A 57,671-nucleotide genomic window follows, 5' to 3' on the forward strand; every position below is an offset into this window, starting at 1 on the left:
GCCGACGACGGCGGACGGAGGAGCCCTCGCCAACCAGACGAGAGTCGATCACTTTGGTATCTACGGCGAGACAGAATGGGCAGTGCATACATCGTCCTGACTATGAGGTGGTAACTGAAACCTATTTTACCCTGATATGGCTCGACAACAAAGGAAGAGCGTTTTTGAGACAATGGATCGATGCCAGAATCTTTTTTGCGATCTACCATTACGTGATCCCGACCATAAGGAAACAGACATAATGACAAGACGTTACCTAAGAATTGCCGTACTGGGAAGCCTCTTTAGCCTGACTGCCTGCGCACAGCAAGCCGAGGTTCGTCAGATGCACGAAAGTATCAGTACGCTCAACCAGGAAATGACCAAACTGAACAAGGAAACGGTGAAGATCACCCAGCAGAACGCGCTAAACGCCAAATCTGCCAGCGGTGTTTACATCATTCCGGGTTCTAATACCCCTGCCCTGCTGAAGAGCCAGATAGGTACGCTGCGCATGTCTTTGCGCAACATCGCGCCAAATGCGCAGGGTACAGCGGTGACCCTGCGTATTCAGGGCGAGTCTAACGACGCGCTACCGGCATTCAGCGGTACGGTAGAATACGGGCAGATTCAGGGTACTACCGACAATTTCCAGGAAGTTAACGTGCAGAATCAGCTCATTAACGCGCCAGCCAGTATTCTTGCGCCCAGCGATGTCGATATTCCGCTACAGCTGAATGGCATCACGCCAGATCAACTCGGTTTTGTTCGCGTTCACGATATTCAGCCGGCTACCGTTCAGTAAGTCACGCCTTGCGCCAGACGCACCTGGCGCATTCACTCCCCCCTTTTTTTCATTCACTACTTTTCTAATCAGATTGGCAATCATTGATGTGACAGGTACAATCGCCGCCGTTTAATCTACGCAAACGTGAACGCAATCGATTACGTAGATGAAAAATGTGTGACCCGTAACTGATTTTTGTGAGCAATGATTCTTATAATAGGCACGCAGAAATACGAAACATTTTGTAAAGCTTCGACGCTTACTTTCATTCCCGTTTGGGATTTTTTATCAGTGGCAAACATATGAAAAAAACATTATTAGCAGCCGGTGCTTTCGTAGCACTCTCCGCGTCTTTCACTGCCAGTGCAGCAGAAAATGACAAACCACAGTATCTTTCCGACTGGTGGCATCAGAGCGTCAACGTGGTAGGGAGCTACCATACCCGTTTCGGGCCGACACTGCGTAACGACACCTATCTGGAATATGAAGCGTTCGCTAAAAAAGACTGGTTTGATTTCTACGGTTACGTCGATGCACCGCGTTTCTTCGGCGGCGACAGCAACTCCCGTGGGATCTGGAACCACGGTTCCCCGCTGTTTATGGAAATCGAGCCACGTTTCTCTATCGACAAGCTGACCAACACCGATCTGAGCTTTGGCCCGTTCAAAGAGTGGTATTTCGCGAATAACTATATCTACGATATGGGTCGCAACAGCGAAGGCCGTCAGAGCACCTGGTATATGGGTCTGGGTACCGATATCGATACTGGCCTGCCGATGGGGCTGTCTCTGAACGTGTATGCCAAATATCAGTGGCAAAACTATGGCGCATCCAACGAAAACGAGTGGGATGGCTATCGTTTCAAAATCAAATACTTCGTTCCGATTACTGACCTGTGGGGCGGTAAGCTGAGCTACATCGGCTTTACCAACTTCGACTGGGGTTCAGACCTGGGCGACGATCAGTACCGTACCAGCAACTCTATCGCTTCCAGCCATATTCTGGCGCTGAACTACGATCACTGGCATTACTCGGTCGTTGCGCGTTACTTCCACAACGGTGGTCAGTGGAAAGATGGTGACGAGCCGGTCTGGCAGGCTGAGCCGATTAAATCCAACGGCTTCGGCTGGTACCTGGTGGCGGGTTACAACTTCTAATCAGAAAAAAGCACCGAACGTTCTCAACGTCGGTGCTTGAGACTGGTAATAAACTCAACATTGCCTGATGCGCTGCGCTTATCAGGCCTACAACGTCACTGCAATATATTGAATTTGAAATATTTTGTAGGCCGGATAAGGCGTTTGCGCCGCATCCGGCAAGAACAACGCGCACGTTGTCAGCTATCTGAAGCACCGAACGCTCCAACGTCGGTGCTTTTTTATTACTTCTTATTCATCATTGCTTTCAGATCGGCGAACGGGTTGTACTTCGCTTCGCCGACGTCTTTCTGGGCGTCTTCCCCGGCAATCACCGTCGTGCCGTATTGATCGGCCTCGGTGTATTTCGAATGTTCGTGATCGTGACAGAACAGGCACAATAGCTCCCAGTTGCTGCCATCTTCCGGGTTATTGGTGTGGTCGTGATCCATGTGATGAACCGTTAACTCACGCAGATTTGAGTAAACAAACTCGCGCGAGCAACGCCCGCAGACCCACGGAAACAGTTTCAGTGCTTTTTCGCGGTAGCCGTTTTCCAGCCTCGCGTAGTTTTTAGGGATGATGGCCATAGTTGCTCAGTTCTTAAATTAAGGATTGCAGATAGTTTATCACTCAGTACACACCAACGCTCGCGTTGGGTCGAGCAACCATGGGCGTAAATACCCCACCGTATTTGAGAACGGCAACACCTCGTCCGGCAGGCTGATGCCTAAATGCTCTTTGATGTAATGACGCCGCATTAACACGCGGTTCCAGAGTTCAGGATAGGCCTGTGCGAGTTCGTCTCGCAGCGTTTTATCCGCCAGCGCGATGGTGTCTTCAATACTCGCTCCGGCGTAACCTGCACGCGATGGGATAATGTCGATTTGCAACAGCATACCGCTGCGCAGCGGTGCAGCAGAGTTCGGGCCAATTGGCGAGCACAGCCACTCTTCATCCGCCACCAGATGTCCCGGATTGAGGTGCCAGTGGTATTCGGATTTCGGCAATACCTGTTCAATCAGCGCATACATCTCACCGCCCAACATACCGGGGCGAATGTGGGTGAGCCAGGTCGCAACGGCGTGATAGTAGGGCTTCGCTACCACGTCGAGATAATCTGCCACCTCCGGTGCCAGCTCGCTTTCATCGGCCACCACATACGCGGCGCGGCTGCTCAGACCGCCTTTGTAACTGGTAGTGAGCGAGAACTTATCACCACGCTGTATGCGTTTGTCGCCAGGATAAAGATTGGCATTGGCGAAACGATCGCCGGTTGCAGCAATCATCACCACATTATTCGGCTGCCCTTGTGCTGCCAGCAGTGCGCCAATCTCTTTTTCAGTTTTGCCCGGCGCGATGGCGTTCAGTGCATCAAGGATCGCTGTTGAGGCCAGATTTGCGCCGTACTCGTAGTGAGCCAGTTCATTAGCGTTGTTGACCGTGCGCGCACCGTGCTCTGGCGAGATAAATATCCCGGTGGCATTGCATAACGTGGCATCCGGCCCTGCCGCCTGACGAATCGCATCTACGATAAAACACGGGAGATCAAACATTTTCCAGGCGTCATCTTGTGCGCCAGTAAACAGTTTCCAGCCTACCAGCCCATAGTTTTTTCCGGCAACAATCCCGGCATTTTGCAGCACCTCCGGCAGGGATTGTTGATTATCCATCGGCTGGTTAGGCAGAGAAAACCACGGGGCGTGAACTACGCGGTTTTCCAGCCGCGCATGGGCCGCCAGCTTCAGGTTTTCATTGCCGAGCACCAGCACGGCGTCGCCCTCGCTATGCAAAACCAGCAGCGCCTCTTCAAAACGTGGAATAAACCCGGTGAGGTACTCAAAGTTACCGCCATGCTCTTTGTCGGCATATATCACCAACGTGTCCAGCCCGCGGGATGCCATTCCGGCCAGTACTTTGGCTTTACGCTCACGCAGGGTGTCATCGCTTAAAGTAACGGAGGGAAGATGATGCCAGACGGCTGGCTGCGGTACGGTTTGCAGAGAAAGGGATTCAAAAGTGATGGTCACTGGCGTTACTCCATGTCAAAGGCCATCCACGGAGAGTAACGAATATTGGCAGGGCTGTAATAAAAAAATCCCGGCCTTGCGACCGGGATTCCGATTCTGAAGAGAAAGTCGTCTTACGGCAGAATTGACGGTTGATCCGCCCCTTCTTTCTCGACTTTCTGCTGCAGCATGTGCTCGCGCTTCATACCCAGTTTCAGCGCCAGTGCAGACGCAACATAGATAGAAGAAGCCGTACCGATAGAGACACCAATCAGCATGGTCAGTGAGAAGCCTTCCAGTACCGGACCACCAAAGAGGTACAGCATCAGAATAACCACTAATGTCGTACCGGAAGTGATCAACGTACGGTGCAGCGTCTGGGTCAGTGACACGTTAAAGATTTCGTAAGGCGTCCCGCGACGAATTTTGCGGAAGTTTTCACGAATACGGTCAGATACCACGATGCTATCGTTCAACGAGTAACCGATAACCGACATCAACGATGCCACGATAGTCAGGTCAATCTCGATATGGAATAACGACAGGATCCCAAGCGTAATGATAACGTCGTGCGCCAGTGAGATAACCACACCCGCCGCCAGTCGCCACTCGAAGCGGAAACCGACATAAACGAGGATGGAGATCAGCGCCACGATCAGCGCCATTGCCCCGGTTTGCGCAAGGTCTGCCCCCACGCTCGGCCCAACGAACTCGATACGTTTCACCGCCGCGTTCTGATTGGTGGATTCGTTAATCACCTTCAGAACCTGGCTCCCCAGCACCTGGCCGCCATTTTCGCCTTCAGTCGGCGGCATACGGACCATGATGTCGTGGCTGCTACCGAAGTTCTGCAGTTGAGGCTCTTCAAAGCCCGCCTTCTGCAGCGCTTCGCGCATCACGTCAATTTCAGCCGGTTTTTCCAGCGTAATTTCGATTACCGTACCACCGGTGAAATCGAGTCCCCAGTTGAAGCCGCGCACGCCCATGATGACGATGGCAGCTACCAACAGCAGGCCAGAGATGCCGAAAGCCCAGTAATCCCAGCGCATAAAGTCATAGACTTTACGGCCATGGTTCAATTGTTCAACAGTATATTCCTGTGCCACAACGCACTCCTCAGATTGACAGCTTGTTGATGCGTTTGCCGCCATACAACAGGTTTACGATGGCACGCGTACCGACAATTGCGGTAAACATCGACGTTGCCACACCGATACCGGTGGTGATAGCAAAGCCTTTGATTGCCCCGGTGCCGACTGCATACAGGATCAGAACTTTAATCAGCGTGGTGATGTTCGCATCAAAGATGGAACTGAATGCGCCCGCATAACCTTCGTTGATTGCCTGCTGCACCGAACGCCCGTTGCTCAACTCTTCTTTGATACGTTCGTTGATCAGTACGTTGGCGTCGACCGCCACCGCAAGGGTTAGCACGATACCTGCAATACCCGGCATACTCAGCGTGGCCCCTGGCAGCAGTGACATGATACCGACGATCAGTACCAGGTTTGCAATCAGTGCGCTGGTCGCGATCAGACCAAATTTCTTGTAGAAGAAAATCATGAACAGGATAGAAACTGCCAGGCCAGCCAGACACGCTTCCAGACCCTGCTTGATGTTCTGCATACCCAGAGTTGGGCCGATGGTACGTTCTTCAACAATCTGAATCGGCGCAATCAGCGCACCGGCGCGCAGCAGCAGAGAGAGCTGACGTGCTTCGTTCGGGTTGTTGATACCGGTGATGCGGAAGCTGTTACCCAGACGAGACTGGATGTTAGCGATGTTAATCACCTCTTCCTGTTTCACCAGCACGGCACGACCGTTCGCATCTTTCTTACCGCTGTCTTTGTACTCCACGAAAAGGGTCGCCATCGGTTTACCGATGTTGTCCTTGGTGAAGTTAGACATGGTGTTACCACCTGCGCTATCCAGCGAGATGTTAACCTGCGGCTGGTTGTATTCGTCCTGGCTGGAAGTGGAATCGGTGATATGGTCACCGGTCAGGATCACGCGTTTGTACAGCACAACCGGCTGACCTTCACGGGTCTGTTTCACTTCAGAGTCGCCCGGCACACGACCAGATGCGGCAGCGGACTGGTCAACGTTAGTATTCACCAGACGGAATTCCAGCGTCGCGGTAGCGCCCAGAATCTCTTTGGCGCGCGCGGTATCCTGAATACCCGGCAGTTCAACGACGATGCGGTCTGCACCCTGACGCTGTACCACAGGCTCAGCCACACCCAGTTGGTTTACACGGTTACGCAGGATGTTGATGTTCTGCTGTACCGCGTATTCGCGCGCTTCGCTCAGACGCGCATCGCTCATTACCGCGCGCAGCTGGTTGCTGCCCTGATTAGTGATAACCAGGTCACGATGACGGGAGCTCAGCCAGGTATTCGCCTGATCGCGTGCCGCGCTGTCGCGGAACAGAATCGTCAGACCATAGTTATCTGACTTACGAATATTGGAATACGGAATGTTTTTCTCGCGCAGGTCACTGCGCAGACTGTCGATATTTTGTTCCTGAAGCTTACCGAGCGCCGTGTCCATATCCACTTCCATCAGGAAGTGAACACCACCACGCAGGTCAAGACCCAGCTTCATCGGTTCGGCTTTAATGGCCGCCAACCAACGCGGGGTTGCAGGAGCAAGGTTCAGCGCCACGACGTATTTATCACCCAGCACGCTCAGCAGCGCTTCACGGGCACGCAACTGGACGTCGGTGGAGTCGAAGCGCGCAAGAATAGCGCCCTCTTCCAGTGCCACAGACTTCGCGGTGATTTTTTCTTGTTGTAAAGTATTCTGGACCTGGATCAGCGTTTGCTCACTGGCGGCGACTCCGCGCGCACCAGTGATCTGAACAGCCGGATCCTCACCATACAGGTTGGGAAGTGCGTAAAGCAGGCCGACGATAATCACGACGACCAGCATGATGTACTTCCACAAAGGATAACGGTTTAACACGGCAGTTCCCTTTGGGAAAACAGTAAATTACAGCGCCTTCATGGTGCCTTTCGGCAGAACGGCAGCTACGAAGTCACGTTTGATTACCACTTCAGTGGTGTCGTTCAGCGCGATAGCAATGTAGCCGGATTCAGCTACTTTGGTTACGCGGCCAACCAGACCACCGTTAGTCAGCACTTCATCACCTTTGGCGATGGAGTCCATCAGCTTTTTGTGCTCTTTGGTGCGTTTCTGCTGTGGGCGCAGGATCATGAAGTAGAAAATCAGACCAAACACTACCAGCATCAGAATCAGAGACATCGGGCTGCCCTGTGCTGCGCCACCCGGTGCTGCTATCGCATCAGAAATAAAAAAGCTCATTAAAATTCCCTCATTATTAATATTAATCAACGTTCAAAGCTGGAACTTCGCGCCCCTGACGTTGGTAAAAATCGGTCACGAAGCTCTCTAATTTACCCTCTTCGATAGCCTTGCGTAAACCAGCCATTAAACGCTGATAGTAGCGAAGGTTATGAATCGTGTTGAGACGTGCGCCCAGTATTTCGTTGCAACGGTCTAAATGATGCAAGTACGCACGTGAATAATTGCGACACGTATAGCAATCACACTCAGCGTCGAGTGGGCTGGTATCGCTCTTATGCTTCGCATTACGGATTTTCACCACGCCATCGGTCACGAACAGATGACCATTGCGCGCGTTACGCGTTGGCATAACGCAGTCAAACATATCGATACCACGACGCACGCCTTCAACCAGATCCTCTGGTTTACCGACGCCCATCAGGTAACGCGGTTTGTCAGCAGGAATTTGCGGGCAAACGTGCTCCAGGATGCGGTGCATGTCTGCTTTTGGTTCGCCTACTGCCAGGCCGCCGACAGCGTAGCCATCAAAACCGATATCTACCAGACCTTTAACGGAGATATCACGTAAATCTTCGTAAACGCTGCCCTGAATGATGCCAAACAGGGCGTTTTTGTTGCCAAGGCTGTCAAAACGCTCGCGGCTACGCTTCGCCCAGCGCAGCGACATCTCCATAGAGCGCTTCGCGTAATCCCAGTCTGCCGGGTACGGCGTGCATTCGTCGAAGATCATTACGATGTCGGAACCGAGATCGTACTGAATCTCCATCGATTTTTCCGGATCGAGGAAAATAGGATCGCCGTTGATCGGGTTACGGAAGTGTACGCCCTGTTCGGTTATCTTACGAATATCGCCAAGGCTAAAGACCTGGAAGCCGCCGGAATCGGTGAGAATTGGCCCTTTCCATTGCATGAAGTCATGCAGGTCACCGTGCAGTTTCATGATTTCCTGACCCGGGCGCAGCCACAGGTGGAAGGTGTTACCGAGGATAATCTGTGCGCCAGTGGCTTCAACTTCCTCCGGCGTCATGCCTTTGACGGTGCCATAGGTACCGACGGGCATAAAAGCAGGCGTTTCCACTACGCCACGATCGAAGACCAGGCGGCCACGGCGTGCGCGTCCGTCGGTGGTGTCCAGTTCAAATTTCACGCTATTCTCCTGCATCAGAGAGACAGTCTGATGGTTAATGTTGCGGGATGAGGTTCACCCCCACCCCGGCCCTCTCTCTCAGGGAGAGGGGAAAAACACGCCCCACTCAGGGACGTTCGTTAATGGCCTGCGGATTGTACGTGATAAACATCGCATCACCGTAACTAAAAAAGCGATATTCCGCTTTTACCGCTTCGTGATAGGCATGTAGGGTGTGTTTATAACCCGCAAACGCGGAAACCAGCATAATCAGCGTCGATTCCGGCAGGTGGAAGTTGGTCACCAGCGCGTCAATCACTTTGTACTGATAGCCCGGATAGATAAAGATCTGCGTATCACCGAAGAACGGTTCAATCAGGTCGTTTTTCGCCGCCTGCGCCGCGCTTTCCAGCGAACGGACGGAGGTGGTTCCTACCGCAATCACGCGGTTACCGCGCGCTTTCGCTGCCAGCACCGCGTCAACCACCTCCTGTGGCACTTCCGCATATTCGGAGTGCATGGTGTGCTCTTCAATGCTCTCAACGCGAACCGGCTGGAAAGTACCTGCCCCCACGTGCAGCGTCACAAACGCCATATCAATGCCTTTTTCCCGCAATTTAGCCAGCAGCGGCTCGTCGAAGTGCAGGCCAGCAGTGGGGGCCGCGACAGCACCAGGGCGGCTGCTGTAAACGGTTTGATAAAGTTCGCGGTCGGCGTCTTCATCCGGGCGGTCGATGTACGGCGGCAGCGGCATGTGGCCGATGCTGTTAAGAATATCCAGTACCGGACGCTCATCGTTAAACTGCACTTCAAACAGCGCGTCGTGACGTGCGACCATGGTCGCATTGATGCTTTCGTCATCGCCCAGCAACAGTTCCGCTCCCGGCTTCGGCGCTTTAGAAGCGCGAATATGTGCCAGAATACGATTATCATCGAGCATACGTTCAACCAGCACTTCAATCTTGCCGCCGCTGGCCTTGCGACCGAACAGTCGCGCAGGAATGACGCGGGTATTATTAAAGACCAGAAGATCGCCAGGGTTGAGCTTATCGAGCAGATCGGTGAAAGTACCGTGCGTCAGCGCGCCTGTCGGCCCGTCCAGCGACAGCAAGCGGCAACCGCTGCGCTCAGGCTGTGGATAGTGGGCAATCAGGGATTCAGGTAATTCAAAGGAAAAATCGGCAAGGCGCATGACTCTAAGACTCTGGACTTAATAATGAGGCGGGTAGTCTAGTGCCGGGGCGTTCTCCCTGCAACCCTATCCCCCTCTGGATAGATAATAATCGATGAATTTTTTAGCTCACCTGCATCTTGCGTACCTCGCCGACAGCTCGTTGTCCGGTAATCTGCTGGCTGATTTTGTGCGCGGCAATCCGGATGACCGCTACCCCACCGAGGTCGTCGACGGGATTTACATGCATCGTCGCATTGACGTGCTGACGGATAATCTGCCCGAGGTGAAGGAAGCCCTGGAGTGGTTCCGCCCACAGACGCGGCGCGTCGCGCCTATTACGCTCGATGTGATGTGGGATCATTTCCTCTCGCGCCACTGGTCGCAGCTTTCGCCACAAATGGCGCTGCCGGAGTTCGTCGAGTACGCTCACGAGCAGGTGTCGCTGATTCTGCCCGATTCACCGCCGCGCTTCGTGAATCTGAACGAGTATCTGTGGTCAGAACGTTGGCTTGAGCGCTACCGCGAGATGGAATTTATTCAGCGCGTGCTTAACGGCATGGCGAGCCGACGTCCGAAACTGGACGCGCTGCGTGACTCCTGGCACGATTTAGACCAGCATTATGCGCAACTTGAGAAACAGTTCTGGCAGTTTTATCCGCAGATGATGGCACAGGCCAAAGCACGCGAGCTTTAACCCTGGCCTGTCAAACATTTGTCTATTAATAGGCAGAACGTTAAATATCGATTGCTGTAGCCTCTTTGAGTCATCGCGGATCACTCTCTATACTGGCCCGCGTTGCGTACTACTTACTTTCTATACTCAAAGGAGAACCCATGGTTCTGGTTACTCGTCAGGCACCTGACTTTACCGCTGCGGCAGTGCTCGGTAACGGCGAAATCGTTGAAAACTTTAACTTCAAACAGCACACCAACGGCAAAGCCACCGTGCTGTTCTTCTGGCCAATGGACTTCACCTTTGTCTGCCCGTCTGAACTGATCGCGTTCGATAAACGCTACGAAGAGTTCCAGAAACGCGGTGTAGAAGTGGTCGGTGTGTCCTTTGACTCCGAATTCGTTCACAACGCATGGCGTAACACCCCGGTCGATAAAGGCGGCATCGGTGCAGTGAAATACGTGATGGTTGCTGACATCAAACGCGAAATCCAGAAAGCCTACGGCATCGAGCACCCGGACGCGGGCGTGGCGCTGCGTGGTTCTTTCCTGATCGACGCCAACGGAGTTGTTCGCCACCAGGTCGTTAACGATCTGCCGCTGGGCCGTAACATCGACGAAATGCTGCGTATGGTTGACGCGCTGCAGTTCCACGAAGAGCACGGCGAAGTGTGCCCGGCGCAGTGGGAAAAAGGCAAAGAAGGTATGGCGGCGTCCCCGGACGGCGTAGCAAAATACCTGACCGAAAACGTCTCCAGCCTGTAATCGGCGGATGAAGAAAAGGCTCGCGCAGGCGAGCCTTTTTTGTCTTTAGCGCCGGGCTTCTCGCCAGATTCGCCACGCCACCATCAGTAATGCCCCCACGCCCACAATAAGCACCGCCCACACCGCGATGGCGACCCACAATTTCTGTTGTTCACCGGCGCTCACCGCCTGCAACCGCGCCTCACCGCCCAGTTTTACAGCCTCCAGCGGCTGCGCCCAGGGCAGCGTCTCGACATTTTTGCTCGCCGGGAGCGATTCAGGAATGAGCTGGTTCAGACTCAACGCCGCGTTTTCCGCCGCCTTATTTCCCCAGGCCAGCATATAGGGGCCTTTGCCCTGCGCGTTAAAAACCAGCACTTTTGCCTCACGCTCCCCGGTCACCCTCGGCAGCGTCTGCGGCAGATGGGCATCCACCGTGGTGATACGAATGGCCTCAACAACGTTTCCAGAGAGCGGGAACGCCTCCTGTGTTTGATCGTTAACGTTAAACAGCACGCTTTTCGCCAGTGGCCGCCACTCGCTTTTCTCATCGCTTCGCCAGGTGATATCAACCGGTAACACACCTTCATTCATCAGCATGATGGAAAGTGTGCTCAGCGGTTGTGGCCGATCCCATCGCCAGATGGCTTCAGTTGATGTGTTTTTAACGGCCGCCGCTGGCAGCTGAATACGCTCAGTAAGCGGCTCTTGTGGTTGCGCCACGGCCATTACGCTTTTTAACGCCGGCACAGGTGTTTGTGGGTCGAGAACCAGCAGCAAGTAGCGCCGACCATCAGGCGACAATGTCAGTTCGGCGGCCACGGTGTTCATCTTTAATCGATCGCCATCACGGGAAAGATCCATCAACGGCGCATTTTCCTGAACGCGCTGCCAGTGGCTAAGATCCCGGCTGGCGTAAACCGAAGCTTTACCCTGCCAGTTTGCGCTCGACGCCGCCCAATCCAGCCGCAACTGCGTCAGACGCAGCGAGGCTTCCCGGCTATCCGGTAAAGTCAGTAAATAGCTCTGGCCAACCGATTTTGCCTCATCGCCCTGAAGATTAATTTCCACGCCATTGGCGGCCTTCAGGCGGATCGTCTGCGGCGCGCTGGCATCCGTCGAGGCGAGCGGCGAGGCCGCTAAAGGAAACAGGCGCAGGGCGACCGAATCCGCTACGGCAGGTGGCGTTGGCTTCGTCATTAACGTAAAGGGAACACGCTCCCCCTGCTGATTAAATACCCGAACGTCCCGCAGATCGGGCCAGGCACTGTGCTGATAGACCTCTCGCGGTAACGCCACGCGATACCACGGGGATGACGAAGATATTTCCAGCGTCATTCCCGTGGCGTAGTCTCGCGGGGATTCCGCCGCTATAGCCGACAAGCTGCCCATCAGAAGCACGCTGCAAACAATCGCTTTTATCCGTTTCATTTTTGCTCTCCTGCTTTGGGTGGCAACGGCGAGAAATAGCCGACGATAAGTACCAGTATCGCCACACCAATAAACGCCACCGCACGCGCCAGACCACCGCCGCCTGCGCTGTCGACCAGCATCAGTTTGATAATCACCACACCTAATAGCACAGCGCCAGATAACCACATTTTCCGCGATACGCTGCGCGTTGCCCGAATCATGATAACCAGCGCGATAAACATCCAGAACAGCGCAAAGGTGGTCTGGACAAGGCGTGAATGCCAGAGCGCACTGAAGTCCCACGCAATATCGCCATACCACGCCAGCGCGCGCATCAGCATGCCATTCAGCCACCAGAAAGCCAGCCCGGCGAGCAGCAACGCACCGGATGCGCGCCACGCCGAGGGCAGATGGCACCGGACATAGCGCTCTGCAACGTAAAGCCCAAGCAGCGCAAAAGCCGCACCTTCTTCCAGAGGATTCATCAATGGCAGATAGAGCTGTCGGTAGACCACGCCGCTTTGTAAGTTGGTCACGACCAGCAAACCGAGCAGCAGGGCCGCCACCGGGGCAATCGCCACGCCGCTGTAAAGTTCCGGCCAGCGGCAGAAAGGCCACCAGTCCCGACGAAGCGCGGCATATACCAGCAAAATAGTTATGCCGCCCGCAGCCATCAGCAGACCGCTCTGCCACCCCTGCATGCCCCACGGCAGTGACTGCACAAACCACAATAGCTCTACGCCAAACGCCAGCATCAACATCCATAACAAGGCGAGATGCAGACCCTGCGAAAGACGTGCTGGCACTGCGCCGTCATCACGATAAAGCAGCGTGAACGCAGACGGCAGCGCAATCATCCACGCCAGATTATGCCAGCCTGCGGCGAAAATCTGCTGCTGATGAATTTGCTCGGACAGCATTAGCAGCATGGCAGGCCAGAGCAGCCACTGCGCAAAGCCGAGTTCTCCCCATGCCAGACGCTGGCGCATAAAACGCCAGACCCAGGCAGAGAGGGATATCAACGCGAGCAGGACAAATCCTGAGGTTGCGTCCTGGTTAGTAATGAGCTGCGCCGCCCCCGCGAGGGCAATCACCCAAAATGCGACGCCGCCGATTAACAGCGCCAGACTCAGACGCCGTATTTCTTCACGCCACAGCCAGGCGGCGGCGAGCCAGCAAAGGCTGAGCACGGCGAAAATCATCATGATGGAGAGCGGCGTTGTCTCGTCCGCCAGCGCCCAGATGCCGCTGCCCAGCGCCAGTATTAATAGCGCAGTGCCGCTGAAACTCATGCGCCGCTGCTGCTGTTGCATCCCCAGCCACAGTATACCCACGCCTTCCAGCGCCCAGGCCATCGCCGTCCAGCGCGCGGAAAGCGCCAGCGGAATGGCGAGCGTGGTGAATGCACCGCCCAGCGCAAGGGCGGCCAGCACCAGCGTACGTTCCGCAGACGGGAATCGTCGCAGCACCAGCCACGCCAGCGCCAGATAAAACGCACCGTAGCCCAGCGCGCTGATCGCCGGGCCATAAGTCATGTGCTGCGTCATGACGTACTGCATACCAAAGCCAATCAGCGGTGGCGCGAAGAGCAGCACGCCGTCAACCACACGTTTGCCCTTCTCCTGCGATCGCCAGGAGAACAGCACGCTCAGGATGCCGAAAATCAGGATATTGGCGATGAGAAATAGCTGACAGTTAAGCCAATATTCAGGGCGATAATCATTCATGCCCCACAAGCCACCCACCCCAAAGGTGAAAAGCAGCCCTAACAGATTCAGTTCGCGCCAGTGTTGCCGCGCGCTAATCGCCAGAATGCCAATAGACAGAAGCAGGTAGAATGAGAACAGCGCAACGTAGTTACCGCTTCCCGTAGAGAGGAGCACCGGTGCCAGGTAGCCGCCAAGGCTCGCCAGCATTGCCAGGCTCAGGGCATTTTGCAGCACCGCCAGACCAACACTTGCCGCGCAAATCAACACCAGCAGCGTAAAGGCCAGCGTCATCGGCAGCATTTGCCACAGGCGAAACGCACCAAAAACGGTGAGATAAAGCACGCCCGTCGCGCCACCTTGCAGGATCAATGCATAGACACGCTGCTTATGGCGCAATCGCCAGCCGATAGCCAACAGCACCACCGCGAAAAGCGCCGTCGCCACAAGACGCAGCTCCAGCGGGAACAGCGCGTGCTCAACCGTATAGCGCAACAGGAAAGAGAGCCCAAGGAACAGCAGCAGAATACCCAGCTTAGCCAGTGGGTTACCCTGCATAAACCAGCGGAGCAGCGAGGTGAAGACACCGCCAAATGCCGACGACGTCTCACGCACGGGCAGCGATACCGGTTCTTCTTTTTCAGTGGGCTGCCAGGGATTGACTGCCGCAGGTTGGGAAGGGGCGACGGGAATCACCGGTTCAACCACCGCGACAGGTTTTGGCTCTGGCGCATCAGCGACACCGCGTTGCTCCAGTGCCTCAAGCCGACGACGAAGCAGCGAAATCTCGTAGCGCATGGCGGAAGTACGATTAATGGCGACAATCGCCAGGATGGGCACCACCACCAGCGCGAAGAAAAGTACGATACAGCCAAGGATTACCAGCTCGTCCATGTTTCCACCTTTAGCCAGCACGAATAAACGCAGATTGACACAAAGTGTTGCATTTACGCCATTAATCTTTGCAAAGAGAAAGGATTTTAAGAAGAGAACAACAAAAACCGGATGGGGAGCCCCATCCGGTGAGTCAGAGTATCAGAACGCGAAGCAGGAACAGCCCAGCACGCCCCAGAATGCCTGTTCATCGGAGACAGGAATCGATGATTTACGTGCAATATCATGCTGATGGCCGTGTACGCCACAGCTACCACAGCACTGGTGCATCTGGACAATTGCGCCCATTTTCCCGGCAACTGGCGGTGCTGAGCGATAATGGCCCGGCACGTTCACCACCGGCGACCAGTCAGGCACCACCGGAATCGCAGGTGGTGCAAGCGGCGTGAAGTGACCGGCGGCATAAACCACCTTGCCATCCACGATGGTCATCACCGATTCAATGCCTTTAATCTCTTCTTCCGGCACGCTGAAGTAGTCTTTCGACAACACCACCAGGTCGGCAAGCTGATCTTTCTCGATACGCCCTTTTTTGCCCTGCTCGCTGGAGAACCAGGCGCTGCCTGCAGTCCACAGTTCCAGCGCCACATCGCGCGGCAGACGGTTTTCATCGTCATACATCGCCATACCGCCAACCGTACGGCCAGAAACCAGCCAGTAAAGCGCCGTCCACGGATTATAGCTCGCTACACGGGTAGCATCCGTACCCAGCCCGACGGGCACATCAGCAGCCAGCATTTTGGCCACCGGCGGCGTATGTTTCACCGCATCTTTACCATAGCGATCGATGAAGTATTCCCCCTGGAACGCCATACGGTGCTGTACCGCAATCCCGCCGCCCAACGCTTTAACACGTTCGATATTACGTTCAGTGATGGTTTCTGCGTGGTCAAAGAACCAGTGCAGACCGTTAAACGGAATATCGCGGTTCACTTTTTCGAACACATCCAGCATGCGGCTGATCGATTCGTCATACGTAGCGTGCAGACGGAACGGCCAGCGGTGTTCGACCAGATGGCGCACCACGCGCTCCAGCTCATCTTCCATCCCTTCCGGCAGATCCGGGCGTGGCTGGAGGAAATCTTCGAAGTCCGCCGCCGAGAAGACCAGCATCTCGCCCGCACCGTTGGCACGATAGAAATCGGTGCCCTGGCCCGGTTTGAGCATATCCGTCCAGCGTTCGAAATCTTCCAGTTCCTGTTTTGGCCGCTGGGTAAACAGGTTATAGGCGATACGAATCGTCATCTGCTCTTTTGCATGCAGTTGTTCGATAATTTCGTAATCTTCCGGGTAATTCTGGAAACCGCCGCCGGCGTCAATAGCGCTGGTCAGCCCAAGGCGGTTCAGTTCGCGCATAAACTGACGGGTGGAGTTCACCTGCATCTCCAGCGGCAGTTTCGGCCCTTTCGCCAGCGTCGAGTAGAGGATCATCGCATTCGGTTTGGCAATCAGCATCCCGGTCGGGTTGCCATTGTTATCACGAACGATTTCCCCCCCTGCCGGATTTGGCGTCTCTTTGGTGTAACCGACAGCTTTCAGCGCCGCGCGGTTGAGCAGCGCGCGATCGTAAAGATGCAGCACAAAAACGGGCGTATCCGGCGCAGCTTCGTTCAGCTCTTCAATGGTCGGCATGCGGCGTTCGGCAAACTGGAATTCGCTCCAGCCCCCCACCACGCGCACCCACTGCGGCGATGGCGTGCGATCGGCTTGATCTTTAAGCATTCTCAGCGCGTCGGCCAGCGAAGGTACGCCTTCCCAACGCAATTCCAGGTTGTAATTCAAACCGCCACGGATCAGGTGGAGGTGGGAATCGTTCAGGCCAGGGATCACCGTATGCCCTTTCAGATCAACAATCTGCGTGCCCTCGCCCGCGTAAGACATCATCTGATCGTTGCTGCCTGTAGCCAGAATTTTACCGTTGGCAATCGCCACCGCTTCCACCAGCGGATGCTGACGATCAAGCGTGTGAATTCGACCCTGATTCAGGATCAGTGTGGCTTTTTGTGACATGTCACTCTCCTCAAACCGGATCAGGCTTTCTTAAGCCATCCGGCGAATAGTCGGGTCACGATGGGCATCCAGAGCCAGACAACCAGCGCAACCACACAGGCATCGTTAATGAAATGAAGCAGCAAGGAGCCCTGCAGGGCGGGGAACAGCGCGCCGGTTATCCACGGCACCAGATTGGTGCTGGGAAAAATCACCAGCAGCGTGATGAGAAATTGTTTCCACTGTTTTGGCTGACGCACGTGCGGTGACGGTGGCGTAAACCAGAACGCCGCTTCGGTACGAACTTCCGTGTGGTCACCTTCGGCGAGCAACGGGGTGATTTCATCCACCAGTTGTTTGCGCGTTTCGGACTGCGTCCAGGCGTAGAGGTGCTCCAGGGTATCGAAGCGAATGATGATATTCCAGGCACCCTGCCCATCTGCCGGGCGAATCACGTTGGCCCCAAGATGGCCGGGATACTCTGCGGCAACGGGCATGATTTTGCCGAGCCAGGCTTCATACTGGTCCGCATCTTCCGGGCGTAGCGCATGCGTAATTACCAGCGTTACATGTTTTTGCGTCATGACGGTTTTCCTTGCTGTCGCATTTTACGGGGAGCGAATCGCCCCCCGTCGCCGTCATTACGCTTTACGTTCCGGCGCGCCGTGAACCAGGGTATAAGCATAATCCACGCCCATACCATAGGCGCCGCTGTGCTCACGAACCAGATCCATCACCGCGTCGTAAGTTTCTTTACGTGACCAGTCACGCTGGTACTCCAGCAGCACCTGTTGCCAGGTAACCGGCACAGCGCCCGCCTGAACCATACGATCGATGGAGCGTTCGTGCGCATCAACTGAAGTACCACCAGAGGTGTCAGTCACCACATAAACTTCAAAACCTTCTTCCAGCGCCATTAATGCCGGGAAGGTCAGACAAACCTCAGTCCACAGGGCAGAAATAATCAGCTTTTTACGTCCGGTGGCTTTTACCGCCTTCACGAAAGCTTCATCTTCCCAGGAGTTCATGGAGGTGCGTTCAATCGGTTTAATTTCCGGGTGAACAGCCAGCAATTCTGGCCAGATATAGCCACTGAAGCTTTTGGTTTCAACCGAGGTATAGATGGTTGGAACGTTAAAGATTTTCCCGGCTTTGGCCAGTGCTACGGTGTTATTTTTCAACGTCTGACGATCGATATTCGCTACACCGAAGGACATTTGCGGTTGATGGTCGATAAAAATGAGAGTGGAGTTAGATGGATCGATCAGTTCCCGAATAGACATAAAAACACCTTCTTAAGCAATGAGTTAAGTAGAAATTTTAGGACTAAATGACATGTGGATACTGAATGAGTTTTCAGGATGAGTATAGCGGGAAATTTTTAACGAGTTATTAAAGAAAATTTACGATACGATGATGATAAATATTATGTTATGAAATGAATGAGTTACCTTTATTTTTCATTTAACCTATTGATTATCGAAAATTAATCAGTGGAATTACTCGACATACCTTTGTTACAACTAATGAGATTTTTTTCCGGGTATCTTTAATATTATGCGAATAAATCTGGACGTTTTACTTATTCTTGACGCGATTGACCGACACGGGAGTTTCGCCGCTGCAGCCGAGTCGCTTTACAAAACGCCCGCCGCACTGAGCTATATGGTGCAAAAACTGGAAAGTGATCTGAATATCACATTGCTTGATCGTTCCGGACATCGGGCCAAATTTACTGATACCGGTCGAATGATGCTGGAAAAAGGGCGATTATTGCTCAATGCCGCGAAAGATCTGGAAAAACAGGCAATACAGGTGAATTCTGGTTGGGAAAAAGAGCTGTCCATCGCCCTTGATGACTCGTTCCCGTTTTCCGCATTGCTACCGCTTATTGAAGATTTTTACGCACAAAACAAGCAAACTCGTTTGAACTTCAGTCACCACACGCTGGCAGGATCGTGGGAAGAATTAACCCATAATGGTGCAGATATTATTCTGGGAGCGATCAACGATCCCCCCACCTCCGCGGCGTGGTCGTGGCAGATGCTCGGCATGCTGGATAACGCGTTCGTCATTGCTCCGTCGCATCCTCTGGCAGGCGAAGCGGAGCCCATTAGCACAGAAAGAATGATTAAGTTCCGTGCTGTGGTTATCAGCGACAGCGCCCAACACTGCCGTCCAATCAGCTCCAATTTGATTGATGAGCAGGCACAGATCCGGGTAGACGATTTTCACTCTAAAGTCACGCTGCTGCGCGCCGGATTAGGCTGCGGATTCCTGCCGCGCCATATTGCTCACCCCTGGATAGCATCCGGCGAGCTGGTAGAAAAATCGGTAGTCTCGTGTCGGCAAAAAGATGTGGCCTATATCGCCTGGCGCAACGGTCATGAAGGGCTCGCACAGCTTTGGTGGCGCGAGGCGGTGATTAACCATAATCTGACCGCCCCGCTTTACCCCTGATTTACTCGCCGGACCAGACCGTGGCCGATCGTGCAGGCAGCGTCAGGACGCCATCCTGATTTTCGCCGTTGCCTTCCCGCTGCATGAGCGTGTTAAAACTCAGCAGCGGCGTATCTTCCAGCACTACTTCACACGCCTCGCCGCGATTAATGGCAATCAGCACGCGTTCCCGTTTCAGAACACGGACAAAGACCACCACGTTATCTTCGGCGTACAGTACCTGGCAGCCACCGCGCCGCAAGGCTTCACTCTTTTTACGCAGCTTCGCCATCCGCTGATACAGCGCGAGCAGCTCGCCGTCCTGCTGGCTTTTATCCCACGGGAACGGCTTACGACACATCGGGTCGTTCGCACCGTCCACGCCGACTTCATCGCCGTAATAGATACACGGTACGCCAGGCCAGCTGAACAACCACACCACGCCCAGCCCTAAGCGGTCGACATCTTTGCCCAATAGCGTTTTGAAGCGTGCAGTATCGTGGCTATCAAGCTGATTAAACATCCGCAACTGCTGCTGATGCGACAGCCCCGCACGATACTCTTCCATCCACGCCATGCAGGTTTGCGCATCAATGTTTTGCGGATCGTAAGAGAGATCGGTATTGGCCAGAAACGCCCAAATCGGCAGCGTAAAGCCGCGGTAGTTCATCGCCGCATCTTCCGTATCGGCTTGTAACCACTGACGCGCATCACCAAAATGTTCCCCGAAAACATACGCTTCTGGGTGCGTTTCTTTCGCCGCCTGAGTCATTCCGGCCACGTGTTTCAAATTGTTATACGCACCGCCGCCTTCACCGAGCATGTGCACCACATCCAGCCGCCAGCCGTCCATGTTCCACGGCGCTTTCAGCCAGTGGCGTACAATACTCTCTTCTCCGCGGTAGATTTCGTTGACCAGCGATTCGGACTGATAATCGAGCTTCGGCAGGCTCGGATAACCTAACCAGTCCAGCGCACGGCCTTCTGGCGAGAAGCTGTACCAGTCGCGCCACGGCGACGACGCGTTATGGCATGCACCGCTGCTTGCGTTATTCTGCCGATCAAACCAGGCATGTGTATCGCCGCTGTGATTAAACACGCCGTCAAGAATCAGACGCATACCTTCGCGTTGGGTATTTTCGCGCAGGCGCAGCAGCGCCTCGTTACCACCAAACTGCGGATCCACTTCACGATAATCCTGGGTATCATATTTATGCACGCTTGGCGCGGTGAAAACCGGGTTCAGGTACAGCCCCGTCACGCCAAGTTTCTTCAGGTACGGCAGCTTTTCGCTGATACCGTTGAGATCACCGCCATAGAACGTAGAGCCGCCCGCATCCGCCGTAAGCGGCGCATCCCAGTCACGCAGAATGATGTCGTGTCCGGCGGCATGATGGTAATAGACCTTGTCCTGCTCGGCCGTACGCGTGTCGCTACGGGCAAAACGGTCAGGAAAGATTTGGTAGAAAATTTGATCGGCCACCCATTGCGGGCCGCTGTCAGGCACATCAACCGCAAATAGCTCAAGCTTTGCGGGCGGAATGCGGCTAAACCCTTTTGGCGCAAACCAAAGCTGACGATCTTGCCATAATAATTTAAAAGCATAGCGGCGGCGCGGTTGCCCGCTATCAAGCGGTATCTCACCACGCCAGGCCGTCACACCCGGAACAGGTGATTTGCTCAGGCGTTTCATCGGCAGGACGCACTCTTCATTGTCGATTTCCGCACGCATCGTAATGCGCTGCGGCAGGTCGTTTCCGCGCAACCACAAGGTCATCGACAAGCGATCGTCGTGCGACTTTATAAAGGGTGCGACAGGCAGATGCCAGGCGTTCAACATCGTTTAATTCCCCTCAGTTAACAATGCGCTCACCTTGCCACAAGCCCTTTCCGCCCTACTCCTCTTTTCGTCGTTTTTGAGGGGTGGAGATTAGGGGCGTAAAAAAGCCCGGCGACTGAAGCTAACCGGGCTTTCTGGTTTTACCTGATAGCGCTTCGCTTATCAGACTGACAAATTGCGCATATTAGCGACGGCTACGACGCGATTTAAACATCCAGCCAATCAGCAGTAGCACAATCCATGCAAACCCCACGTACAGGGAAATGCGCGTATCCGGGTGATAACCGATCAGGCCGATGATAAAGACCAGGAAAATCAGGCCAACGATGGTGGTGGTAACGCCGCCAGGTACTTTGAATTTCAGTGCTTTCACTTCTTCCGGCGACAGACGACGACGGAAGGCCACCTGCGAGAGCAGGATCATAATCCACACCCACACGGTGGCGAAGGTCGCCAGCGAGGCGATAACCAGGAAGACGTTTTCCGGCATGATGTAGTTCAGATACACCGCGAACAACAAGGCAACGGTCATCACCATGACGGTGACCCATGGAATGCCGCGTCGTGAGGTTTTAGCAAATACTTTCGGTGCGCTACCCTGTTCAGCCATACCGTGCAGCATACGCCCCACACCAAACACATCACTGTTAATCGCGGAAAGCGATGCGGTCAGCACCACAAAGTTCAGGATGCTGGCGGCAAAGGTGATGCCCATATGCTGGAAAGTCAGCACGAACGGGCTACCGTTGGTGCCTACCTGGTTCCACGGGTAGATGGACATAATCACAAATAACGTGCCCACGTAGAACACCAGAATTCGCATCGGTACCGAGTTGATAGCGCGTGGAATGGATTTTTCCGGATCCTTCGCTTCACCCGCGGTGATACCAATGATTTCGATACCGCCGTAGGCAAACATCACCATTTGCAGCGACATCACCATGCCGAGCCAGCCGTTGCTAAAGAAGCCACCGTTGCTCCAGAGGTTATGTATGCCCGTCGGTTGCCCGCCGTTGCCAATCCCCCAGATGATAATGCCGAAACCGGCGGCGATCATGATGATAATGGTGGCGACTTTGAAGAAGGAGAACCAGAACTCCAGCTCACCAAAGACCTTCACGCTCATCAGGTTAATGGCGCAAATAATCATCACCACGCTCAACACCCAAATCCAGTGCGGCACATCGGGGAACCAGACACCCATGTAGATGCCGAACGCGGTCACGTCGGCGATAGCGACAATCAGGATTTCAAAGCAGTATGTCCAGCCGGTGATATAGCCTGCCAGCGGGCCGAGGTTTTCCTGCGCATAGCGCGAGAAGGAACTGGCTGCCGGGTTGTGCACCGACATTTCGCCCAGCGCGCGCATGATGATATACGCCGCCACGCCACCGATAATATAGGCCAGCAGCACGCTCGGCCCGGCCATCTTGATTGCGTCAGCGGAACCATAAAACAGCCCGGTTCCAATTGCTGATCCTAGCGCCATGAAGCGAATGTGCCGGGTACTGAGCCCGCGCTTCAGCTTGTTGTTTTCCATCGTTTCCAGTGCCATTTCTTACCAAAAAACAAAAAACCACGGGACGCGAAGTCCCGTGGTTGAACATGTTGTTATCGCGCGAAAATTAATGCGCGTTAGACGTTACCTGTCGGCCTGCGGCACGGTCCCAGATAATCGCCAGAACCGCCATTATCACCGTCGGCAGCAGCCAGGCCAGGCCTTGCTCCGCCATCGGCAGACGCGCCGTCCAGCCAGGCAGCACATCAGCGAAGGCCGATGCTTTGATGCCGTCAAGGATACCAAACATCAGGCTGATAAACATCGCTGGTGCAATTACGCGAGTCGAATTATGCCACCAACCGCGGGTAAAGCTTAATACAACCAGTGCGATACAGGGCGGATAGATCATCGTCAGCACCGGAATGGAGATCTGAATCAGATGGCTCAGCCCCAGGTTGGAGACCGCCATCGAGAAGATACCCAGAATAAACACCAGCGAGCGATAAGAGAGCGGCAGATACTGCGCGAAAAATTCCGCGCACGCACAGGTCAGGCCAACAGCGGTAACCAGACAGGCGATAAAGATCAGCGCCGCCAGCAGGAAGCTACCCGCTCCGCCGAAGGTATGCTGCACATAAGCATGCAGAATCGCCGCGCCGTTTGCGCTCTTATCAACCAGCAGCGCGCTATCGGAGCCCAGGCGGAACAACGCCAGGTACAGCAGCGTCAGGCCAACGCCGGCCATCAGGCCAGCCCAAATGGTATAGCGAGTCAGCAAGCGAGCCTCGGTCACGCCGCGGGAGCGGGCCGCGTTCACGATTACGATCCCAAATACCATCGCGCCAAGAGTATCCATAGTCAGATAACCATTCACGAAACCATTAGAAAACGGTGCCGTTTGATACGCTTCAAGGGCATGACTGATAGGGCCGGCCGGCCAGATAACCGCCGCCACGGAAAGCACCAGCAGCGCCAGAATTTTCATTGGTGCCAGGAAGTTGCCGACGGTATCGAGCAGTTTGCCCGGATAGAGGGAAACCAGAATGACCAGCGCAAAATAGACCAGGCTGTAGATAAACAGCGGCATCGCACCATCACCCGTCAGCGGGGCAATACCGATTTCAAAGGAGACAGTCGCGGTACGCGGCGTCGCAAAGAGCGGGCCAACAGCGAGATAACAAACGGTTGCCAGCAGAACACCTGCGACTTTACCGATTGGCGTACTGAGGCTATCAACACCACCGCCGACCTTTGCCAGCGCGACAACGGTCAACACAGGCAGACCGACTGCGGTAATTAAAAAGCCGAGCGCGGCGATCCAGACGTTCGGGCCCGCCTGTAAACCAACCATTGGAGGGAAAATAATGTTGCCAGCGCCGACAAACAACGCAAAGGTCATAAAGCCCAGAGCGATGATATCGCGTGTTTTTAACTGATGGGTCATATGTAACTACTGCCTGTGGATGTGGTGTTGTACAAATAAAAAACTTTGCGCTCGCTCCAACGGAATCTTTCAGAGGAAACAAGCAACAAACTCAGCGGGATATGCTCCCTTCGTAGCGTGAGGAAGAATAGTTTTTTGATTTGCTACGTAAATACAGTCTGATTCCTACTGCATTAGGCGCAATTTAAACGCTTATAACGTTTTAAAGCAATATGGGATCGCAAAACCAGACGATTATACTAATACTAAATACAAACCTGGAACGATTAACCAGATATAGGAAAAACACATGGCTGATCATGCGAACAAAAAAGCGCCAGTTGTTCATAAAATATCCGATGGGAAATTGACTGCAAAGCAAACAGACCAGCCGAAGCTGGTCTGTGGAAACTCATCGTGACAAGTGCTTAATCTGGCGCTTTATGTGGCAATTAAACGTTCCGGCAGCAGGAAACTAAAGCGTGTTCCTTTTCCTGGCTGGCTTTCAACATCCAGGCGGCTATCATGATGATTTAACGCATGTTTCACAATCGCCAGGCCTAAGCCGCTGCCGCCAGTTTGCCGGGAGCGCGCTTTATCCACCCGGTAAAAACGCTCGGTTAAACGGGGAAGATGTTCCGCCGCAATGCCAGGCCCGTTGTCCTCGACGCTAAACAGCGCACCGTGCGGCGCATGCTGCCAGCGCACGGTGATTTTCGTGCCGGCGGGCGTATGGTTCACCGCGTTATAAACCAGGTTTGACACCGCACTGCGCAGTTGATCTTCATTGCCCAGCACCTTCAATGCCTCATCAATTTCAAAATGGAGTTCATGCTGGCCCTGGCTTAGCGTTTGCGCTTCCCGCTCAACCACCCGCAGCATCATCGGTACATCCACTTTTTCATTGAGGGTAAGGGTCGGCGCGGCTTCAATTTTCGATAGCGTCAGTAATTGCTTCACCAGCCCTTCCATACGCTGCGTCTGTTCACGCATCGTATGCAGGGCTTTTTCACGCGTCGCGCCTTCCAGTACCTGCTCCTGAAGCATCTCAAGATAGCCCTGCAAAACCGTCAATGGCGTACGCAGTTCATGACTGACGTTGGCAAAGAAGTTGCGCCGTGCGCCTTCCAGCTGGTGCATTTGGGTGACGTCGCGCGCCACCATCAGCAGCTGCCGGTCGGTATAAGGCATGATACGGATTTCCAGATGACGCCCATTATTGAGCACCAGATGCAGCGGTTTAAGAAACTCGCGTTGCTTAAGATGCTGCGTAAATTCCGGATAACGCAACAGGTTAAGAATATTTTGCCCGCTATCGTCCGGCCAGCGCAGACCAAGCAGTTGTTGCGCCAGGCCGTTACACCAGAAGATTGCGCCCTCTTCTGTGGTCAACACCACCGCATCGGGCAGTGATTCTGCGCCGCTACGAAAGCGTTTAATCAGATTACCCAGTTCACGGCGGCGTTTTTTATTACGCAACTGCATCTGGTTCAGACCGTAGAGCAGCGGTTCCCAGCTACCGCGCCCCGGCGGCGGCGTCATGCTGCGATCGACCCATAACCACCAGGAAAGACGCAGAAGATTCCAGAAATGCCAAATCAACAGCCCGGTCACTGCCGCCAGCAGAAACCAGGGAAGATGGCCAATAATAAGCCCTAATATCAGGGCCGGGAGACAACACAAGAAAAGCTCAAAGGCGAGTCTTTTCCATGACAGCCGTTCCAGCACGCGTCACACTCCTGTCAACATTCAGAAACGAGCCGAAAAACGGTAGCCCGTGCCGCGAACGGTTTGCACCATACGATCGTGGCCGCTCTGTTCCAGCGCTTTGCGCAGGCGGCGAATATGCACATCCACCGTGCGATCTTCCACATAGACGTTGGTGCCCCAGACATGGTTCAACAATTGCTCACGGCTGTAGACGCGTTCAGGGTGCGTCATAAAGAAGTGCAGCAGTTTGAATTCGGTTGGCCCCATATCGAGCGGATTTTCGCCGGTCATAACGCGATGCGAGGTAGGATCAAGGCTTAGGCCCTGCATCTCAATCACCTCCTCCACCGCCATCGGAGAGATACGCCGCATCACCGCTTTGATCCGCGCCACCAGCTCTTTCGGGGAAAAGGGTTTGGTAATGTAGTCATCCGCGCCGGTTTCCAGACCGCGTACGCGATCCTCTTCTTCACCGCGCGCCGTCAGCATCATGACCGGGATATCGCGGGTCAGCGCTTCACGCTTGAGATGTTTGATAAACTGTAGCCCTGAGCCGCCCGGTAGCATCCAGTCGAGCAAAATCAGATCGGGCCAGGGTTCATTGAGCTGATTCACCGCACTGTCATAATCTTCCGCCTCAATCGGCTGGAAACCGTTTTGCTCCAGCACGAAACAGACCATTTCGCGGATGGGTGCTTCATCTTCAACGACCAGAATGCGTCTCGCCATTTTATGCCCTGTTTTTTTAGCCATCAGTATACATTCGGCGTCATTATGCGTCAGATTTATGACAGTTTTATGAAAAACATGACCGTAAAATGATGGCGCTTTACGAAATATGACACTCGCGGAATACACCCGTCGATCCTGCGGTCGGGGAATGTATAATCCCGGCTATGCTTTTTTCCCACAGGGACGACGATGCGAATTCTTCACACTTCAGACTGGCACTTAGGCCAGAATTTTTACAGTAAAAGCCGTGCCGCAGAACACGATGCGTTTCTGAACTGGCTGCTGGAGACCGCGCAACGCGAACAGGTAGACGCCATTATTGTGGCGGGCGATATCTTTGATACCGGCTCGCCGCCAAGCTATGCGCGCGAACTCTACAACCGCTTTGTGGTAAATCTGCAACAAACCGGCTGTCATCTGGTGGTGCTTGCCGGAAATCATGATTCCGTCGCCACGCTGAATGAATCCCGCGATATTTTGTCGTTTCTCAATACCACGGTGATCGCCAGCGCCGGGCATGAACCTTTTATTCTCAACCGCCGCGACGGCACGCCTGGCGCTGTTTTCTGTCCGGTGCCATTTTTGCGTCCGCGCGATATCGTCGTCAGCCAGGCCGGGCTTTCCGGTGCGGAAAAACAGCAGCATTTACTGGAAACCATTACTGACTACTATCAGAAACAATATCAGCAGGCCTGCGCACTGCGTGGCGATCGCCCGCTGCCGATAATCGCCAGCGGTCACCTGACCACCGTGGGTGCCAGCAAAAGCGATGCCGTGCGTGATATTTATATTGGCACACTGGATGCGTTTCCGGCGCAAAACTTCCCGCCTGCCGATTACATCGCGCTGGGGCATATTCACCGCGCGCAGAAAATCGGCGGCAGCGAACATATTCGCTACTGCGGCTCACCTATCCCGCTCAGCTTTGATGAAACGGGGAAAAGCAAAAGCGTCAATCAGGTGACCTTTGTCGAGGGTAAACTTCAGGACGTGACGCCACTCGACGTGCCCGCTACGCAACCGCTGGCGGTCATTAAGGGCGACTTTGACAGCATCAGCAGCCAGTTGGCACAGTATCGCGATGCCCCGTCAGAGCCCCCGGTCTGGCTGGATATTGAAATCACCAGCGATGAGTATCTGCATGATATTCAGCGTAAAATCCAGGTCATTACCGATGATTTGCCCGTTGATGTGTTGCTGGTTCGCCGCAGTCGCGAACAGCGTCAGCGCATTCTGGACAACAGCCTGCGTGAAACCCTAAGCGAACTGGAAGTTGAAGAGGTTTTCCAGCGTCGTCTGGCGCTGGAAACGCTAGAAGAATCCCGGCAGGCGCGCCTGAAAGCGCTGTTTGATCTCACCGTTCACTCGCTTGATGAGGAGCCGCAGCCATGAAAATCCTCAGCCTGCGCCTGAAGAATCTCAACTCACTGAAGGGCGAGTGGAAAATCGATTTCACCGCCGAACCGTTTGCCAGCAACGGTCTGTTCGCCATCACCGGCCCCACAGGCGCGGGAAAAACCACTCTGCTGGACGCCATTTGCCTCGCGCTGTATCACGAAACGCCGCGCCTCAACACGGTGTCGCAATCACAAAACGATCTGATGACCCGCGACACCGCTGAATGTCTGGCGGAAGTTGAGTTTGAAGTGCAGGGCGTGGCCTATCGCGCGTTCTGGAGCCAGAACCGCGCGCGCAATCAGCCGGATGGCAACCTGCAGGCACCGCGCGTTGAACTGGCGCGCCGCGATGACGGCAAAATTCTGGCCGATAAAGTCAAAGATAAGCTCGAGCTTATCGCGTCGTTGAGCGGGCTGGATTACGGTCGCTTTACCCGGTCGATGTTGCTGTCACAGGGGCAGTTCGCCGCGTTCCTTAATGCACGTCCCAAAGAACGCGCCGAGCTGCTGGAAGAACTCACCGGCACGGAAATTTATGGGCGAATTTCGGCGCAAGTTTTTGAAAAACATAAACAGGCACGCACCGAGCTGGAGAAACTCCAGGCGCAATCCTCCGGGATGGTGCTGCTGAGTGAAGAGCAGCAACAGTCACTACAGGGAAGTTTGCAGGCGCTTACTCTCGAAGAGAAAGCCGCACTGGAGCAGCAGACGATCGCACAACATCAGCAACAGTGGTTGCTGCGTCAGAATGAACTGACGCGCGAAACGCATACCGCCCGAGAAGCGCTTGCCGCCGCAGAGCAGGCTCTGGCGACAGCGCAACCCCAGCTGGAAACGCTCAGCCGTGCCCAACCGGCGGAACTTCTGCGCCCACGCTGGACACATCTTCAGGAACAAGCCGCAACCCTCGCCAGAACCCAGCAGCAGACGCTGCAAGTAAATGCTCGCTTACATGAAGCAACCACCCGCCGTAACCGCATCCGCGCCACGGCTATCGAACAGATGCGCGGGTTGCAGCAGACGCAAACTCAGCTAAACCAATGGCTTGAGGAGAACAAGCGTTTTGCACACTGGGGCAGCGAACTCACCGGCTGGCGCGCGGCATTTGTTTTACAGGCGCGAGAAAGCGCACAGTTGCAGAACAACCAGCAGCGCCTGAGTACCCTGGAAAAACAGCTTGCCCAGTTACCGGCCTCCACGCTTACGCTAAATCTTGCCGAAGCCAGCGACGCCATTAACGCGCACAGCGCTGCCCGCCCGCTGCGCCAGCAGCTCACTACGTTGCATGCACGTTTTCTTCCGCTGCAAAAACGGCGTCAACAGTTGGCTGAAGCGCAGGATAATCGCCGCCAGCAACTGGAAAAACTGACCGCAGAGCTGACCGATCGCCGCCAGCGCTATAAAGTGCAAAACCAGCAACTGAGCGATGTGCGTGCATTATGCGAGATGGAAGCGACGATTGTGCGTCTGGAAGCCGAACGCGCCAGGCTGCAACCCGGTTGCGCCTGCCCATTGTGCGGTGCCACCGAACATCCGGCGATTGCGCAATACCAGGCGCTGACGCCCGGTGTCAATCAGGCGCGTCGCGATGAACTGGAGCGCGACGTCAAACGTCTGGCAGAAGAAGGTGCAACCCTGCGCGGCCAGCAGGATGCCCTGCAAAAACAACAGCAGGTTGAAGAAAGCGAGCTGGAGTCTCTTTCTCAGCAGGAGCAAGCACTTACATCACAATGGCAGGACGTAACGGCCGCGTTAGGCGTGACGCTTCGCGCTGAGGAAGCGATTAGCGAGTGGCTTGGCACACAGGAAGAGTACGAACAGCAGCTTTATCAGCACAGTCAACGGCTGAATTTACAGCAGCAGATAACCGACCTTCAGCAGCAGATTACGCTGGCGCAGAACGAACTCAGCCAGCGCCGCGAAGCGTTGCAGGCTCAACTGACGACGCTTTCGCTCACAGCACCACTTTCCGGCGAAGAGAACGTCTGGCTGGCGGCGCGCGAAGAGGAAAGCCGGCTCTGGCAAAGCCAGCAGACGCAGCACGGTGAAACGCAGCAAAAACTCGCTCAGCTTCAGCCGTTGCTGGATACGCTGCCTGTGTGTGAAATCGAAGAGTCAACACCCGTGTCGCTGGAGGGATGGCAGCAGATCCACAACGATTGCATCTCGCTCGCCAGCCAGTGGCAAACCTTGTCGCAGCAGGAAGCACTGGAAAAAGCGCGCCTGCAACAGGCCGAGCGCGAATTTGATCAGGCACTGGCGGAATCACCGTTCAGCGATCGCGCGGCGTTTCAGGCGGCGTTGCTGGAACTGCCTGAGCGTGAGCGTCTGGAGCAACTGAAAGTGTCGCTTGAGAGCAAGCTTCAGCAGTGCCGCACGCTGGATACGCAGGCGCAAAATGCCCTGCAACGTCATCTGGCTCAACGCCCAACGACGCTCAGCGATGATACCGCGCTTGAGCAGGTACAAACTCATCTATCGCACCTGTCCCAACAATTACGCGAGAACAGCGCTCGTCAGGGCGAGCTTCGCCAGCAAGTGAAACAGGATGAAGAGAACCGCCGCCAGCAACAAAACCTGCTGCTGGAGATTGAAAAAGCCAGCGCGCAGGTAGAAGACTGGGCGCACCTGAACGCGCTGATTGGCTCCAGAGAGGGCGATAAATTCCGTAAATTCGCCCAGGGGCTGACGCTGGATAATCTGGTGTGGCTGGCGAATGACCAGCTTAGCCGCCTGCACGGGCGCTATCTGTTGCAACGTAAAGCCAGTGAAGCGCTGGAACTGGAAGTGGTCGACACCTGGCAGGCAGACGCGGTGCGCGACACGCGAACCCTCTCCGGCGGCGAAAGTTTCCTCGTCAGCCTGGCGCTGGCGCTGGCGCTTTCTGACCTGGTGAGCCACAAAACGCGTATCGATTCGCTGTTTCTTGACGAGGGGTTTGGCACGCTGGACAGCGAAACCCTCGACACGGCGCTGGACGCGCTGGACGCGCTCAACGCCAGCGGCAAAATCATTGGCGTGATTAGCCACGTAGAGGCGATGAAAGAGCGCATTCCGGTGCAGATAAAAGTGAAGAAAATTAACGGGCTGGGGTATAGCAGACTGGATAAGGTGTTTGCGGTGGAGTGAGGGGGATATGTGCGCGCTGATGCCCTCACCCCGGCCCTCTCCCACAGGGAGAGGGAGAAAACCGCCCCCACTTAAACTCTGGCACCATCGGTTCCCTCTCCCTTGAGGGAGAGGGTTAGGGTGAGGGGGAAAATGCGCGCACCGATGCCCTCACCCCGCCCCTCTCCCACAGGGAGAGGGAGAAAACCGCACCCACTTAAACTCTGGCACGGTCGGTCCCCTCTCCCTCGAGGGAGAGGGTTAGGGTGAGGGGGGGAAATGTGTGCACCGATGCCCTCACCCCGGCCCTCTCCCACAGGGAGAGGGAGAAAACCGCACCTACATAAACTCTGGCACAATCGGTTCCCTCTCCCTCGAGGGAGAGGGTTAGGGTGAGGGGGGGAAATGTGCGCACCGATGCCCTCACCCCGGCCCTCTCCCACAGGGTGAGGGAGAAAACCTCACCCACTTAAACTCTGGCACCATCGGTTCCCTCTCCCTCGAGGGAGAGGGTTAGGGTGAGGGGGAAATGCGCGCACAATTCCCCCCTACAACGGCCACAACCACGCCGCGCCGCGCACGCCGCTGGAATCACCGTGCACCGCTTTACGAATCGGCGTTTCACATTCACCGCCAAACACCCATGGTTTCACTAATTCCGGCACCGTTTTGTACAAACGGTCAACGTTGCTCATCCCGCCACCCAGCACAATCACATCCGGATCGAGAATATTCACCACGTTCGCCAGCGATTTCGCCAGGCGCTGCTCATAACGACTAAACGCCTGTTCCGCCAGCACATCGCCCTCTTCTACAAGCAGCATGATCTCGCGTCCTTTCAGCGCTTTTCCACTCAGCCGATGATAATCGGTCGCAAAGCCGGTACCGGAAATAAAGGTCTCAATACAGCCCTGCTTTCCGCAATAGCACGGCACTTCAGCGCGATAGCGCAGCTCGTCGTCGTCCATCCACGGTAGCGAATTATGCCCCCACTCGCCCGCCGTGCCGTTACCGCCAATGTGCGAGCGCCCGTTAATCGCCACGCCTGCGCCGCAGCCGGTACCAATAATCACCGCAAACACCGTTTGTGCCCCCGCCGCCGCGCCGTCAATCGCTTCGGACACCGCCAGGCAGTTAGCATCGTTGGCCAGGCGCACTTCCCGGCTCAGACGCTCGCTGAGATCATTATCAAACGGCTGCCCGTTCAGCCACGTGGAGTTCGCGTTTTTCACCACCCCGGTGTAGGGCGAAATCGAGCCGGGAATACCTATCCCCACCGTGCCGATTTGCCCGGTCGCCTCTTCCGCCATTTCCACCAAATGAGCAATGTTTTCAATCGTTTCCCGATAGTCACGCGGCGTGGGTAAGCGATGCCTGAACAGCTGCTCTCCCTTGTCGCTTAGCGCAATGACTTCCGTTTTTGTACCGCCCAGATCAATCCCAATACGCACAGAACGCTCCTTCTGAAATTCCCCGATTAACAATGCAAGCATAGAGACAATTCGTTATCATGCCCGCTGAATTTAACGATAAAGCCGTGGGAAATATCATGCTGTGGTTCAAAAATTTAATGGTTTATCGTCTCAGCCGCGACATTTCTTTGCGCGCCGAAGAGATGGAAAAACAGCTCGCTGAATGGACTTTCACCCCGTGCGGAAGCCAGGACATGGCGAAAACCGGTTGGGTTCCGCCGATGGGATCGTCGCAAAGCGATGCGTTGACCCACACGGCCAACGGCCAGATTATTATTTGCGCCCGTAAAGAAGAGAAGATCCTGCCGTCTCCGGTGGTGAAACAGGCGCTGGAAGCGAAGATCCACAAGCTGGAAGCCGATCAGGGCCGTAAGCTGAAAAAAACCGAGAAAGATTCGCTAAAAGACGAAGTGCTGCACTCTCTGCTGCCTCGTGCCTTTAGCCGTTTTAGCCAGACGATGATGTGGATCGACACCGTGAACGGTCTGATTATGGTCGACTGCGCCAGCGCGAAAAAAGCGGAAGACACCCTTGCCCTGCTGCGTAAAAGCCTGGGTTCACTGCCGGTTGTCCCGCTGACGATGGAAAACCCGATCGAACTGACGCTGACCGAATGGGTACGTTCCGGCTCGGCGGCGCAAAGCTTCCAGATCCTCGACGAAGCTGAGCTGAAAGCTATCCTCGAAGATGGCGGCGTGATCCGCGCGAAGAAACAGGATCTGGTCTGCGATGAGATCGCGGTACATATCGAAGCCGGTAAGCTGGTGACCAAACTGGCGCTCGACTGGCAGCAACGTATTCAGTTCGTGATGTGCGACGACGGTTCAATTAAACGTTTGAAGTTCAGCGATGAACTGCGTGACCAGAACGAAGATATCGACAGAGAAGACTACGCCGCGCGTTTTGACGCTGATTTTATCCTGATGACCGGGGAACTGGCTGCTCTGATTAAGAGCCTGGTGGAAGGGTTAGGCGGGGAAGCACAGCGTTAAGGCTTCATATCTCCTTCCTGCCGCAGCAGGAAGGAGACACACTTACAGATAACGACAAAGGTAAGACGTCGGTTCCGCCACTTCCAGATGGAACTCGCTGTTGCCGGGCACGTTGAACACTTCACCAGCTGTATACACTTGCCACTCGGTTGCACCAGGTAGCAACACATTCAGCGCACCACTGACTACCGTCATCTCTTCCGGCTGCGCGGTGCCGAAGGTGTACTCGCCTTCCGCCATCACGCCGACGCTCGCGCGCCCGGTGCTGCTGCTGGTAAAACCAATGGATTTCACTTTTCCGTCGAAGTATTCATTGCTTTGAAGCATAAACAGGCCCTTATTGTCTTGTGTTTAATGACTCAATATAGGGTTGCGAACAGAAGCCTGTCACGCGAAATCAGAGTGTTAAACCAATAATTCTGCCGCCAGCCTGGCGACCAGCACATTTGACAGTAAAACAGGGACATCCAGCGCTTTTTGTAACAAATCACGGTGATGCTGATGGAAGCCTAAACAGTCAAGCACCAATACATCTGCGCCCTGCTCGATAAGTTTTCCCCCGGCGGTCACCAGTTCAAGATCGGTGCCGTGAATCGGGTTTGCCAGTTCGTAGTAGGGTTCAGAGGGCAGAATCTGCCACTTCTCCTGTTGCGCGCGAAGGATCTCCTTAATGGGAACAATCACGCCAACCTGATGACCTTCTACAATGGACGCCACTAACGGTGGAATAATCCGCTGAGGCTCGATGAGCATCGCGTTGCGCGCAACAAGATGCTCCAGCTTAAACGTATTCATCAGTAAAATGACGTCATACTGCTGATTATCCAGTACCTCAATAATGGCTTGCAGGTCACGCTCAATCTTCGAACGTGAGACTTCCACCAGTTGATTATCGTTAAGCAACGCCAGGATAGTCTCCTCTCCCGGTTGCGCCCCATACTCCTTCATAACCTCCTCACGACTCAGATTCCCTAACAAACTCTTATGGGTAATCTGATCTTCCCTGATGTGCTCAGTGAGTAGTGGCAATACTTCTTTGACGGGTACAACCCCTACCGTCAGAATCGCCAACGTCGTATTCATGTTATGTACCTTCTTTACAACCACTGCCTGCACACGGCTCTTTTAACCACTTAGCCACCTGGATGGATGAAAAAACACCGTTCAGAAGCGTAGCAGTTCATTTATCAGGCGGAATGTAAAGGTTCCGGACGATTCCGGCACGCTCCTGATATAACTTAACTTTAACCTTTTAATAACAGTTGCGATAAGTAAAAAGTGTGATTAAGGCCCGAAATAACCACTTTATTACCAGGGCCTTATTGAGAGGAATTAGCTTTTGGAAGGATCTTCATAGCGCTGCTTGGCATCAAGCGCGTCCTGCATCGTCGTGTGTTCACTGATCAGTGTATTCGGTTCGGGGTGATCGGCCCGCAACTGATACCAGGTGACGGTTTTATCCGTTGCACCTTTTTCTACCGTTTCGATTCGCGCTTCACGTGGATAGGGGGGCTTGGTCGGCATTGCTCTTCCTTATGTTGACTGTCAGAACATTAAGTATAGGCAATGCCAGAATCAGGAGGCGCGCGCCAGGCGCAGTTCGGTCAGAATTTGCTCAACCACGTCATCCGGGCAGGCTGAGGCATCGACAATGTGATGGGCCGTCTGGCGATAAAGCGCATCGCGTTGCGCCAGAATATCTGCCACTTCTTCGCTAATGGGTTTGCCTGTTAATGTTGGACGCTGGGACGCTTCCGGGAATGCTTCAAGGCGGCCCGCCAGGACGGAGACTGGCGCATTAAGGTATATGACCACGCCGTTTTTACGCATGAAATCACGATTCACTTCCGCCAGCACAATCCCCCCGCCGGTGGCCACGACCGTACCCGGTTGGGTGACGGATTGCAGCGTTTGCGTCTCGCGGGCACGAAATCCCGCCCAGCCTTCGCGCACCACAATATCGGCGACCGTCATGCCGGCCCGCTGTTGCAGCACCTGATCGGTATCCACAAAATGAAAATCACAGGCATGGGTAAGCCGTTGACCTATAGTTGTTTTTCCACAACCACGCGCGCCAATCAAAAAAATAGGCTGAGTCATGACCTGGCGTTCTCCCTGGAACGGTGAAGATGCGGGACGCATATCTGAATTAAGAATGATATCACCAAACTAGTACACAAGTAAGTGTAAATGTAGAGTTACAGCACTATCCAGGCTTTGCCAAACTGGCGCAAATTAGCCTGAAAACAGCACGCACAAAGGCGTAAAGAAAAAGTGTCACTTATTGTTTAGATAAATGTACACGAAAGCAGGCTTCGTTGACAAGCCAGCAGACGATGCAAACGGTAACACATTTTTGTGACGAAATTCACGTTAAGGACGTTTTGCCGTCAGCAGCCATTTATCGAGTTCCGCGGCAAACTGCTGCCTGTCGCGCTGGCTCAACGTGCCCGGCCCGCCGGTTTGCACGCCGCTTGCCCGCAGGGTGTCCATGAAATCACGCATGGTTAAACGCTCGCGAATCGTCGCATTGCTGTAACGCTCACCGCGTGGATTTAACGCTGCCGCGCCCTTCTCCAGCACTTCAGCCGCCAGCGGAATATCAGCCGTAATCACCAGGTCGCCCGGCTCACACAAACGCACAATTTCGTTATCCGCGACGTCAAAACCTTTTGGCACAACCATCGCCCGAATAAAGCGTGAGGGAGGCACGCGCAGATACTGATTCGCCACCAGTGTCACCTGTGTTTGGGTACGCTCCGCCGCACGAAACAGCACCTCTTTGATAACGTTCGGACAGGCGTCCGCATCAACCCAAATTGTCATGACCTCTCCTGATTTTGCAAAACGGTACGCAATGATGACACGCCCGGCGCGTGCTGTCGCGTAATGTTCGGGTTACTCGTCGCGACAAATCGCCTATAAAGGTACACTAATAAAAAAACACACAATGGGAGACATCATGGACAAGAAGATTGGCTTCATCGGCTGCGGGAATATGGGTAAAGCAATTCTTGGCGGCCTGATTGCCAGCGGTCAGGTGCTGCCGGGCCAGATTTGGGTCTATACCCCATCGCCGGATAAAGTGGCCGCCCTGCACGATCAGTTCGGTATTAACGCAGCTGAAAGCGCACAGGAAGTCGCCCAGGTGGCGGACATCGTCTTCGGTGCCGTGAAGCCAGGCATCATGATCAAAGTACTGAGCGAAGTCGCATCCAGTTTTAATAAAGATTCTTTGGTGGTCTCAATTGCCGCAGGCATCACCCTGGATCAACTGGCTCGCGCGCTCGGCCACGATCGGAAAATCGTCCGCGCGATGCCCAACACACCGTCGCTGGTCAATGCAGGCATGACCTCCGTTACGCCAAATGCGCTAGTTACGCCGGAAGATACCGCCGATGTACTGAACATTTTCCGCTGTTTTGGCGAAGCCGAGATTATCGCCGAACAGATGATTCATCCGGTCGTTGGCGTCAGCGGTTCCGCACCGGCGTATGTGTTCATGTTTATCGAAGCGATGGCTGATGCGGCCGTTGTGGGGGGGATGCCGCGCGCGCAGGCCTATAAATTTGCCGCACAGGCGGTAATGGGTTCCGCGAAAATGGTGCTGGAAACGGGTAAACATCCGGGTGAGCTAAAAGATATGGTCTGCTCGCCGGGCGGCACGACTATCGAAGCCGTTCGCGTACTGGAAGAGAAAGGATTCCGTTCAGCCGTCATCGAAGCCATGGCAGCCTGCATGGATAAATCAGAGAAAATGAGTAAAGCCTGATTCTCTAAATAAAAATGCCCGGCTAAAAAAGGCCGGGCGTTTCAGATTGCTGCCAACGTGCGCTTTATTCTTGCCGGATGCGGCGCAAACGCCTTATCCGGCCTACAAAACATTGCGAATGCAATATTTAGCAGACACCTTGTAGGCCTGATAAGCGTAGCGCATCAGGCAATGTTGCATTTCTCATCAGACACAAACGCCCGGTAAAATTCTACCGGGCGTTTTTCTTGCCATAAAAGAGATTGCGTTAAGCGGATTTTTTCAGGCAGGCGCTCATAAATTTCTTACGGTCGTCGCCTTTTAATGACTGCTCGGTCGCTTTCGCATTACATCCGCGCATTTTCTGCTGCTGAGGCGTTACACCTTTCTCTTTCACCGCATCCTGCCCTTTCAGGCATGCACTCATGTAAGTTTTGCGCTCATCACCTTTGATTGTTTTCGCCGTGGCCTGCGCATTACAGTCACGCATGCGCTGCTGCTGCGGCGTTAATGTTTGATCTGCCGCCCCCGCGGTAGAAACACAGCAGAGACCAAAAACAAAAGCACCCAGTATTGCGAGTTTCATTGCACCATCCTTATATAAGACAATCCTAATAATTCTGAACGCTGGCGGAAATAAAACAAGCCGACGGCGCTATTTAGCCGTCGGAAATAGTGGAAATATTACAGACCAAGCGCGGACTTCATGGTGTAGTAAAGATCGGTCTGGTCGGTCAGGCCAACGACATTCGCCGCATGGGGGCCGTACGCGGCAATGCGCACCTGCGTACCGGTGTGCTCCATCGAGTCTTCTTCCGAGTTACCGTAGCTCATTACCATAACCGCGCCGTCTTTGGTATTCAGCGCCTGGGTCAGGCCCGGCGCTTTGGTCTCCGGCGCGACAATCTGGCTGGCGTGCGCGTGGTCAGCGGTGACGATGACCAGCGTGTTTCCGTCTTTCTGTGCGAACGCCAGCGCTTTTTGTACGGCCTCGTCCAGATCGACCGTTTCACCAATTTGTCCACACGGATTCGCCGCGTGATCCTGTTTGTCGATCGACGCGCCTTCCACCTGCAAGAAGAAGCCTTTTTCGTTGCTACTCAGCAGCGTAATGGCCTTTTCGGTCATCTGCGCCAGCGTCGGCACGCTGTCGTTGCGTTTCGGGTTTGGCGTGCAGGTTACGGCGGGTTTATCAATGTTACCGTGATAGGATGCTTTCGGCCCTTCCCAGCGCACCGGCATGTTGCCGTCAGAGAACAGTCCCAGCAGGGGTTTATCCTGATTCGCCACGGTGATACTCGCCAGTCCGCTGGCATCGCTTATCAGCTGGTAGCCGCGCGCCTGCGCCTGCTCGCGTAGGGTTTTGCCTTGCCATTCGCCCGCGGTGGCGGTTTCAGCAAAGGTTTTTGCACCGCCGCCTAACGTGACGTCTGCACGCGCGTTCAGCAGTTGCTCGGTAATGGAGCCTTTCCCGCCTTTTTCCAGCGCGTTCGTCGGGCATTTTTCCGTGGTCACACTTGGGCCGTAGCATTTACGTGACGTCACGTGAGAAATCTGTGCCGCGGGGGTCGCATCCTGCAATTCGGAGGTTGAAACATTGCCCGTTGCCAGGCCCGCAGATTTTGCCAGCTCCAGCAGCGTTTGATGCGGCTGCTCATGAATATCCACGCCCAACGCGCCGTTATAGGTTTTCACACCGGTGCTCCATGCGGTGGCGGAGGCAGCGGAATCAGTGACGTAATCCGGTTTGCCGGTTTTTTTATCCAGCGCGTAGTGGGTGTACTGTCCGGTCAGTGGTAGCGCATCGATACCTTTAAAGAAACCGCCCGCGCCCAGCGCGTAGTTGCGCGCAGCGGTAATTTCGGAATCACCCATACCATCGCCAATCAACAAAATTATGTTTTTCGCCGGTTTATCAATGATCGACGCGCGCAGCGCCGCCGACTGGTCACCGCTCAAACGGCGCGCGCCACCGGGGGCAGTAATGTCACCCTGCGCTGCACGGCTATCAAGCGCGGGTGCGACAGTGGTTTCTGCGTGAATAATCGGGGTTGCCAGCAGAGGTAATAACGCGACAAAGAGTGCGCTGTATTTCATTATTCTCATCTCCATGAAAACGCTAAATAAATAAAATCGAAGCGACTGTATAAAAGTGAGATGACAGTGAGATGACACTATTTTTACATTTTTATCATGGTTGTCATTCCCTGCTGCACAAGGGAAAAACGTGAGCGGTCATAAAAAATGAAAGATATTCTGGTGATGAGAAAAATATTTTGTGCCGTTTATCCTGTCATCAAAACGTAATCCCTCTTTCAGCTCACATTTTTCGGAAATAGTTTTACTACTGTCACATTTTCTCTGGTTTTTGGCCCACTTGCCGCCGCCCGATATCGCACCGCAATATAGAAACAATGTTTTATTTCGACACAGAACAGGAGTTCCACTATGCGATACCGTACCAGAGCACTGAGTCTGGCTATTTTATTTTCGCTTTCACACTTCGCCTCAGCGGAAGAACTTCACGTGTGGATTCGTGCCAGCAATGATTCCAAAGTCATTTATCAAAAACTGGCGAATACTTTCGAAAAACAGACCGGCATTTCCATTAAATATTTCAATGCGGTGACCGATTTTGAGCAGCGTCTGGCACGCGCCGCTACCGGAAATGCATTACCGGATGTCGTATTTAATGACGCCATTATTGTTGGACAGATGGTGCAATTGGGGATTGTTGATGAAATTGATCCGACAAAACTGAAACACGGCGCGGATGTTTATGAGGCAGCCTGGAAATCAACACAACTGCCCGACGGCAAATATTATGGCGTTCCCACCTCAGCACATACTTATGCTCTGTTTATCCGCCAGGACTGGCTGAATAAACTCGGTATGAAAGCCCCAACCACCTGGGATGAACTAAAAAAAGTCGCGCACGCGTTTACCTTCGATGACCCGGATGGCAATGGCAAAAACGACACCTATGGCTTTGTGATGCCGCTCGCCACTACGCGCGGTTACGCCAGTTCGTTCTCCTCTTCTTACCTCTGGCAGGCAGGCGGCAACTATCTGGTCGCGACGCAACCCGGCAAATTTAAGGGCGCGCTCGATAGCAAAGAGGCCGTCACAGCAATGACCTTTATGCGCAGCATGGTTTGTGAAGGTGTATCGCAACCGGGCGCAATCAATCAGACCACCGCCGACGCGAACACCTCTTATCGCTCAGGTCAAAGTGGAATGTACTCCTCTGGCCCGTATCACATCGCCCTGTTTGATAAAGATCCGGGTAAAGCGGCCTACACGGTAGAGCCACCGCCAGCCGGGCCGGGAGGCACAACTTCAATGACGGAAGGTACCACCGCATTCCTGATGAAAACCAGCCAGCACAAAGCGGCCGCGATGAAGTTTCTCGAATTTATGATTTCACCTGAAGGGCAGGAAATTGGCATGGCGGTACACAGTAGCTCAATGCCTGTCGTCAGGTTACCGGTGAACAAAAAGCTGGCAATCGCTGATTATCATCCCGATCCTAAATGGGCAGTCTTCGCGCAAACTTACGCGAAAGATGGGCGCTATATGCCGCAAATTCCGAACTGGATCCCGGTGCGCCAGATAACGGCAGATGGATTTAATAAAATTTACGCCGACTGTAATAGCGATATTCCGGGATTACTGGAGGAGATTAACAACAAGGTTAATGCGGAGCTGAAGCGTCAAAATGTGTGGGCTGAGTAGTTCGACCTATTCCCCCTTTCCCCGAAGGGGCGAGGGGGCCGTACAAGTTCGGAATTGACTACCGCACGGTTTTACTGCGCCGCAGCATCACCATCAGTTGCCAGATATTAATCAGCACGATAATCGCCGTGGCCACAAACACCCAGCGAAAACCCGCCATCGCAGAGACAGACGCCCCGATGAGCGGCCCGGCAACGTTGCCTAAATACATAAACGATTGGTTGTAGCCGAAAATTCGCCCGGTTACGCGCTCGCTGATGTACTTGAGGAGCAGCGTCTGCACCGCAGGCAGCATCGCGCCATCGGCAAAGCCGAGCAAAAAGCGTAGCACGCCAAGCTGGAATGGCGTGGTCACAAACGACATGGCGAAAAACAGCACCACCGCAAAGCACAATGTCGCCAGCAGAATGCGCGCGGTGCCGATGCGATCGCCCAGCTTGCCAAGCCGTGGCGCGGAGATCAGCGCCGATACGCCCGGTACCGCGGCGATCATCCCGCTCAGGAACGCGATATTGTTACTGTCCGGTGCCATCGATTTAATAAACAAGGCCAGAATCGGGCCAATCGATCCGTTACACAGTTGGATCACCATGGTGGTGACAAACAGACTTATCACCAGCCCCGGATACGGCAGCGAAGCGAATACTGCTTTGCCACTCAGGCGCTCTGCTTTGCTGCTCTGAGGGCGCACACCCTCTTTGATTAAAAACAGAGTGACCAGGAAACTTATCATCAGCAAAAACGCGGTGATGTAAAAGACCATCCGCAGACCCATATGATCCGCCAGGAAACCACCGAGCAACGGCCCGCCAATGACCCCGCTAATCTGCGCGGTAGAGAGCGTACTCAGCGCCCAGCCGCTACGCTCGCGTGGCACCTGTGAAGCCACCAGAGCCATCGCGTTGGGGATATATCCCGACGTCAGCCCCATCACGCCGCGCAGAATAAACAGCTGCCAGACGTTGGTGGCAAAGGCTTGCAGCAAAATGGCGATCGCCATACCCAATGACGCACGCAGTAGCATCAATTTGCGCCCTTTACGATCCGCCAGGCTCCCCCACATGGGCGAAACAATCGCCGAAACCAGAAAAGTGATACTGAACGTCAACCCTGACCACATTGAGAGCGATTCATGAGACGTGACGCCCAGTTGCGCCACGTAGAGCGGCAAAAAGGGCAGAATTTGACTGATGGCGAGGCCGGTAAAGAAGCAGCCAAACCAGACAGAGATGAGATTAACCTTCCAGGATTCCATAACGACGCGTTTTCGTTCACTTATGCGGACAAGTGCACAGGGTAGCAAGTTGTATGGCAGTCGGTATTGTCAGAGATGCGCTCGCGGTGAGTTTAGGGTTTTATCATTGATTTGCTATTTTCTGTGAACGATCTCACGTTTTAATTCCCACCAAAAAGAGAGTTATGCTTAGCGGCAAAGCCCGTAGCCGCGCATACCGAGATGAAAATGATTGGCGTGCGCGGCGTTATAGTTTGGCCCAAGCCCATTTCCATAATACTGGCAGCTTGAGGCCAAAAGCGTTTGCAGGAACGGTTGGGTTTGCGGCTGATTCCAGCCCTTCAGCACGCTAACCTGTTTGCCATTCTCCAGATGGAACGCGCTGATATCCAACGCATTTGCCGTGGCATGTTCGCTCAGCGGGCCGTCGGCTCGATGATAAATATTGCGACAGGCAAAACTCCCCAGATGATCAATGCGCGTCACTTCGCTGTTTAACATTTTCCGGGAAAGTGGCTTAACCTGCTGTTCCACATATAACGCGCTGCTCAGTGCCAGGCGGCAACTGGCGAGAAAGCGATTGCTTAGCTTCACCGTGCCAAAATCACGCACCTGTACCACATCCGTGAGCGGGCACGCGCCACCGCTCGGTGCCACTCGCTGTGTGCTGATAAGTTTTTGCTGATTTGCCTCGTCCAGCAGCGTCTGACACTGCGCATCCGTAATCGCTTTCAGCTTCCAGCGCGTGACCAGCCCCGGCGGATCGTTAAGCATTAACGGCGTAAATGGATTGTACCAGGATGGCAGCATCTGATAGCCCCCATAGCCAAGAGCGATAAGCCCCGCAAATACCAGCCAGCGCATGATTTTCATCGGCTCTCCTGCCTGCAATAAAGTTAAAGATTATGGCAGATAGCCCGGAAATCACGTGGTATGTTATGTGTTTTGCGTTTGGAACGGATGGAATTAAAGATGGCGAAGTTGCGGGTTGGGATTGTTTTCGGCGGGAAATCAGCAGAGCACGAAGTGTCGCTGCAGTCGGCTAAGAATATCGTTGAAGCCATTGATAAAACACGCTTTGACGTGGTACTGCTGGGCATTGATAAGCAGGGACAGTGGCACATAAACGATGCGCAAAACTATTTGCTGAATGCGCAGGACCCGGCAAAAATCGCCCTTCGCCACTCTGATGTGACGCTGGCGCAAATTCCAGGAAAAACCTCGCAGCAGTTGATCAACGCCGAGAGCGGTCAGCCACTGGGCGCCATTGACGTTATTTTCCCGATTGTGCACGGCACACTCGGCGAAGATGGCTCCCTGCAGGGTATGCTGCGGGTGGCGAATCTGCCGTTTGTGGGTTCCGATGTGCTGAGTTCTGCCGCCTGCATGGACAAAGACATCACCAAGCGACTGCTGCGCGACGCCGGGCTGGCTATCGCGCCGTTTATTACCCTGACGCGCAGCAACCGTAACCGTATTTCGTTTGCGGAAGTAGAAGCGAAACTGGGCCTGCCGCTGTTTGTAAAACCTGCCAACCAGGGCTCTTCCGTCGGCGTCAGCAAGGTCAACAGCGAAGCGCAATATCAACAGGCCGTGGCGCTGGCCTTTGAGTTTGACCACAAAGTGGTGGTTGAACAGGGCATTAAAGGCCGGGAGATCGAATGCGCCGTGCTGGGCAATGATGAACCGCAGTCCAGCACCTGCGGCGAAATTGTACTGAACAGCGAGTTCTACGCTTACGACACTAAATACATTGATGATAACGGCGCGAAAGTGGTTGTTCCGGCGGCGATTCCGGCCAATATCAACGATAAAATTCGCGATGTTGCCGTGCAGGCGTATCAGACGCTGGGTTGCAGCGGCATGGCACGCGTCGATGTGTTCCTGACAGCCGAAAATGAAGTCGTCATTAACGAAATTAATACGCTGCCAGGTTTCACCAACATCAGCATGTATCCAAAACTGTGGCAGGCGAGCGGGCTGGATTACACCTCGCTGATTACGCGTTTGATTGAGCTGGCACTGGAACGCCATCAGGCCGACAGCGCCCTTAAAACCTCGATGTAAGGGGCTAGTTAGCCCCCTCTTGTGCGCCGTCGTCCTCCGGGCGGCGGCGAATAATTAACCCCGCCAGCCAGAAGCTAATCACCCACGTGACCATCCCAACCGCGTAGGTCTGCCAGCCTTTCGCTTCAAAACCCAGCAAGCCAACCACGCCGTTAAGAATAAAAATCAGACCGATAGCGAACGCATAGTAGTGCCAGTCACGGCGAATTTTAGCAGGTAAATTCATAACGGCTCCGGAGATAAAAAAAGCATTTTCACATATCTCTCGCCGCGCATCTGTGGTGTAAACAGCAATTACGGAATGTTAGTAAAATGTTTACATTCTTAATTTGTGATCGTGACACAACTCCGCGCAATCCAGGACGAATCCTTAACCGAAATTACCATAATTCTTATACTGCACATTGAGGAAGGCTGTCACACTCATGCCAGTATCACGGTCATGTAATGAAGTCCGGGAGGTCTTTATGACAGATTTCGCCTTGTCAAAGCTCATCCTTAATGGGAAAAAAAGCGCCTCTTCCGCGCCGGGTAACGTCGCCTACGTGGTGTTTGTCCTGCTCTGCTTTTGGGCCGGCGCGCAATTGCTCAACCTGCTGGTGCACGCGCCTGGCGTTTATGAGCATTTGATGCAAATGCAGGATACGGGTCGCCCGCGTGTAGAAATGGGGCTTGCTGTCGGTACCCTGTTTGGTCTGGTGCCGTTTCTGGGCGGTTGTGCGATTTTAGGCTTCGTGGCGTTAGTGATGCGCTGGCGTCGCCAGCGCTAATATCAGTTCGCCATACACTTCGCCCGACGGTCGTCGACGCGTTTCGCAAACCACGCCGTGGTGAGATTTCGCGTGATCTTCGGGCTTTCCAGTTGAATACCTGGCAGCATCTCTTTCACCAGCGTTTTGCCGGTTTTCTGCTGCGCTATTTTATACACGCCTTTATAAAGCTCGGTTTCTTCAAACGCCAGGCTGTCGCCCTTTTTCAACTGGCGATGGATTTCATCATTACTCATCGACAGTTTGTCAGCAAGCTTACGTACCGCAAGCTCGGTTTTCCCCGCCTCATCGCTGTCATAGCGGATTAAATCACCATCCAGCGCCAGCTTAACCCCGGTTGCTTTACTAACCGCATACTGGAATGCGGCGTTACGGCTGGCGTACCAACCCGCGTTGAAGTCTGCAAATCGGTAAATAGAGGCAGTGTAATTGGCTGGATAGTTCAGCAAATGATACGTGCCGAACCATAACCCACCGCGCAGACTGAAGACTTCCTGACGTACGGTGCCGTCCATTTTCCACGGATAACCACGCGTATGTGCCTCGGCAAAAGCAATGCTCACCTGCATTGGCCCCCCCGTATGTACCGGGTTCAGCGAGCCAAACAGCGTCTGCCCCATAGGCACCATATTGATAAAGTCGTCAAAAATCGCGCTCAGCTGTTTTTCTGTTTTCACGTTGTCCAGCCGCTCGCTGTAACTTTTACCGTTTGGCGAGGTGATTTTCAGGGCGGTATGTACGAGAAACAGCGGCACATGCATACGCTCGGCGCGACGGTCAATTTCCTGCCAGGCGATTTTACTTAACCCTGGTACGGCGGGATCTGCCTGATAGTTCGATTCCTGCTGTGCCACCGCCAGCACCGAACAGATGTTCTCTTTTGTCGGTGCCAGCTTTTGGCTTTCGAAGGTTTTTGCCAGCGCCTGCGCCCAGGCATCTCTCTCCTTCACGCTGGCCGGTATTTTTTGCCGCACCACCGACGCCACATCAACGGGCTTCTCCCCCTTCTTCAGCGTCGGTGTCTGTTGGCTGGTACACGCGCTTAATATCAGCCCCGCCAGCAACGTTAACGGGAGTGAGACATAACGTGATACTGGCGTCATCGTGCGGCTTCCTTGTAGAAATTAACTGAATGTGTGGGTCACTTCCTGGAGATCTTTGTCATCCAACTGGTGCTCGAAACTGCGCAGACGTTTGTAGATGGACATCAATTCCACCAGCGTCGTCCAGGAGCTAATCAGATACTGGAACGAGCCGCGCACCTGACCGAATACGTTGAGGATCTGCTGCATCAGGCCCAGCGTGATTGCACCAGCGGCAATCGATGGGAACAACAGGAATAAACCGAAAACGTTATCGACCTGAAGATACAGGATACGGGCAATGTTGAAATACATATAGTGGAAATAGAGACGAAAATAGTTACGGCGCACGGCGCTGAACAGTTGACGCACGGTTGGCGGCGTGGCGCGGGTTTCATCATCTTCCCCATAGACCAGCTCTTTACGATACGCCGCTTCCACACGTTGGTTTTTAAACTCCAGTCCAGGCAGTTTTATACCGACAATCGCCAGCAGCCCGGTGCCCATCAGCGACCAGATGATCGCGGCAATCACCAGACCATATGGAATACTGCCAAGAATTGGCAGCGACGGCACGTGGGCCGAGAGCGTAACCAGCACCGGCAGGAAGGCAATCAGCGTCATGATGGCGTTGATAAAGCTGGTACCCATATCTTCAAGCGTGGAGGCAAAGCGCATGGTGTCTTCCTGCACACGCTGCGCGGCACCTTCGATATGACGCAGGTGATCCCAGTGCGCCATATAGTGTTCGTTCATTGCGGTACGCCAGCGGAAGACGTAGTGACTGACAAAGAAGTTATTAAGCACCCCGACGGTGACGGCAATCAGAGCAATGCCAAGGAAAATACCAACTTCCTGATAGAGCTGGTTAATGGAGACTTTATTTGGCGAGGTCAGCGCCTGTTGGATGAGATCCCAGAACGGGGCATACCAGGCGTTGACCGCCACGCCCACTTCCACCAAAAACCAGGTGACGAAAATAATCAGCGCGGTACCCAATACCGACCAGTACTGCCAGCGATGTGGGCTGCGCACAAACCAGTAGAGCGCGAAGAGCCCGACACAAACCGCGTAGAAAGCATAGAACACCAGATAGTTCAGCGACCAGAAGCGGGCTGCGCTAATCGGCACATCCTTCGACGCATGAACCAGGTTCAGCAGCCAGCTTCCTCCACCCGCTTGCCAGAAAATGACGGCAATCAACGCCCAAATAAAGGCCGAGAGAAAAAAAGGCCCCGGCTTGGGGAAAAAAGACTTAAACATAATGCTCTCCTGCTAACTTCTTATGGTTCTGGCGTTTGCTGTGTACAACACAAGTCCTGTCGCAGCATGTGCTGCAACCAAAGGGATACCACGTAAAAACGAGAGATAACCGCACAATGAGACCGATAAACAGGCGCTTAGTTCGCCGGTGAAAGGTGCAAAATCGCCTTAACGATATTTCAGTTGTAACGAGGTTTCCATAACGGTTTGACTCAATTTTTAACCGTATTCAGCGACACGGATGGAATATTCATCTTATCTATCATACGCGACGGATCACAAAAGTGTGTCTTCAATACAAAGTTTCATATCTACGGTTACTCACCGTTACGTTTTTCCCGCTATGATAGCGTTTAATGGTGCTTTCTCAGGTGCCAATTCACGGTGTATATAAGTAAGCACTGTTCTCCCCTTTCATTTATGGATGCCTTCGTTGAAACGTAGTCTGCTTTTTTCTGCCGCGCTCTGCGTGGCGTCATTGACATCGGTCCAGGCGGCTCAGCCCATCGCCGACCCCGTTTTCGCTTCTGACATTGTCGACCGCTATGCTAACCATATCTTTTACGGCAGCGGCGCCACGGGGATGGCTCTGGTGGTTATCGATGGAAACCAGCGCGTTTTCCGCAGCTTTGGTGAAACCCGCCCAGGCAACAATGTGCATCCACAGTTAGATTCTGTGATTCGTATCGCGTCGCTGACCAAGCTGATGACCAGCGAGATGCTGGTGAAGCTGCTCGACCAGGGCGTGGTGAAGCTTGACGATCCGTTAAGCAAGTACGCCCCACCTGGCGCGCATGTGCCGACCTACCAGGGCTCGCCAATTCGCCTGGTCAACCTCGCCACGCACACCAGCGGTCTACCGCGAGAGCAGCCGGGCGGCGCGGCGCATCGCCCGGTGTTTGTCTGGCCGACTCAGTCGCAACGCTGGTCTTATCTGAATAATGCAACGCTGAAATCCGCACCGGGTACACAGGCCAGCTATTCGAATCTGGCCTTCGACCTGCTGGCCGATGCACTGGGCAATGCCGCCGGTAAGCCTTATTCACAGCTGTTTGAAGAGCAAATCAGTCGCCCTCTGGGCATGAAAGATACGACCTTTACGCCGTCGCCGGATCAGTGCCGTCGTTTGATGGTTGCCGAGAAAGGTGCCAGCCCGTGCAACAACACGCTGGCTGCAGTCGGCAGCGGCGGAGTGTATTCCACACCTGGTGATATGATGCGCTGGATGCAACAGTATTTGTCTTCTGATTTCTATCATCGCAGTAATCAGGCAGATCGGATGCAGACGTTGATTTATCAGCGTAATCAGCTTACACGGGTTGTAGGTATGGATGTGCCCGGTAAGGCGGATGCGTTGGGTCTGGGATGGGTCTATATGTCGCCCAAAAACGGTCGCCCCGGAATTATTCAGAAAACGGGCGGCGGCGGTGGATTTATTACCTACATGGCAATGATCCCGCAGGAAAACGTGGGCGCTTTTGTCGTCGTCACCCGTTCTCCGCTTACCCGATTCGTCAATATGAGCGACGGTATCAATAATCTGGTGACGGAACTTAGCGGTAATCAGCCACTGCCCGTTCCTGGTTCTTAATAGTCGTAGGGCAAACGCGTGATGCTGACGAGTTTGCCCTTTTCCATCTGGATATAATTTCCCTTACGCAGAGCGGAGAGTACTTCGGCAATGACCGAGCGCGAGATATTCGTTCTGTGCTGGATAAACCTCATCACGCCCACCCTTGCGCGCAAATTATCATTCCACTTCGCCATCACCAGCAACGTACTGCGGATCTGTTGATAATTGCTGGAGCCAATCAACTGCGCGTCACGTATTTCCAGCATACGATGTTGCCAGGTCACCCAATAGAGCGCTTCACGCCAAAGCTGATAGCGCGTCAGACAATGTAGCGTATCCTGCACGGGCAGATAATAGCCGCGACAATCGCTTTCGGTCGTAATGGTGTAGTCCTGCTGGATCTTCATAATGGCACCGACAAGGCCAAAAATCGCCGGGCTTTGCGACATGCCAAACATGATATTGCCCGGATTGCGGTTAATAGAAACCGAGCCTTGTGAGATAACGAGGGTATAGTCTTCTGTCTTTTTGTCTTCCGGCAAGATAATGGTGCCAGCCGGTAAATCAAAATGGATACCGCGAGGAGATAAGTGCTTATCAAGAGTAACAAATTCGCTCAGTGGTTTACTCAATGCAGGCATTTTCTACCATCCATGTAAAAATGCCCGCCATTGCAATGACGGGCATGAGTAACGTTTCAGTTAAACAGGGAAGTTGCCTTCCCCGTCTACCGGAGAGCCATTACCAGGTGTATTTAACACCAGCGTTTGCGCCCCAATCCTGATCAACATCGCCGCCGCCGAGGTAGTTAACACCGGTGTAAGCGCTGAAGTTTTTGGTGAAGCTGAACTGGCTGCCCACGCCTACGCGTACTGCGGAACCTTCAACACCGTTGTCAATGTTGTCGCCATTGACGTTGGTATCGTTGTTAGCATCGTCATACACATAAGCCAGTTTGAAGTAAGGCGTCAGAGCCTGGTCACCGTAGTTGAAGGTGTAACCAGCATCAACGCCCAGTTCATAACGCAGGCTGTCGTAGTCCTGGCTACCTACATCCATACCGTTGCTCAGGCTGTAGCTATCGCCAGACTGGAACAGGCCAGAAATCGCACCGTACGGCGTTACGTAACCCGCGTCGTTGATTTTCCAGTCGTAGCCCAGTTTCAAGCCAAAGCCCCATGCATCGGCAGTGGTGTCGCCATCCACGTATTCGCCATTGCTCATGGTTGCGCTCAGGTCGTTGTTGAAGCGGCTGTAGCTTAAGTTGCCATCAACAAAGATGTTGTTCGCGAAGCGTGCAGAAGAGTAGACATAGGCAGACTGGCTGTCTTGATCCACCTGACCAGTGCGGTCATTCATGTCGCCTTTGGCGAATGCAGCTGCAGCACCAACGATCCATTTCGCGTTGTTACCGTCGATTTTGCTATCAACACCGACCATGATGCCGTTGACATCCTGGTCATAGTTGATGGTGCCGTTGTCGCCGTTGAAGTTGCCACCGAAGTAGCTCACCCACGCGCCGCCATTGTCTTCAAAGCCATGACGAGAGGTGTTCAGGCGATTGTTCAGGGTATCCTGCTGCATGTTCCACACATTGGTGTTTGCAGACGGGATGCTCAGCGCCATGTTCGCGTAATCGGTCAGCTCCATCTGTTGCAGAACAACCGTGTTGCCTTTCTGCTGTGCCTGATAGGTGTATGCACCCAGGTCAGCTTTGTTGGCAGCAGAGAAGGTAGCGGTGCTGTTTTTGTCGTTGACATAAACCAGCTCGTTGCCTTTGTAGTCTGCGATAGAACCTTTACCCGTAGCGTTGTCGATACGAACTTTGTAGTTACCGGTTGCAGCAGCCACGTGGTCGCCAGCGTTATCAACTTCGTTCTGACCCGCTTCTACAGATGCAGTCGTGCTGTCGTTGTCGCCATTGCCATTGATAGTCAGGTGACCATCAGAGTTCATAGCGATAACACCGTAACCGTAGTTAGATTTAGACGTGTCGTTGGTGCGGTCGTTGACCAGGTCAGTATCCATTACATAATCGCTGCTATGGATATCGAACACACCCGCGTGGATATGACCGGCGGTATCGGTAGTGCTGGTCAGATTCAGGGTATCAGCCTGGAACGGGTTAGCATCGAACTGATCAACGTTCACATCCAACAGACCGTCGTTAGTCACGGTAATGGTGTTCGCGTACAGAGCTGCATCAGTTACACCCCAGCCCGCAGAAACATCATCAGACATTTTAACGGTACTGTTGTTGATGGTCAGCGTATCAGTAGCAACATGGCCGTCTTCACCAATATTCAGGTAAGAACCACCGGTCAGGGAGATGGTGTCAGATACCAGAGAAGAATCCGCGACGTTAACCTGAGAACCGCTATTAATGTTTAAGGTATCAATCAGAGAAGTTTTAGTGGTATCCCATTCTGAAGCACCGTTCAGAGTCACGGTGAACAGGCCGCTCTGGTAAACTTCGTTGCCAACAATGTGATCGTTTTCATTATAAGCAGTGTTGGAATCATCAATACCAACAGTTGAAGCAGGCCACAGGCTGTTAGCCGCGATGTCGATCAGAGTTGCAGTGGCTTCAGTGCCAGCTGCATATCCATCGTAAGTACCATCACCATCGGTATCAACCTGATGCACAGACATTGCCGCACCAACCCACTTACTACCGTTGTTCAGAGTCACATCCATACGGTCTGTGCCATCCCAACCATTAGTATCTACGTCAGCATTGGTGTCGCGATAGCTATCAGCACCATTCGGGAAGAAGTTTTCATCAAAGTTGCTGGAGAAAACAACATCGCCCATCAGGGTTGAATTGTCGAAGGTTGCAGTAGTCTGCATAGCGTTGTCAGCATACGGATTAGCGATTGCTGCAATTGCAATATCGTCAGCAGTAACATCACCGCTGTAATTGCTGGCATTGCCCGTATGACCAAACCAACCATTCGTTCCTTCATCAGTCCATGAACCAGAGGTCACGGTAGAATCTTTAACAGTGATCGTGTTGTTGAATACTTCCTGGCTGTTGACACCAGTAGCAACGGTATTATCGTCGACATCTGACCATTCATAACCCTGAGTCAGGGTTATACCTGCTACATGAGAGTTATTACGAATAGCCAGATCAACTTCTTGATCCAGAGTGATGGCAGTACCCATATCATAAACATCAACAACGTGGGTATCTGCGGTACCGTCAGTATACTTACCGTTGTAAGTATAATGTTCGTAGTTATCGTCAATAGTCGAGTTATCGACAGTCAGAGTCAGACGATCGTACACATAGCCAGTACTGCGGCCTTCAGCACAATCCTTGGTCATGCACTCGGAAGTAATCATGCCGTGGATGGTGCTGTTTTTAATTGTCAGGCTGTTATCGTTGGTGTTGGTAGAGATACCATCATCCAGATAGAAAGTAGAAATTACGCCATTGACAGTTGCGTTGTTAATAACAGGATAGATATCGCCGTTATAAAAGCTGTCGGTTGCGTAGTTATTCCAACCTACATAGCCATCATAGTAGACGCCATCTGCATAAGTGGCATCATCGTAATGGTGGAAGGTATTGTAAGTTTTGCCAGAAATGTCGTTAGTTGTCGCAGCATTTGCCTGAGAGGCGATTGCCAAAGTGCAAGCCAATGCTAATTGTGATACTACAAGTTTCTTTTTCCAGGAGTGCATTTGTCATCCCTCCTCAGGGACGTATATTCGTTGGTCCATCAATTAACAATGCAATAAAGAGATTGTTGCCTCACGATTATGCGATGCACGAAGTAAAAGGTTCAATTAATCTTTACTTAATGTCTGTATCCGGACAACTTAAATAAATAATAAAGGTGCAGCGCAGTAAGAATTAACTCCAATACTTTCAATACATAACACCACTCACCAGCCTAAAGCCCCCTCATTTCTCATCAAAGAAAAAAAACATAATTATTCATCACCAAAATTTGAAAAAACAATTCATCAAAACTATAAAAAAACAAAAACACTCAACACCATCAAAAATAAAATTAGTATCTATGAATACCATTAAAACCAAATAAAACCTTATATATAAAAAACGCGTAAAAATATCATCACTCATCATTTGAAATAATTTAAGATATTCCTGACATTTGCGGCGCTACCCACCCCCTGCCTTCCCCCTTTATAAGCACAACTTTAGTAAAACATCCCGGTGATGATTCGGTTACAATGGAGGTCTGTTCCACAAACATCAGGCAAATCATGACCGATTTAATCACTCGCCCACGCCGTCTGCGCCGCTCGCCAGCGCTGCGCGCTATGTTTGAAGAGACAACACTGAGCTTAAACGACCTGGTGTTGCCGATCTTTGTTGAAGAAGAGATCAACGACTACAAGGCCATCGACGCCATGCCAGGCGTGATGCGTATCCCGGAGAAACATCTCGCCCGCGAAATCGAACGTATTGCGAATGCGGGTATCCGCTCGGTAATGACCTTCGGTATTTCACATCATACCGACGCCACCGGCAGCGATGCCTGGAAGGAAGACGGCCTCGTGGCGCGTATGTCGCGCATCTGTAAAGACGCCGTACCGGAAATGATTGTCATGTCCGACACCTGCTTCTGCGAATATACCTCTCACGGCCACTGCGGCGTGCTATGCGATCACGGTGTGGATAACGATGCAACCCTGCTGAATCTGGGCAAGCAAGCGGTGGTTGCCGCAGCGGCAGGTGCAGATTTCATCGCGCCGTCTGCGGCAATGGATGGTCAGGTGCAGGCAATCCGTCAGGCGCTGGACGCTGCCGGATTTACCGATACCGCAATCATGTCCTACTCCACTAAATTCGCCTCCTCGTTCTATGGCCCGTTCCGCGAAGCGGCAGGCACAGCACTGAAAGGTGACCGTAAAACCTATCAGATGAATCCTATGAACCGCCGCGAGGCAATACGAGAATCACTACTTGATGAAGCACAAGGTGCAGATTGTCTGATGGTGAAGCCGGCGGGTCCGTATCTGGACATTCTGCGGGATATTCGTGAACGTACAGAGCTGCCGATTGGTGCATATCAGGTGAGCGGTGAGTACGCGATGATCAAATTCGCCGCTCAGGCGGGTGCGATTGATGAAGAGAAAGTCGTGCTGGAAAGTCTGGGTGCGATTAAGCGCGCGGGTGCGGATCTTATCTTTAGCTACTTTGCGCTGGATTTGGCTGAGAAGAAAATCCTGCGATAGTGGGTGGTTTTCCCCCTCACCCTAACCCTCTCCCTCAAGGGAGAGGGGAGTGATTGTGCATGGTTGTTAAGTTCTGCACCGGCTTTTCCCCCTCACCCTAACCCTCTCCCTCAAGGGAGAGGGGACTGATTGTGCACGGTTGTTAAGTGCTGCGCCGGTTTTCTCCCTCTCCCTGTGGGAGAGGGGCGGGGTGAGGGCATCAGCCCGCACATTTCCCCCATCAAGCACGATAAAACGGCTTATCCCCCAGAATCGTTGCCCGGTGCATAATCCGTCGCTGCGGCAAATAATCGGCATTGGCGTAGTGCTGCGTGACACGGTTATCCCAAATCGCCACATCGTTTGGCTGCCAGCGCCAGCGCACCTGAAATTCTGGTTTCGTGATATGCGCAAACAGAAAACTCAGCAGCGCCTCGCTCTCTTTCTCCGACACATCCACAATTCGCGTCGTAAATCCTTCGTTAACGAACAGCGCCTGCTTGCCCGTTACCGGATGCGTGCGCACCACCGGATGCAACAATGGCGGATGTTTGGCCACTGCTTCCAGCCAGCGCTGATGCTCCTCTTCGGTTTTGCGGTATTTATATTCCTGGAACGATTTCTTAAAATCGTGCTCTGCCTGCAATCCGCTTAACAGTTTACGGAACGGCTCAGATAGCGCCTCCCACGCCGCAATACCGCTTGCCCATAACGTATCACCGCCGGTAGAAGGTAGTTCTTTCGACGCCAGGATCGCGCCCGCAGGCGGCGTGTCGATAAACGTGACGTCGGTATGCCAGTTATCGTTATCCGGTGGATTATTGTCATGCGTATCCAGAACGATAATTTCCTCCACGCCAGGCGCGTGAGGATATACCGGGTGAATATGCAGATCGCCAAATCGCAATGCGAGGTCACGCTGTAGTTCAGGGGTAATCACCTGATTACGCAAGAAAATGACCTGATGACGCAGCATTGCATGATAAAGCTGTTCGAACTGGTTATCGTTCAGCGGGCGGGTTAAATCCACACCGCTAATTTCTGCACCAATATACGGCCCCAGTGGGGTAACAGTCAGGCGTTCACTCATTGCACTTCTCCATGCCAGGGCGTCAGACGACGCTGCAATGCGCGCAGCCCCAGTTCTAATACAAACGCGATAATCGCAATCACCGCAATGCCTGCCAGCACGACATCCGTCGCTAAAAACTCACCAGCAGATTGCACCATAAATCCTAATCCGCGCGTGGCGGCGATGAGTTCAGCCGCAACCAGCGTCGACCAGCCTACGCCCAGGCCAATACGCAGCCCGGTGAGGATCTCCGGCAGCGCGCCTGGCAGAATCACATACCACAGCACCTGGCGACGGCTGGCGCCCAGCGACTGCGCAGCGCGAATGCGTACCTGCTGCGCACTCTTTACACCAGCCAGCGCCGACATAGCGACCGGGGCGAAAATCGCCAGGTAGATCAGCAAGATCTTCGAGGTTTCCCCGATACCGAACCAGATAACCATCAGCGGCAAGTAGGCCAGCGGCGGCACCGGGCGGTAAAGTTCGATAATTGGATCCAGAATGCCGCGCACCGTGGCGTTCAGGCCCATTGCAATTCCCACAGGGACGCCAACCAGCACAGCGGCCAGCAACGCGACCAGAATACGCGCCAGGCTCGCCGAAAGGTGCTGCCACAGGGTGGCATCCATAAAGCCCTGCGGCCCGGCAATAACAATCAGTTTTTGCAGCACCTGCCCCGGCGGCGGCAGAAAGAGTGGGCTGATAAGCTGAAGGGCGGCCACCGCCCACCATACCGTTAACAGCACCAGCAGCGTCGCCAGGCTTAACGTTATCTGGCGGGAAAGCGGCCAGCGCCACTTCACCGTTTTCAGGCGCGGTTTATCATTGGCAACGACGCTCATGAGAAGGCCTCCCGTTGTTCAAATACCCGGCTCAGTACGTACTCGCGCATGGCGATAAACTGCGGGTCTGATTTAATGCTGCGGCAGGATTCCCCTGCCACGTAACGACGGGCGAAGTCGAGGGGCAAGCGCTCCATCACGCGGCCCGGCCCCGGAGAAAGCAACACCAGTTCTGTCGCTAAAAAGACTGCTTCTTCAATATCATGTGTAATCAGCATGACCTGCTTACCGGTGTCATTCCACAGTTTCAGCAGCAGGGTTTGCATCTGTTCGCGGGTAAAAGCATCCAGCGCGCCGAACGGTTCATCCAGCAGGAGTAACTGCGGGTTTGCCGCCAGTGCGCGGGCGATTCCGACACGCTGACGCTGACCGCCGGAAAGCTGCCAGATAAAGCGTTTTTCCGCCCCTTCCAGCCCGACTTTCTTCAGCATTTCGCGGGCGATTTCCAGCCGTTCGGCCTTCGCCATTCCGCTCAACTGAAGCCCCAGCGCGATGTTGTCCTGCACATTGCGCCACGGCAGCAGCCCTTCGTTCTGGAAGACCACACCGCGCTCTGCGCCCGGCCCGTCTACACGTTTTCCACCGAGCGTGATGCTGCCCTGCTGATACGGTACAAATCCGGCAATCAGGTTCAGCAGCGTGGTTTTGCCACAGCCTGACGGGCCAAGCACCACCAACAGTTCACCGCTGTCCAGCGTGAGGTTGATATCCTCCAGCGCCGGCTTACCGCCGTAATCGGCATAAAGATGAGAAAGTTGCAGCATCACAGACTCCTTATTTCACAAAGCGATCGGTCACGTACTGACTGTAATCCGTCGCCGCCGCAGGCACTTTCCCCTGCGCTTTGAGGAATTCGGCGGTGTCGATAATGGCCTTGTTAACCGGGCCGTTCAGCTCTTTTGCCTGCTGGTCGGCGGTGAGATAGGTATTTCCCTTTACCAACCCCGGTACATCCGCTTCCGGTACGCCGCTTAAGCGCGCCAGCTTGCTGATGTTATCCGGCTGCTTAAGCCAGGCTTCCGGGTTGTCGATGTATGCACGTTGGGCATCAATAGCGCTTTTCGCGAACGCGCGTACCACGTCAGGATGCTTCTCAGCAAAGTCTTTACGCACGACCCACACGTCGAGCGTTGGCGATCCCCACTGGCCCACTTTTTCCGAATCAGTCAGCACGGTGCCGTCTTTTTCCAGCTCATTAACCGCCGGGGCCCAGACATAAGCACCATCAATATCGCCACGCTGCCAGGCGGCAATAATCGCCGGTGGCTGAAGGTTGAGAATTTGCACCTGCCCAGGCTTAATGCCCCAGTGTTTCAGCGCGGCCAGCAGGCTGTAGTGGGTGGTGGAGATAAACGGCACGGCAATACGTTTACCGATTAAATCTTCCGGTTTGGTGATGTTTTTCTTCACCACCAGCGCTTCGGAATTACCGAGCTGCGAGGCAAGCAGGAAGACTTCAATAGGCACCTGCTGGCTGGCCGCGACCGCGAGCGGGCTGGAGCCAAGATTCCCGATTTGT

General features: G+C 53.8%; 51 protein-coding genes (2 of these 51 cut by a window edge). 14 read left to right on the forward strand and 37 right to left on the reverse strand.

Features of this window, described 5'->3' with window-relative positions; translation table 11 throughout:
• Positions 1-88, reverse strand: the 5' portion of a protein-coding gene (gene nrdR, locus DBY68_RS07180) for a transcriptional regulator NrdR (protein ID WP_108474814.1). 362 nt of this gene lie to the left of the window's left edge; the window shows 88 of its 450 coding nt (coding positions 1-88); the start codon lies at positions 86-88; its stop codon lies off the left edge, out of view.
• Between the two features lie 153 nt (positions 89-241).
• On the opposite strand from nrdR, the gene DBY68_RS07185 reads away from it, so the two are divergent.
• Both DBY68_RS07185 and DBY68_RS07190 read left to right on the forward strand, forming a co-directional pair.
• A complete protein-coding gene (locus DBY68_RS07185; RefSeq protein ID WP_108474813.1) occupies positions 242-784 on the forward strand; it encodes a DUF3251 domain-containing protein in 543 nt (180 codons plus the stop codon).
• A gap of 284 nt (positions 785-1,068) precedes the next feature.
• Positions 1,069-1,923: a nucleoside-specific channel-forming protein Tsx gene (locus DBY68_RS07190; protein ID WP_108474812.1), complete on the forward strand. Its 855-nt coding sequence runs from the start codon at positions 1,069-1,071 to the stop codon at positions 1,921-1,923.
• A gap of 224 nt (positions 1,924-2,147) precedes the next feature.
• Here DBY68_RS07190 and yajD read toward each other — a convergent pair whose 3' ends face one another.
• The 7 genes from yajD to queA all read right to left on the reverse strand — a co-directional run bounded on the left by yajD (position 2,148) and on the right by queA (position 9,556).
• Positions 2,148-2,492 (reverse strand): HNH nuclease YajD, encoded by a 345-nt coding sequence (yajD, locus tag DBY68_RS07195; RefSeq protein ID WP_108474811.1) that lies wholly within the window; start codon positions 2,490-2,492, stop codon positions 2,148-2,150.
• Positions 2,493-2,531: 39 nt separating this feature from the next.
• The gene (locus tag DBY68_RS07200) at positions 2,532-3,932 is read right to left on the reverse strand and encodes a M24 family metallopeptidase (RefSeq protein ID WP_108474810.1); all 1,401 of its coding nucleotides are present in this window, start codon (positions 3,930-3,932) and stop codon (positions 2,532-2,534) included.
• Between the two features lie 113 nt (positions 3,933-4,045).
• Positions 4,046-5,017: a protein translocase subunit SecF gene (secF, locus tag DBY68_RS07205; protein WP_015965612.1), complete on the reverse strand. Its 972-nt coding sequence runs from the start codon at positions 5,015-5,017 to the stop codon at positions 4,046-4,048.
• Positions 5,018-5,027: 10 nt separating this feature from the next.
• Positions 5,028-6,875 carry a protein translocase subunit SecD gene (gene secD, locus DBY68_RS07210; RefSeq protein ID WP_108474809.1) on the reverse strand — a complete coding sequence of 616 codons (1,848 nt, stop codon included), beginning with the start codon at positions 6,873-6,875 and terminating at the stop codon, positions 5,028-5,030.
• A 27-nt stretch (positions 6,876-6,902) separates the two neighbouring features.
• On the reverse strand, positions 6,903-7,235 hold the full coding sequence (yajC, locus tag DBY68_RS07215; RefSeq protein WP_108474808.1) for a preprotein translocase subunit YajC: 333 nt from the start codon (positions 7,233-7,235) through the stop codon (positions 6,903-6,905).
• Positions 7,236-7,257: 22 nt separating this feature from the next.
• Positions 7,258-8,385 carry a tRNA guanosine(34) transglycosylase Tgt gene (gene tgt, locus DBY68_RS07220; protein ID WP_108474807.1) on the reverse strand — a complete coding sequence of 376 codons (1,128 nt, stop codon included), beginning with the start codon at positions 8,383-8,385 and terminating at the stop codon, positions 7,258-7,260.
• Positions 8,386-8,491: 106 nt separating this feature from the next.
• Complete coding sequence (queA, locus tag DBY68_RS07225; RefSeq protein WP_108474806.1) at positions 8,492-9,556, reverse strand: tRNA preQ1(34) S-adenosylmethionine ribosyltransferase-isomerase QueA; 1,065 nt, start codon at positions 9,554-9,556, stop codon at positions 8,492-8,494.
• A 94-nt stretch (positions 9,557-9,650) separates the two neighbouring features.
• On the opposite strand from queA, the gene acpH reads away from it, so the two are divergent.
• The gene (gene acpH, locus DBY68_RS07230; RefSeq protein WP_108474805.1) at positions 9,651-10,232 is read left to right on the forward strand and encodes an ACP phosphodiesterase; all 582 of its coding nucleotides are present in this window, start codon (positions 9,651-9,653) and stop codon (positions 10,230-10,232) included.
• Between the two features lie 140 nt (positions 10,233-10,372).
• Positions 10,373-10,975, forward strand: a complete 603-nt coding sequence (locus DBY68_RS07235) for a peroxiredoxin (RefSeq protein ID WP_108474804.1) — start codon at positions 10,373-10,375, stop codon at positions 10,973-10,975.
• A 45-nt stretch (positions 10,976-11,020) separates the two neighbouring features.
• Here the strand turns inward: DBY68_RS07235 and DBY68_RS07240 are convergent, their stop codons facing one another.
• The 5 genes from DBY68_RS07240 to DBY68_RS07260 all read right to left on the reverse strand — a co-directional run bounded on the left by DBY68_RS07240 (position 11,021) and on the right by DBY68_RS07260 (position 18,239).
• A complete protein-coding gene (locus DBY68_RS07240; RefSeq protein ID WP_108474803.1) occupies positions 11,021-12,385 on the reverse strand; it encodes a DUF3999 domain-containing protein in 1,365 nt (454 codons plus the stop codon).
• A complete protein-coding gene (locus DBY68_RS07245; protein ID WP_108474802.1) occupies positions 12,382-14,967 on the reverse strand; it encodes a DUF2339 domain-containing protein in 2,586 nt (861 codons plus the stop codon). Before DBY68_RS07245 ends, DBY68_RS07240 begins: the two co-directional genes overlap by 4 nt.
• A gap of 141 nt (positions 14,968-15,108) precedes the next feature.
• Positions 15,109-16,977, reverse strand: a complete 1,869-nt coding sequence (locus DBY68_RS07250) for an amidohydrolase (protein ID WP_108474801.1) — start codon at positions 16,975-16,977, stop codon at positions 15,109-15,111.
• Between the two features lie 20 nt (positions 16,978-16,997).
• On the reverse strand, positions 16,998-17,540 hold the full coding sequence (locus tag DBY68_RS07255) for an antibiotic biosynthesis monooxygenase (protein WP_108474800.1): 543 nt from the start codon (positions 17,538-17,540) through the stop codon (positions 16,998-17,000).
• Positions 17,541-17,597: 57 nt separating this feature from the next.
• Complete coding sequence (locus tag DBY68_RS07260) at positions 17,598-18,239, reverse strand: hydrolase (protein ID WP_015965623.1); 642 nt, start codon at positions 18,237-18,239, stop codon at positions 17,598-17,600.
• Between the two features lie 274 nt (positions 18,240-18,513).
• Here DBY68_RS07260 and DBY68_RS07265 point away from each other — a divergent pair, with 274 nt between their 5' ends.
• Positions 18,514-19,416, forward strand: coding sequence for a LysR family transcriptional regulator (locus tag DBY68_RS07265; RefSeq protein WP_108474799.1), 903 nt, complete (start codon positions 18,514-18,516; stop codon positions 19,414-19,416).
• Position 19,417: 1 nt separating this feature from the next.
• On the opposite strand, the gene malZ is transcribed toward DBY68_RS07265, so the two are convergent.
• The 5 genes from malZ to phoB form a co-directional block, all read right to left on the reverse strand.
• A complete protein-coding gene (gene malZ, locus DBY68_RS07270) occupies positions 19,418-21,235 on the reverse strand; it encodes a maltodextrin glucosidase (protein ID WP_108474798.1) in 1,818 nt (605 codons plus the stop codon).
• Between the two features lie 184 nt (positions 21,236-21,419).
• Positions 21,420-22,775, reverse strand: a complete 1,356-nt coding sequence (gene proY / locus DBY68_RS07275; RefSeq protein ID WP_108474797.1) for a proline-specific permease ProY — start codon at positions 22,773-22,775, stop codon at positions 21,420-21,422.
• A gap of 85 nt (positions 22,776-22,860) precedes the next feature.
• Positions 22,861-24,180: a branched-chain amino acid transporter carrier protein BrnQ gene (brnQ, locus tag DBY68_RS07280; RefSeq protein ID WP_108474796.1), complete on the reverse strand. Its 1,320-nt coding sequence runs from the start codon at positions 24,178-24,180 to the stop codon at positions 22,861-22,863.
• Positions 24,181-24,600: 420 nt separating this feature from the next.
• The gene (phoR, locus tag DBY68_RS07285) at positions 24,601-25,887 is read right to left on the reverse strand and encodes a phosphate regulon sensor histidine kinase PhoR (protein WP_108474795.1); all 1,287 of its coding nucleotides are present in this window, start codon (positions 25,885-25,887) and stop codon (positions 24,601-24,603) included.
• 21 nt (positions 25,888-25,908) lie between these two features.
• Entirely contained in the window at positions 25,909-26,598 is a 690-nt protein-coding gene (phoB, locus tag DBY68_RS07290) for a phosphate response regulator transcription factor PhoB (protein ID WP_108474901.1), read from the reverse strand.
• A 192-nt stretch (positions 26,599-26,790) separates the two neighbouring features.
• On the opposite strand from phoB, the gene sbcD reads away from it, so the two are divergent.
• Positions 26,791-27,993, forward strand: coding sequence for an exonuclease subunit SbcD (gene sbcD / locus DBY68_RS07295; protein ID WP_108474794.1), 1,203 nt, complete (start codon positions 26,791-26,793; stop codon positions 27,991-27,993).
• Entirely contained in the window at positions 27,990-31,127 is a 3,138-nt protein-coding gene (gene sbcC / locus DBY68_RS07300) for an exonuclease subunit SbcC (protein ID WP_108474793.1), read from the forward strand. The genes sbcD and sbcC overlap by 4 nt, the downstream gene beginning before the upstream one ends.
• 527 nt (positions 31,128-31,654) lie before the next feature.
• Here the strand turns inward: sbcC and mak are convergent.
• On the reverse strand, positions 31,655-32,557 hold the full coding sequence (gene mak / locus DBY68_RS07310; RefSeq protein ID WP_199538654.1) for a fructokinase: 903 nt from the start codon (positions 32,555-32,557) through the stop codon (positions 31,655-31,657).
• Between the two features lie 98 nt (positions 32,558-32,655).
• Between mak and rdgC the strand changes: the two genes are divergently transcribed.
• Positions 32,656-33,570, forward strand: coding sequence for a recombination-associated protein RdgC (rdgC, locus tag DBY68_RS07315; protein ID WP_108474900.1), 915 nt, complete (start codon positions 32,656-32,658; stop codon positions 33,568-33,570).
• Between the two features lie 42 nt (positions 33,571-33,612).
• Here the strand turns inward: rdgC and ppnP are convergent, their stop codons facing one another.
• The 5 genes from ppnP to DBY68_RS07340 form a co-directional block, all read right to left on the reverse strand.
• Positions 33,613-33,897, reverse strand: a complete 285-nt coding sequence (gene ppnP, locus DBY68_RS07320; protein ID WP_015965634.1) for a pyrimidine/purine nucleoside phosphorylase — start codon at positions 33,895-33,897, stop codon at positions 33,613-33,615.
• A 78-nt stretch (positions 33,898-33,975) separates the two neighbouring features.
• Positions 33,976-34,653: an AroM family protein gene (locus DBY68_RS07325; protein WP_108474791.1), complete on the reverse strand. Its 678-nt coding sequence runs from the start codon at positions 34,651-34,653 to the stop codon at positions 33,976-33,978.
• A gap of 249 nt (positions 34,654-34,902) precedes the next feature.
• Positions 34,903-35,094 carry a YaiA family protein gene (locus DBY68_RS07330; RefSeq protein ID WP_108474790.1) on the reverse strand — a complete coding sequence of 64 codons (192 nt, stop codon included), beginning with the start codon at positions 35,092-35,094 and terminating at the stop codon, positions 34,903-34,905.
• A gap of 51 nt (positions 35,095-35,145) precedes the next feature.
• Positions 35,146-35,670, reverse strand: coding sequence for a shikimate kinase AroL (gene aroL, locus DBY68_RS07335; protein ID WP_108474789.1), 525 nt, complete (start codon positions 35,668-35,670; stop codon positions 35,146-35,148).
• A 273-nt stretch (positions 35,671-35,943) separates the two neighbouring features.
• Positions 35,944-36,396, reverse strand: coding sequence for a YaiI/YqxD family protein (locus DBY68_RS07340; protein WP_108474788.1), 453 nt, complete (start codon positions 36,394-36,396; stop codon positions 35,944-35,946).
• Between the two features lie 136 nt (positions 36,397-36,532).
• Here DBY68_RS07340 and proC point away from each other — a divergent pair, with 136 nt between their 5' ends.
• Positions 36,533-37,342 (forward strand): pyrroline-5-carboxylate reductase, encoded by an 810-nt coding sequence (gene proC, locus DBY68_RS07345; RefSeq protein ID WP_108474787.1) that lies wholly within the window; start codon positions 36,533-36,535, stop codon positions 37,340-37,342.
• 247 nt (positions 37,343-37,589) lie between these two features.
• On the opposite strand, the gene DBY68_RS07350 is transcribed toward proC, so the two are convergent.
• Together DBY68_RS07350 and phoA are read right to left on the reverse strand one after the other, a co-directional pair.
• Positions 37,590-37,907, reverse strand: coding sequence for a PsiF family protein (locus tag DBY68_RS07350; RefSeq protein ID WP_108474786.1), 318 nt, complete (start codon positions 37,905-37,907; stop codon positions 37,590-37,592).
• 98 nt (positions 37,908-38,005) lie between these two features.
• Positions 38,006-39,433, reverse strand: coding sequence for an alkaline phosphatase (phoA, locus tag DBY68_RS07355; protein WP_199538655.1), 1,428 nt, complete (start codon positions 39,431-39,433; stop codon positions 38,006-38,008).
• Between the two features lie 336 nt (positions 39,434-39,769).
• On the opposite strand from phoA, the gene DBY68_RS07360 reads away from it, so the two are divergent.
• Positions 39,770-41,056 carry a sugar ABC transporter substrate-binding protein gene (locus DBY68_RS07360; protein WP_108474784.1) on the forward strand — a complete coding sequence of 429 codons (1,287 nt, stop codon included), beginning with the start codon at positions 39,770-39,772 and terminating at the stop codon, positions 41,054-41,056.
• A 58-nt stretch (positions 41,057-41,114) separates the two neighbouring features.
• On the opposite strand, the gene DBY68_RS07365 is transcribed toward DBY68_RS07360, so the two are convergent.
• Complete coding sequence (locus DBY68_RS07365) at positions 41,115-42,311, reverse strand: multidrug efflux MFS transporter (protein ID WP_108474783.1); 1,197 nt, start codon at positions 42,309-42,311, stop codon at positions 41,115-41,117.
• Positions 42,312-42,479: 168 nt separating this feature from the next.
• Positions 42,480-43,163 carry an extensin family protein gene (locus DBY68_RS07370; protein ID WP_108474782.1) on the reverse strand — a complete coding sequence of 228 codons (684 nt, stop codon included), beginning with the start codon at positions 43,161-43,163 and terminating at the stop codon, positions 42,480-42,482.
• Positions 43,164-43,262: 99 nt separating this feature from the next.
• Here DBY68_RS07370 and ddlA point away from each other — a divergent pair, with 99 nt between their 5' ends.
• Complete coding sequence (gene ddlA / locus DBY68_RS07375; RefSeq protein WP_108474781.1) at positions 43,263-44,357, forward strand: D-alanine--D-alanine ligase; 1,095 nt, start codon at positions 43,263-43,265, stop codon at positions 44,355-44,357.
• Positions 44,358-44,361: 4 nt separating this feature from the next.
• On the opposite strand, the gene DBY68_RS07380 is transcribed toward ddlA, so the two are convergent.
• Positions 44,362-44,583, reverse strand: a complete 222-nt coding sequence (locus DBY68_RS07380) for a DUF2754 domain-containing protein (protein WP_108474780.1) — start codon at positions 44,581-44,583, stop codon at positions 44,362-44,364.
• A gap of 241 nt (positions 44,584-44,824) precedes the next feature.
• On the opposite strand from DBY68_RS07380, the gene DBY68_RS07385 reads away from it, so the two are divergent.
• On the forward strand, positions 44,825-45,127 hold the full coding sequence (locus DBY68_RS07385; RefSeq protein WP_108474779.1) for a DUF2755 family protein: 303 nt from the start codon (positions 44,825-44,827) through the stop codon (positions 45,125-45,127).
• Positions 45,128-45,129: 2 nt separating this feature from the next.
• Here DBY68_RS07385 and DBY68_RS07390 read toward each other — a convergent pair whose 3' ends face one another.
• Both DBY68_RS07390 and sbmA read right to left on the reverse strand, forming a co-directional pair.
• Positions 45,130-46,230, reverse strand: coding sequence for a DUF1615 domain-containing protein (locus DBY68_RS07390; protein ID WP_108474778.1), 1,101 nt, complete (start codon positions 46,228-46,230; stop codon positions 45,130-45,132).
• Between the two features lie 21 nt (positions 46,231-46,251).
• Entirely contained in the window at positions 46,252-47,472 is a 1,221-nt protein-coding gene (gene sbmA, locus DBY68_RS07395) for a peptide antibiotic transporter SbmA (RefSeq protein ID WP_108474777.1), read from the reverse strand.
• A 433-nt stretch (positions 47,473-47,905) separates the two neighbouring features.
• On the opposite strand from sbmA, the gene ampH reads away from it, so the two are divergent.
• Positions 47,906-49,063 carry a D-alanyl-D-alanine-carboxypeptidase/endopeptidase AmpH gene (gene ampH / locus DBY68_RS07400; protein WP_108474776.1) on the forward strand — a complete coding sequence of 386 codons (1,158 nt, stop codon included), beginning with the start codon at positions 47,906-47,908 and terminating at the stop codon, positions 49,061-49,063.
• On the opposite strand, the gene DBY68_RS07405 is transcribed toward ampH, so the two are convergent.
• Both DBY68_RS07405 and ehaB read right to left on the reverse strand, forming a co-directional pair.
• A complete protein-coding gene (locus DBY68_RS07405; protein ID WP_108474775.1) occupies positions 49,060-49,686 on the reverse strand; it encodes a helix-turn-helix domain-containing protein in 627 nt (208 codons plus the stop codon). The two genes, ampH and DBY68_RS07405, sit on opposite strands and share 4 nt — an antisense overlap.
• 100 nt (positions 49,687-49,786) lie before the next feature.
• Entirely contained in the window at positions 49,787-52,735 is a 2,949-nt protein-coding gene (gene ehaB / locus DBY68_RS07410) for an autotransporter adhesin EhaB (protein ID WP_108474774.1), read from the reverse strand.
• 549 nt (positions 52,736-53,284) lie between these two features.
• Between ehaB and hemB the strand changes: the two genes are divergently transcribed.
• Positions 53,285-54,259 (forward strand): porphobilinogen synthase, encoded by a 975-nt coding sequence (gene hemB, locus DBY68_RS07415; protein ID WP_015965655.1) that lies wholly within the window; start codon positions 53,285-53,287, stop codon positions 54,257-54,259.
• 220 nt (positions 54,260-54,479) lie between these two features.
• Here the strand turns inward: hemB and tauD are convergent, their stop codons facing one another.
• The 4 genes in view from tauD to tauA are tightly spaced (at most 10 nt apart) and all read right to left on the reverse strand, a layout consistent with a single transcriptional unit that may run on beyond the window.
• Positions 54,480-55,328, reverse strand: coding sequence for a taurine dioxygenase (gene tauD / locus DBY68_RS07420; protein ID WP_108474773.1), 849 nt, complete (start codon positions 55,326-55,328; stop codon positions 54,480-54,482).
• Entirely contained in the window at positions 55,325-56,152 is an 828-nt protein-coding gene (tauC, locus tag DBY68_RS07425) for a taurine ABC transporter permease TauC (RefSeq protein WP_108474772.1), read from the reverse strand. The genes tauD and tauC overlap by 4 nt, the downstream gene beginning before the upstream one ends.
• Complete coding sequence (gene tauB / locus DBY68_RS07430; RefSeq protein ID WP_108474771.1) at positions 56,149-56,916, reverse strand: taurine ABC transporter ATP-binding subunit; 768 nt, start codon at positions 56,914-56,916, stop codon at positions 56,149-56,151. Before tauB ends, tauC begins: the two co-directional genes overlap by 4 nt.
• Positions 56,917-56,926: 10 nt before the next feature.
• Positions 56,927-57,671, reverse strand: partial view of a taurine ABC transporter substrate-binding protein gene (tauA, locus tag DBY68_RS07435; protein ID WP_108474770.1) — the 3' portion only. Its footprint extends 218 nt past the window's final position; only the last 745 of its 963 coding nucleotides appear in the window; its start codon lies beyond the right edge, outside the window; its stop codon occupies positions 56,927-56,929.

Origin of the sequence: Pseudocitrobacter sp. RIT415 (assembly GCF_003057695.2) — a bacterium.
GTDB lineage: Bacteria > Pseudomonadota > Gammaproteobacteria > Enterobacterales > Enterobacteriaceae > Pseudocitrobacter > Pseudocitrobacter faecalis.

Coding starts and splice junctions, on each gene's coding strand:
- DBY68_RS07185 (WP_108474813.1), top strand. CDS start 242: ATGACAAGACGTTACCTAAGAATTGCCGTACTGGGAAGCCTCTTTAGC.
- DBY68_RS07190 (WP_108474812.1), top strand. CDS start 1,069: ATGAAAAAAACATTATTAGCAGCCGGTGCTTTCGTAGCACTCTCCGCG.
- yajD (WP_108474811.1), bottom strand. CDS start 2,492: ATGGCCATCATCCCTAAAAACTACGCGAGGCTGGAAAACGGCTACCGC.
- yajC (WP_108474808.1), bottom strand. CDS start 7,235: ATGAGCTTTTTTATTTCTGATGCGATAGCAGCACCGGGTGGCGCAGCA.
- queA (WP_108474806.1), bottom strand. CDS start 9,556: ATGCGCCTTGCCGATTTTTCCTTTGAATTACCTGAATCCCTGATTGCC.
- acpH (WP_108474805.1), top strand. CDS start 9,651: ATGAATTTTTTAGCTCACCTGCATCTTGCGTACCTCGCCGACAGCTCG.
- DBY68_RS07235 (WP_108474804.1), top strand. CDS start 10,373: ATGGTTCTGGTTACTCGTCAGGCACCTGACTTTACCGCTGCGGCAGTG.
- DBY68_RS07240 (WP_108474803.1), bottom strand. CDS start 12,385: ATGAAACGGATAAAAGCGATTGTTTGCAGCGTGCTTCTGATGGGCAGC.
- DBY68_RS07245 (WP_108474802.1), bottom strand. CDS start 14,967: ATGGACGAGCTGGTAATCCTTGGCTGTATCGTACTTTTCTTCGCGCTG.
- DBY68_RS07250 (WP_108474801.1), bottom strand. CDS start 16,977: ATGTCACAAAAAGCCACACTGATCCTGAATCAGGGTCGAATTCACACG.
- DBY68_RS07255 (WP_108474800.1), bottom strand. CDS start 17,540: ATGACGCAAAAACATGTAACGCTGGTAATTACGCATGCGCTACGCCCG.
- DBY68_RS07260 (WP_015965623.1), bottom strand. CDS start 18,239: ATGTCTATTCGGGAACTGATCGATCCATCTAACTCCACTCTCATTTTT.
- DBY68_RS07265 (WP_108474799.1), top strand. CDS start 18,514: ATGCGAATAAATCTGGACGTTTTACTTATTCTTGACGCGATTGACCGA.
- malZ (WP_108474798.1), bottom strand. CDS start 21,235: ATGTTGAACGCCTGGCATCTGCCTGTCGCACCCTTTATAAAGTCGCAC.
- proY (WP_108474797.1), bottom strand. CDS start 22,775: ATGGAAAACAACAAGCTGAAGCGCGGGCTCAGTACCCGGCACATTCGC.
- brnQ (WP_108474796.1), bottom strand. CDS start 24,180: ATGACCCATCAGTTAAAAACACGCGATATCATCGCTCTGGGCTTTATG.
- phoB (WP_108474901.1), bottom strand. CDS start 26,598: ATGGCGAGACGCATTCTGGTCGTTGAAGATGAAGCACCCATCCGCGAA.
- sbcD (WP_108474794.1), top strand. CDS start 26,791: ATGCGAATTCTTCACACTTCAGACTGGCACTTAGGCCAGAATTTTTAC.
- sbcC (WP_108474793.1), top strand. CDS start 27,990: ATGAAAATCCTCAGCCTGCGCCTGAAGAATCTCAACTCACTGAAGGGC.
- rdgC (WP_108474900.1), top strand. CDS start 32,656: ATGCTGTGGTTCAAAAATTTAATGGTTTATCGTCTCAGCCGCGACATT.
- ppnP (WP_015965634.1), bottom strand. CDS start 33,897: ATGCTTCAAAGCAATGAATACTTCGACGGAAAAGTGAAATCCATTGGT.
- DBY68_RS07325 (WP_108474791.1), bottom strand. CDS start 34,653: ATGAATACGACGTTGGCGATTCTGACGGTAGGGGTTGTACCCGTCAAA.
- DBY68_RS07330 (WP_108474790.1), bottom strand. CDS start 35,094: ATGCCGACCAAGCCCCCCTATCCACGTGAAGCGCGAATCGAAACGGTA.
- aroL (WP_108474789.1), bottom strand. CDS start 35,670: ATGACTCAGCCTATTTTTTTGATTGGCGCGCGTGGTTGTGGAAAAACA.
- DBY68_RS07340 (WP_108474788.1), bottom strand. CDS start 36,396: ATGACAATTTGGGTTGATGCGGACGCCTGTCCGAACGTTATCAAAGAG.
- proC (WP_108474787.1), top strand. CDS start 36,533: ATGGACAAGAAGATTGGCTTCATCGGCTGCGGGAATATGGGTAAAGCA.
- DBY68_RS07350 (WP_108474786.1), bottom strand. CDS start 37,907: ATGAAACTCGCAATACTGGGTGCTTTTGTTTTTGGTCTCTGCTGTGTT.
- phoA (WP_199538655.1), bottom strand. CDS start 39,433: ATGGAGATGAGAATAATGAAATACAGCGCACTCTTTGTCGCGTTATTA.
- DBY68_RS07360 (WP_108474784.1), top strand. CDS start 39,770: ATGCGATACCGTACCAGAGCACTGAGTCTGGCTATTTTATTTTCGCTT.
- DBY68_RS07365 (WP_108474783.1), bottom strand. CDS start 42,311: ATGGAATCCTGGAAGGTTAATCTCATCTCTGTCTGGTTTGGCTGCTTC.
- DBY68_RS07370 (WP_108474782.1), bottom strand. CDS start 43,163: ATGAAAATCATGCGCTGGCTGGTATTTGCGGGGCTTATCGCTCTTGGC.
- ddlA (WP_108474781.1), top strand. CDS start 43,263: ATGGCGAAGTTGCGGGTTGGGATTGTTTTCGGCGGGAAATCAGCAGAG.
- DBY68_RS07380 (WP_108474780.1), bottom strand. CDS start 44,583: ATGAATTTACCTGCTAAAATTCGCCGTGACTGGCACTACTATGCGTTC.
- DBY68_RS07385 (WP_108474779.1), top strand. CDS start 44,825: ATGACAGATTTCGCCTTGTCAAAGCTCATCCTTAATGGGAAAAAAAGC.
- DBY68_RS07390 (WP_108474778.1), bottom strand. CDS start 46,230: ATGACGCCAGTATCACGTTATGTCTCACTCCCGTTAACGTTGCTGGCG.
- sbmA (WP_108474777.1), bottom strand. CDS start 47,472: ATGTTTAAGTCTTTTTTCCCCAAGCCGGGGCCTTTTTTTCTCTCGGCC.
- DBY68_RS07405 (WP_108474775.1), bottom strand. CDS start 49,686: ATGCCTGCATTGAGTAAACCACTGAGCGAATTTGTTACTCTTGATAAG.
- ehaB (WP_108474774.1), bottom strand. CDS start 52,735: ATGCACTCCTGGAAAAAGAAACTTGTAGTATCACAATTAGCATTGGCT.
- hemB (WP_015965655.1), top strand. CDS start 53,285: ATGACCGATTTAATCACTCGCCCACGCCGTCTGCGCCGCTCGCCAGCG.
- tauD (WP_108474773.1), bottom strand. CDS start 55,328: ATGAGTGAACGCCTGACTGTTACCCCACTGGGGCCGTATATTGGTGCA.
- tauC (WP_108474772.1), bottom strand. CDS start 56,152: ATGAGCGTCGTTGCCAATGATAAACCGCGCCTGAAAACGGTGAAGTGG.
- tauB (WP_108474771.1), bottom strand. CDS start 56,916: ATGCTGCAACTTTCTCATCTTTATGCCGATTACGGCGGTAAGCCGGCG.